We start from the raw sequence: 55629 nt of genomic DNA, 5'->3' as shown, positions 1-55629 counted from the left end.
TCAATATTCCCAACTTGCACCAGAAGACCACGGCCCCAGAGAACTTCTCAAGGGCTGCAGATCAGCCAGTCAGTCTTGGGCCCGTCGTCCGAACCGCAAACCATTTGCAGCACTTCCCGCTGGGCAGAAACTTCACGTAGGAAACGCGAAGCCCTCGATTATTGCCAAAGCACAAGGCGAAGTCAAGTGCCTATCACACTGGCGCGTGCAAATATTGCTCGGCAAGTGACAAAAACGCATCCAGTTGTGGATCGGCGCCCAGTTCCTCCTGCAGGAGGGCCGCCACCGCAGGGGCGCTGGCGATGGCCTGGCGGGCGTCCAGGAACAGCATGCGCGAGCGGCGGGCCAGCACATCCTCGACCGTGCAGGCGTACTCGAAGCGTGCGGCAAAGCGCACCATGGCCTCGGTCAGGCCGCCACCCAGGTCCACCCCTGGGCCCGGCAGCGCCTGCACGCACGAGGCCTCACCCCCGTAGGAATGCAAGCCCTGGGCGTCGCTGATGCGGTGGCGCACCGACTCGGCGGGCGTGCCCACCAGGGGCAGGCGGTTGGTGACGCCGGCGGCCGTCTCCGGCAGCAGGCCTACGGTGAAGCATTTTTGCAACACGTCCTCGGCCATGGCGCGGTAGGTCGTCCATTTGCCTCCGGTCACGGTCACCAGGCCGCTCTTGCTGGCCAGCACGGTGTGCTCGCGGCTGATCTTCTTGGTGTTGTCACCGTCGTCGTCCTGCGGCTTGACCAGGGGGCGCAGGCCCACCCAGATGCTGCGGATGTCGGCCACCTTGGGGGCCCGGGTGAGGTAGCGGGCCGCCTCGTCGAGGATGAAGGCCACCTCTTCCTTGAAGGCCAGGGGCTCGCGCACCACGTCCTGGCGCGGGCTGTCGGTGGTGCCCAAAATGAGCTTGCCCAGCCACGGCACGGCAAACAGCACCCGGCCGTCGGCCGTCTTGGGCACCATCAGGGCATGGTCGGAGGGCAGGAATTCGCGGTCCACCACGATGTGCACGCCCTGGCTGGGCGCCACGATGGGCTTGACAGGGCGGCCGATGGCGTCGCCATCCATCTGGCGCAGGGCATCCACCCAGACACCGGTGGCGTTGACCACGGCCTTGGCGCGCACGGTGAACTGGCGGCCGCTGGCGCTGTCTTCGCAGACGAAGCCGGCCACCTTGCCGTTGTCATGGACCAGCGAGGTCGCCGGGCAGTAATTGACCAGCAGCGCACCCTTGGCGGCCGCCGTGCGGGCCAGGGCCAGCGCCAGGCGGGCATCGTCGAACTGGCCATCCCAGTACTTCACGCCGCCCTTGAGTCCGTCCTGGCGGGCGTTGGGCAGGCATTGCAGCGTCTTGGCGCGGCCCAGGAACTGGGTGGACCCCAGGCCCGCCTTGCCGGCCAGGGCGTCGTACATCATCAGGCCGATGCCGTAGAACGGCGTCTCCCACACCTTGTAGGACGGCATGACGAAGGCCAGGGGCTGGGCCAGGTGGGGGGCGTTGTTGAGCAGCGTCGTGCGCTCGTGCAGGGCCTCGCGCACCAGCGCGATGTTCCCCTGGGCCAGGTAGCGCACGCCTCCGTGCACCAGTTTGGTGGCACGCGAGGAGGTTCCCTTGGCAAAATCGTGCGAATCGACCAGCACCACGCTGAAGCCCCGGGCCGCCGCGTCCAGCGCCACACCGAGGCCCGTCGCCCCGCCCCCGATCACGGCCAGGTCGTACTGGTGCGGCGCGGCAAGGCGGTCAAGGAGGTCGGAGCGCCGCGTGGGCAGGGGAGCGAAAGCGTGGGTCATAGGTGCTGATTGTCCACAGGCACGGGGGCTGGGCTAGGGTAAACCCTGAATTCTTGACACCTGCGGGGCGGATTGGCCTGGTGGGCCTCCCGAGCCCGCAGGTGCGGAGGAGAAAAAATGGCGGCCGGCCGTCTATGGATAGATGGACAGAGGACCGGCCGCCAGAGGCCTGGGCGCTCAGCGCGCCTTGCCGTCCTTCCAAGCCTGCAGCAGCTTGTCGTAGGCAATGGTTTCGCCCTTCGGCTTCTCATTGGCCAGCTTGGCCCAAGGGGCCTGCTTGTCGCTCAGCCACTTGGTGGGTGCGCTCTTGGGGTTGAGCTTGGGCGCGCAGTGGGCCATGCCGGCGCGCTCCAGGCGGGCCATCACCTGGTCCATCTCGTCGGCCAGCGTGTCCATGGCGCCCTGGGGGGTCTTTTCACCCGTGACGGCCTGGGCCACGTTCTTCCACCACAGCTGGGCCAGCTTGGGGTAGTCGGGCACGTTGGTGCCGGTGGGCGACCATGCGACGCGGGCCGGGCTGCGGTAGAACTCCACCAGGCCACCGAGCTTGGGGGCAGCGTCCGTCATGGCCTTGGACTGGATGTCGCTTTCGCGTATCGGCGTCAGGCCCACCAGGGTCTTCTTGAGCGAGGTGGTCTTGGCCGTCACGAACTGGGCGTAGAGCCAGGCTGCAGCGGTCTTGTTGGCGTCATGGCCCTTGAAGAAGGACCACGAGCCCACGTCCTGGTAGCCGTTCTGCATGCCCTGCTTCCAGTACGGGCCGTTCGGGCCGGGGGCCATGCGCCACTTGGGCGTGCCGTCGGCGTTCACCACGGGCAGGCCGGGCTTGACCATGTCGGCCGTGAAGGCGGTGTACCAGAAGATCTGCTGGGCGATCTGGCCCTGGGCCGGCACGGGGCCGGCTTCGCCGAAGGTCATGCCCGTGGCTTCCTTGGGCGCGTACTTCTTCATCCAGTCCACGTACTTGGTCAGCGCGTAGACGGCGGCGGGCGAATTGGTCGCGCCGCCGCGGGCCACCGAGGCGCCCACGGGCGTGCACTTGTCGTCGGCCACGCGGATGCCCCATTCGTCGATCGGCAGGCCATTGGGCGCGCCGATGTCGGCCGTGCCGGCCATGGACAGCCAGGCATCGGTGAAGCGCCAGCCCAGCGACGGGTCCTTCTTGCCGTAGTCCATGTGGCCATAGATGGCCTTGCCATCGATGGTCTTCACGTCGTTGGTGAAGAACTCGGCGATGTCCTCGTAGGCGCTCCAGTTGAGCGGCACGCCAAGGTCGTAGCCGTACTTGGCCTTGAACTTGTCCTTGATGTCCTTGCGGTCAAACAAGTCGGCGCGGAACCAGTAGAGGTTGGCGAACTGCTGGTCGGGCAACTGGTAGAGCTTGCCATCGGGCGCCGTGGTGAACTTGGTGCCGATGAAGTCCTTGAGATCCAGACCGGGGTTGGTCCACTCCTTGCCGTCGCCTGCCATGTAGTCGGTCAGGTTCATCATCTTGCCGTAGCGGTAGTGGGTACCGATCAGGTCCGAGTCGGAAATCCAGCCGTCATAGATCGACTTGCCCGACTGCATCGAGGTCTGCAGCTTCTCGACCACGTCGCCTTCCTGGATCAGGTCGTGCTTGACCTTGATGCCCGTGATCTCCTCGAAGGCCTTGGCCAGGGTCTTGGATTCGTATTCGTGGGTGGTGATGGTCTCGGAGACCACGGAGATCTCCTTGACCCCCTTGCCCTGGAGCTTCTTGGCAGCATCGATGAACCACTTCATCTCGGCCATCTGCTGGTCCTTGCTCAGCGTGGAAGGCTGGAACTCACTGTCGACCCACTTCTTGGCTTCGGCCTCGCCCGCCATGGCCGACTGCCCGGTCACGACTGCTACCGCCAGTGCCAGCGCTGTATACCGCGTCTTCATAGTGCCTGTCTCCTCATAGTCATCTCCCCATTGGATACACAAGGGTCGCCCGGCTCCGGGGAAGGTTTGAGCCGTGCAACGGGAACATTTCCAGGGCGCCTTCAGCCTTTGCGCATGATCAGGCCGAGCAGCAGCATGGACAGCACGAAGCTGAACCAGATCGACGGGTCCTCGCCCAGCTCAAACCACTGCGCGAGCTTGCCGCTCACGCCCACGAAGATCAGGTTCACGTAGGCCGCCGACAGCAGCCCGATGAACAGGCGGTCGCCGCGCGTTGTTTCCAGGGGCAGAAAGCCCTTGCGCATCGTGGTGGGGGACTTGAACTCCCACACCGCCATGCCAGCCAGCATCAGCACGATGCACGTGAAGAACACCGCCACCGGCAGGGTCCAGGCCATCCACTCGAACATGGCAGCTCCTTCTTAAACGCGGCCCATCGCGAAACCCTTCGCGATGTAGTGCCGCACAAACCAGATCACGATGGCGCCCGGTACGATGGTGAGCACGCCGGCCGCGGCCAGTGTTGCCCAGTCCATGCCCGAGGCGCTCACGGTGCGCGTCATGGTGGCCACGATGGGCTTGGCGTTCACACTGGTCAGCGTGCGCGCCAGCAGCAGCTCCACCCAGCTGAACATGAAGCAGAAGAACGCTGCCACGCCCACGCCGGCCTTGATCAGAGGCAGGAAGATGGTCACGAAGAAGCGCGGGAAGCTGTAGCCGTCGATGTAGGCGGTCTCGTCGATCTCGCGCGGGATGCCGCTCATGAAGCCCTCCAGGATCCACACCGCCAACGGCACGTTGAACAACAGGTGGGCCAGCGCGACGGCGATGTGTGTGTCCATCAGCCCCACCGTGGTGTACAGCTGAAAGAAGGGCAGCAGAAACACGGCAGGCGGCGTCATGCGGTTGGTCAGCAGCCAGAAGAACACATGCTTGTCGCCCATGAACTGGTAGCGCGAGAAGGCATAGGCTGCCGGCAGCGCCACGGTGAGCGAGATCACCGTGTTGATGCCCACGTAGATCAGGCTGTTGATGTAGCCCGAGTACCAGGATTCGTCGGTGAAAATGGTCCTGTAGTTGTCCCAGGTGAAGTGCTGGGGAAAGAACGAAAACGAGGACAGGATCTCCGCATTCGTCTTGAAGCTCATGTTGATCATCCAGTAGATGGGCAACACGGCGAAAATCAGATAGGCGATCAGGAACAGCGACCGCTTGTGGAAGCGTTTTTCATTCATGGCCGGCCCCTTCGTTGCTGGCGGTGCCTACGCGCTGCATCCAGTTGTAGAGGATGAAGCACAGAAGCAGGATGATGAAGAAGTAGATCAGCGAGAACGCCGCCGCCGGGCCCAGATCGAACTGGCCCACGGCCTTCGTCGTCAGGTACTGGCTCAGGAAGGTGGTGGCATTGCCCGGCCCGCCGCCCGTGAGCACGAAGGGCTCGGTGTAGATCATGAAACTGTCCATGAAGCGCAGCAGCACCGCGATCATCAGCACGCCGCGCATCTTGGGCAACTGGATGTAGCGGAACACCGCGAACTTGCTGGCCCCGTCGATGCGCGCCGCCTGGTAGTAGGCGTCGGGAATGGAGCGCAGCCCGGCGAAGGCCAGCAGCGCCACCAGCGGAGTCCAGTGCCACACGTCCATCAGCAGCACCGTGAGCCAGGCCTGCGTGGCATTGCCGGTGTAGCTGTACTCGATGCCGATCTCCTGCAGCATGCGGCCCATGAGCCCGATGTCGGCGCGGCCGTAGATCTGCCAGATGGTGCCCACCACGTTCCAGGGGATCAGCAGCGACAGGGCCACCACCACCAGCACGGCCGACGACTTCCAGCCCTGCGCGGGCATGGACAGCGCCAGCATGATGCCCAGCGGAATCTCCACCGCCAGCACTGCCAGCGAAAAGGTGATCTGGCGCCACAGCGCGGCGTGCAGCTCCTCGTCGCGCATCACGGCGGCAAACCATTCGGTGCCGACGAAAACGCGCCGCTCGGGCGAGATGATGTCCTGCACCGAGTAGTTCACCACCGTCATCAGTGGCAGGATGGCCGAGAAGGCCACGCAGATGATGACCGGCAGGATCAGGAACCAGGCCTTCTGGTTCACCGGCTTGGTCGTGGTGCTCATGGGGTGACCTCCGCAGCCAGCAATTGTTCGTTCTGGTAGAAGCAGGTGTGCGTTCCCAGCACCTGCAGCCACGCCGTGTCACCGGTCGATGGCAAGCGGGTCTCCGGCGCAAAGCGTGCCTTGAGCGTGTGCTCGCCCACCCGGGCGGTGAGCATCAGGTAGGTGCCGATGTCCTGCACCTGCACCACCGTGCAAGGCAAGGCGCCCGGCTGTTCTGGCTCGGCCAGGGCCAGGTACTCCGGCCGTATGCCCACCTGCAGGGCGCCTTCGGGCAGCGTGCGGCCCACGGGCGCCGACAGGCGGTGCCCGGCCACCGAGAGGTTGCTTCCATCGCGCTGCGCGGGCAGGAAGTTCATGCCCGGCGAGCCGATGAAATGGCCCACGAACACGTGCGCGGGGCGCTCGAACAGCGCATCGGCCGAGCCCACCTGCACGGCACGGCCGCGCGTCATCACCACCACCTGGTCGGCAAAGGTCAGCGCCTCGACCTGGTCGTGCGTCACGTAGATGAGCGTGAGCTTGAGCTCGTGGTGGATCTGCTTGAGCTTGCGGCGCAGCTGCCACTTCAGGTGCGGGTCGATCACCGTGAGCGGCTCGTCGAACAGCACGGCCGCCACGTCCGAGCGCACCAGGCCGCGGCCCAGCGAGATCTTCTGCTTGGCGTCGGCCGCCAGGCCCGCCGCGCGCTGGTTGAGCTGGCCACTCATCTCCAGCATCTCGGCGATCACGCCCACGCGCTGCTTGATCTGGTCTTCGGGCACCTTGCGGTTGCGCAGCGGGAAGGCCAGGTTCTCGGCCACCGTCATGGTGTCGTAGATCACGGGGAACTGGAACACCTGGGCGATGTTGCGCTCCTGCGGGCTGGCGCGTGTCACGTCACGGCCATCGAACAGCACCTTGCCATGCGAGGGCACGAGCAGGCCCGACATGATGTTGAGCATGGTCGTCTTGCCGCAGCCCGAGGGGCCGAGCAGGGCGTAGGCGCCGCCGTCCTCGAACTCCATTTTCAGGGGCAGCAGCGCGTAGTCGCCGTCCTGCTGCGGGTTGGGTTTGTAGGAATGCGCCAGGTCCAGGCGAATGTGTGCCATCTCAGTTCTCCATAGCGCAGCGCGCCACCCGCGGGCCACGAAACTGGCACAGCCAAGGCCAGTGCCCCCGTGCAAGGGCCGCCCCGCCGCACTGGGGGCGTCCCCCTCCCGAATCGCGCAGCGAGTCGAGAGAGGGGGAAGGCGCGAAGCGACTCAGGGGGTGCTTCATTTTCAACGCCCTCCCAGGCGCGCGGGCGCCCATACCAACCGGCCATCGACCCCGAACACATAGGCCTGCGCCGGGTCCAGGTGCAGCGCCAGGGGCGTTCCCAGTTCAAAGTAATGCACCCCGGTGAGCTGTGCCACCAGGTCGCCCCAGGGGGTGGAGGCATGCACGAAGGTGTCCGAGCCCGAGATCTCGGCCAGCTCCACCGTGCCGTTCACGCCCACATCGCCGGGGCGGGCCTGCACGCGCAGTGCGCTGGCGCGCACGCCGACGGTAACAGCGCCGGCCGCCGTACCCTCTGGCAGCGGGATGGCCAGCGTGGCCCCGCCTTGCAATTGCACGCCTTGCGCTGCCACGGTGGCCGCGATCAGGTTCATGGGCGGGTCGCTGAAGGCACGCGCCACGCGCAGCGAATTGGGGGCATGGAACACCTCGGCCGTGGGGCCATACTGCAGCAGGCGGCCTTCGTCGAGTACGGCGGTGTAGCCGCCCAGCAGCAGGGCCTCGCCCGGCTCGGTGGTGGCATAGACCACCGTGGATTGGCCGGCGGCGAACAGCTGGGTCAGCTCTTCACGCAGCTCTTCGCGCAGCTTGTAGTCCAGGTTCACCAGCGGCTCGTCGAGCAGCATCAGCGGCGCGCCCTTGGCCAGGGCCCGCGCCAGCGCCACACGCTGCTGCTGCCCGCCCGAGAGCTCGGCCGGGTAGCGGTCGAGGAACATCTCGATGTGCAGGCGGGCGGCGATCTCGCGCACCCGGGTGTCGATGTTCTTTTCGCCGCGCAGCTTGAGCGGCGAGGCGATGTTGTCCGCCACCTTCATCGAGGGGTAGTTGATGAACTGCTGGTAGACCATGGCCACGTTGCGCTCGCGCACCGGCACGCCGGTCACGTCCGCACCGTCCACCCGCACGGTGCCGGCGGTGGGCGTGTCGAGCCCGGCCATGATGCGCATCAGGCTGGTCTTGCCGGCTTGCGTGGCGCCCAGCAGCACCGTCACGGCGCCGCTGTGCAGCGCCATGCTCATGCCATGGAGCCAGGTCTGCGCCCCCACCCTCTTGCTGATGCTGTCCAGTGCCAGCTGCATCACGCATGCCTTTCCATAGTGCCCCTCGAGGGGCCTGTTGTGCCAAACCGCTGACGCAAGCGCACAGCGGTCGTTTGTTTTCGATTGCGTTCATTCTTGTTCTTTTGTGATCGTTTCAAATCAAGGTTTACCCTTAACGGGTTCCTTTTTGTTCCATTTAAAGTACATCCACTACTGGCGTCCTTCTTGCTGATCCATTCGCGTGAATACCAACCCCCGACAACTCCTGCTCCTTGAAGAAGTGCGCGCGCGCAAATCCGCCAGCGTCGAACAGCTGGCCGAGACCCTGGGCGTGACCCTGCAGACGGTGCGCCGCGACGTGCAGCGCCTGGCGGAATCGGGCCTGCTCACGCGCTTTCACGGCGGGGTGCGAGTGCCCAGCTCCACCGTGGAGAACCTGGCCCACACGCAGCGCGAAACCCTGCATGCCGAGGGCAAGGCGCGCATTGCACGCGCAGTGGCCGAGCAGGTACCCAACGACTGCTCGCTGATCCTGAACATCGGCACCACCACCGAAGCCATCGCGAAGGCGCTGCTGCACCACCGCGGCCTGCGCGTGATCACCAACAACCTGAATGTGGCCGCCATCCTGAGCGGCAACCCCGAATGCGAGGTGATCGTGGCCGGCGGGGTGGTGCGCACGCGCGACCGCGGCATCGTGGGCGAGGCGGCGGTGGACTTCATTCGCCAGTTCCGCGTGGACATCGCGCTCATCGGCATTTCGGGCATCGAGCCCGACGGCTCGCTGCGCGACTTCGACTACCGCGAGGTGAAGGTGGCGCAGACCATCATTGCCCAGTCGCGCGAGGTCTGGCTGGCGGCCGATCACAGCAAGTTCAACCGCCCGGCCATGGTGCAACTGGCCACCCTGCAGCAGATCGACCGGCTGTTCACCGATGCGCCGCCGCCCGAGCCCTTCCCTGTACTGCTCCAGGACGCCGAGGTGATCTGCACCGTGGCCGCCTGACTTATCCTTGTTTGCCATGACCTACCTGCTTGCACTCGACCAAGGCACTTCCAGCTCCCGCAGCATCGTCTTTGACGAGTTGGGCCACATCGTGGCCCAGGCCCAGCGCGAGCTGCCCCAGATCTACCCCCAGCCCGGCTGGGTGGAACACGACCCCATGGAGATCTGGCGCACCCAGCTGGCCACGGCCCGCGAGGCGTTGGAGAAGGCGAACCTCCAGGCCAGCGCCATCCGCGCCGTGGGCATCACCAACCAGCGCGAGACAACCGTGCTGTGGAACCGCCAGACCGGCCAGCCCGTGCACCATGCCATCGTCTGGCAGGACCGCCGGGCCGAGCCGGCCTGCGCCGCGCTGCGCGAGCAAGGCAAGGCCGGGACCATCCAGGCCAAGACCGGCCTGCTGATCGATGCCTATTTTTCAGGCACCAAGCTGCAGTGGCTGCTGGACCACGTGCCCGGCGCACGCGACCAGGCCGAGCGCGGCGAGCTGGCCTTCGGCACGGTGGACAGCTGGCTCATGTGGCAGCTCACGCATGGCGAGGTGCATGTGACCGATGTGAGCAATGCCTCGCGGACCATGCTGTTCAACGTGCACACCAACCAGTGGGACGATGAGCTGCTGGCGCTGCTGCGCATTCCCAAATCGCTGATGCCCAGCGTGCAGCCATCGAGCTCGCATTTCTGCGACGTGGCCCCCGACCTGCTGGGCCACGCCATCCGCGTGGGCGGCGTGGCAGGCGACCAGCAGAGCGCGCTGTTCGGTCAGGCCTGCTTTGGCGCGGGCATGGCCAAGAACACCTATGGCACGGGCTGCTTCATGCTCATGCACACGGGCACCACCTTCCAGACCTCGCAGAACGGCCTGCTCACCACCAGCGCGGCCCAGGCCAGCGCACAGACCGAGTTCGCCATGGAAGGCAGTGTCTTCGTCGGCGGCGCCGTGGTTCAGTGGCTGCGCGACGGCCTGCGCGCCATCTCCACCAGCGGCGAGGTCGAGTCGCTCGCCCAGAGCGTGCCCGACTCGGGCGGCGTGATGATGGTGCCGGCCTTCACCGGCCTGGGCGCCCCGTACTGGAAGCCCGATGCGCGCGGCACCATCACCGGCCTCACGCGCGGCTCCACCCTGGGCCACATCGCGCGCGCCGCGCTCGAAAGCATCGCCTACCAGAGCGCCGCCCTGCTGCTGGCCATGAGCCGCGACGCCGTGGCCGCCGGAGGCGCCCCGGTGAGCGAGCTGCGCGTGGATGGCGGGGCCTGCATCAACGACCTGCTGATGCAGTTCCAGGCCGACCTGCTGGGCATCCCCGTGGTGCGCCCCGCCGTGATCGAGACCACCGCCCTGGGTGCTGCCTATCTTGCAGGCCTGTCGAGCGGCGTGTACGGCAGCACGACCGAGCTCTCGCAGCTGTGGCGGGCCGAACGGCGCTTCGTGCCCACTCTGGGCAAGGCGCGCGCGCAGGAACTCATGGAGCGCTGGGAGCTGGCCGTGCGCCAGGCCACACTGGAATGAAGGCCCCGGAGTTCGGCGGGGCGGCTACCATCATGCCCCTGCCGTTCCCTTGTCTTCGTTCTTCCGACTGCACACCATGAGCCAGACCACCGCACCCTCATCCCTTCCCGTGATCGCCTTCATCGGCGGCGGCAACATGGCCAGCGCCATCATCGGCGGCCTGATCCGCCAGGGGCACCCGGCCAGCCAGATCGAGGTGGTCGAGCCCTGGGCCGAGGCGCGGGGCGCCTTGCTCAAGAACTATGGTCTGGAGGCCCAGCCCGAGGCTGGCCCGGCCCTGCAGCGCGCCCGCATCGTGGTCTGGGCCGTGAAGCCCCAGACGTTCAAGGACGCGGCTGCCCAGACCCGCGCGCACACAGAGGACGCCCTGCACCTGAGCGTGGCCGCCGGCATCCGCTCGGACAGCATCGCCCAGTGGCTCGGCAGCGAGCGCGTGGTGCGCACCATGCCCAACACCCCGGCCCTGGTGGGCAAGGGCATGAGCGCGCTGTATGCCCGCCCCGGCGTATCGCAGGCCGAGCGCGAGAGCGTGCAGGCCATCATGGCCACCACCGGCGAGTACCTGTGGGTGGACAGCGAAAAGCAGCTCGATGCCGTGACGGCCCTGTCGGGCTCGGGCCCGGCCTATGTCTTTTACTTCCTGGAAGCCATGGCGCGCGCGGGCACGGCCATGGGACTGTCTGCGGAGCAGGCGCACCAGCTGGCCGTGGGCACCTTCGTGGGCGCCTCGGAGCTGGCGCGCCGCTCCGACGAGTCACCGGCCGTGCTGCGCCAGCGCGTCACGTCCAAGGGCGGCACCACCTATGCAGCCCTGCAGTCCATGGAAAAGGATGGCGTGGGCGAGGCCTTCGAGCGCGCGATGAAAGCCGCCGAGCAGCGCGCCCACGAACTGGGCAACGAGTTCGGGGCCTGAGCCCCGGAGATTGCTATTCAGTTGGCCGCCATCTGCCGCAGCAGATAGCTGCCGGCAATGCCGGCAAACACCGTTGCGCCAAGCCAGTGGTTGACGCGGAAGGCGATGAAGCAGCCTTCGCGGGTGCGGTGGCGGATCAGCGTCCAATGCCAGACACCCTGCGCCAGGGCTGCGGCCGTGGCCAGCCAGTACACCGGACCCAGGGCATAGGGCGCAAGCGCCACGCCCCAGATGACCAGGAACAGCAGGTAGAATAGCACGATGGCCGCCACATCGAAACGGCCCAGGGTGATGGCCGAGGTCTTGATGCCGATCTTCAGGTCGTCGTCGCGGTCGACCATGGCGTACTCGGTGTCATAGGCCAGCACCCAGAACAGGTTTCCGAGCCACATCCACCAGGCCACGGCGGGCACCTGGCCCTGCACGGCGGCGAAAGCGATCACGATGCCAAAATTGAAGGCAATGCCCAGCACCGCCTGTGGCATGGAAATCACGCGCTTGGAAAACGGGTAGGCAATGGCCACCAGCACGGCGGGCACGGACCAGGCGATGGCCGCCGCATTGGTGGTCAGCACCAGGCCGAAGGACACCAGCGCGAGCACGGCGCCCAGGGTCAGCGCCTCCTTGACGGAAATGGCCCCGGTGGTCACGGGCCGCGCCGCCGTGCGCTTGACATGGCGGTCGAAGTCACGGTCGGCCACATCGTTCACGCAGCAGCCGGCGCTGCGCATGAGAAAGGTGCCCAGCACGAACACCGCCAGCAGGTGCCAGCCCGGAAAACCATCCGAGGCAATCCACAGCGCGCTCAAGGTGGGCCACAGGCAGACCAGCCAGCCGGCCGGCCGGTTCAAACGGATCAGGTCAAGGTAGAGGGACAGGCGACTGCGCGAAGGGGCGGACATGGCGAAGAAGGCGGCAAATACGGGCAATGTTGCCCGTCGGGCGGGCGGCACCGGGAATGTAGCAGCCGCGAGGACCCCACTCGCCGCGCTTGCGATGCAGGAAATGTCCTACACCGGGAATTTGTACAAACCCGTTACATTGTCCGGTTGCCCCTCACCCGGAACCCGCTTCGCATGCCCCGATCACCGAGTACCCAGGCCGCCCAGCGTTTTGCCATTCCCCGCAGCCTGATGGCGGGGTTCATCGTGGCGGCCCTGGCCACGCTGGTCATTGCCTTCGTCAACTACCGTGCGTCCGAGGTCCGTGCCGAAGCCGTGGCGGCGATGGACCGCACCTCGCAGGGCATGCGCCAGCTGTCGCTGGTGCACTCGGCGATGAAGGACCTGGAAACCGGCCAGCGCGGCTACCTGCTCACAGGCGATGCCTCGTACCTGCAGCCCTATCTGCTGGCACAGAACGTCCTGGACCGCCAGATCGCAGCCCTCAAGACCAGTACGGGCAGCAACCCGGGCCAGTTGCGACTCGTGGTCCAGATCGAAGACCTGACCAAACAAAAGCGCAGCGAACTCGCCGAAACCGTGGAGCTGCGCAAGACCGGCAACGTGGACGGGGCCATGGCCCTGGTGCGCACGGATGCGGGCAAGAACATCATGGACCGCATCCGGGACCTGGCCTCCGACCTGGCGGGCCTGCAGACCCAGGAACTGGAGGACCGCCGCCGCAATTGGGAAGAAGCGGCCGCCCTTTCGGCCTACTATTCCTGGGGCGGGTCCCTGGTGTTGCTGGTGCTGATCTGCATCTCGGCAGCCCTCACGGCGCGCGAGCACCGCCTCAAGGCGCGCCAGAACTGGGTGGTCACGGGCCTGAGCGGCCTGGCACAACAGTTGCAGGGCGACCGCCGCGTCGAAGAGATCGGCGAACTGGCGCTCGAATACCTGGCCACCTACCTCAACGCCAAGGTGGGCGCGGCCTACGCTGTTGACGAGCAGGGTGGTTTCACCCTATTCGGCGGCTACGCCCTGCCGCGCGAGCGACTGGCGCAGAAACTGATCGATGGCGAAGGCCTGGTGGGCCAGTGCGCGCGCTCGCGCGAGCTGCTGCACGTGCGCGACGTGCCGGCCAACCACCTGACCGTGTCCTCCAGCACGGGCGCGTCGGCGCCGGCCGAGTTGCTGGTGGCACCCGCCATGGAGAACGGCGAGGTGTTTGCCGTGATCGAACTCGGCTTCTACCGCGCGGTGGACGAATTCGAGCACCGCCTGTTCAAGCAGGCCTCCGAGATGCTGGCCGTGGCCATCCGCTCGGGCCAGGACCGCAGCCGGCTCGAAGCCCTGCTCGAAGAGACCCAGCGTCAGTCCGAAGAGCTGCAGGCCCAGCAGGAGGAACTGCGCGTCAACAACGAAGAGCTGGAGCAGCAAAGCCGCATCCTGCAGGAGTCGCAGGCGCAGATGGAGCTGCAGCAGACCGAACTGGAGCAGACCAATGCACAGCTGGAAGAACAGACCCAGCAGCTCGAGAACCAGCGCGAGGAGCTGCTGGCCGCCCAGTCGGACCTGACCGAGAAGGCGCGCGAGATCGAGCAGACCAGCCAGTACAAGAGCGAGTTCCTGGCCAACATGAGCCACGAACTGCGCACCCCGCTCAACTCCACCCTGATCCTGGCCAAGCTGCTGGCCGACAACAAGGCCGGCAACCTGACGGGCGAGCAGGTCAAGTACGCGCAGACCATCTCCTCGGCCGGCAACGACCTGCTGGCGCTGATCAACGACATCCTGGACCTGTCCAAGATCGAGGCCGGCCAGGCCACCATCGACATCGAGACCGTGGACATCGCCCGCGCCATGCAGGCCCTGGTCGACCCGCTGCGCCCCATCGCCGAGGAGAAGGGGTTGAGTCTGGCGCTCACCATCGATGCCAACGTACCGGCCACCATGGACACCGACGCCCTGCGCCTGGGCCAGGTGCTCAAGAACCTGCTGTCCAACGCCGTCAAGTTCACCGAGCAGGGCAGCGTGGCGCTGCATGTCTCGCACCAACCAGGCGACCTGCTGGCCTTTGCCGTGCGCGACACCGGCATCGGCATTCCCGAGCACCAGCAGGAGCTGGTCTTCGAGGCCTTCCGCCAGGCCGATGGCAGCACCCACCGCAAGTATGGCGGCACCGGCCTGGGCCTGTCGATCTCGCGCGATCTGGCCCAATTGCTGGGCGGCAGCATCGCCATCCACAGCACGCCGGGCCAGGGCAGCGAGTTCACCCTGACCGTGCCGCGCCATGCCGTGCAGTCCGACGAGCCATCCACCGGCCGTGCCTTCCAGGCCCCCCAGAGCGCCGCCAGCGCGCCGCCAGCGGCGCCAGCCTCCAGGCCTGACCGGCCGGCGCCGACAGCCCCCGCCATCCTGCCCGTGGCAGCGCGCCCCAAGGGCGAGCGCAACATCCTCGTGATCGAGGACGACGTGCGCTTTGCCAACATCCTGAACGACCTGGCGCAGGAGATGGATTTCCACTGCATCCTGGCCCACACGGCCACGGAGGGCCTGGCTGCCGCCACCCTGCACCAGCCCAGCGCCATCGTGCTGGACGTGAACCTGCCCGACTTCTCGGGTCTCGGGGTGCTCGACCAGCTCAAGCGCAACCCGGCCACGCGGCACATCCCGGTGCACGTGGTCTCGGTGGCCGACTACTCGCAGGAGGCCATGGGCCGCGGTGCCGTTGGCTACGCGCTCAAGCCCGTCAAGCGCGAAGAACTGGTGCACGCCCTGCAGCGCCTGGAAGCCAAGTTCACCCAGGGCATGCGCCGCGTGCTGGTGGTGGAAGACGACGCGCGCCAGCGCGAGAGCGTGCGCGCGCTGCTGGCCAGCGACGGCGTGGACATCGTGTGCGTGGAAAACGCCACGGCCGCCCTGGAGTACCTGCGCAGCAGCACCTTCGACTGCATGGTGATGGACGTGAACCTGCCCGACCTGAGCGGCTATGAGCTGCTCCAGGCCATGTCCGAGCAGGAGGACGTGTCCTTCCCGCCGGTCATCGTCTATACCGGCCGGGCCCTGACGCGCGACGAGGAACAGCAGCTGCGCCGCTTCTCCAAGTCCATCATCATCAAGGACGCACGCTCGCCCGAGCGCCTGCTCGACGAGGTGACCCTGTTCCTGCACCAGGTGGAATCCGAACTTTCGGTGGAGCGCCGGCAGATGCTGCAGGTAGCGCGCAGCCGCGACGCGGCCTTCGAGGGCCGCACGGTGCTGGTGGTGGAGGACGACGTGCGCAACGTGTTCGCGCTCTCCAGCATCCTGGAGCCCACGGGCATCTCGGTGCAGATCGCGCGCAACGGCCGCGAGGCGCTCGAGTTCCTGGAGCGCTCGGGTGGCACCGGGCCCGCCGTCGACCTGGTGCTGATGGACATCATGATGCCGGAGATGGATGGCTACACCGCCATGCGCGAGATCCGCAAGCAGCCCGCCTGGCGCAGGCTGCCCATCATCGCCCTCACGGCCAAGGCCATGAAGGACGACCAGGACAAATGCCTGGCCGCCGGCGCCAACGACTACATCGCCAAGCCACTGGACGTGGAGAAGCTGCTGTCGCTGGTACGGGTGTGGATGCCCAAGTGAGCGCCCAACCCAAGACGGCCAGGATTGCCGACATCGAGCAGCGCCTGCTGCTGGACGCGATCTACTACCGCTACCACTACGACTTTCGCGGCTACGCGCAGGCCTCGCTCAAGCGGCGCCTGCAGGCCGCGATCTCGCGCTTTGGCTGCCAGACGCTGTCGCAGCTGCAGGACAAGGTGCTGCACGACGCGACCGTGTTCCCGGCGCTGCTCGAATACCTCACGGTGCAGGTCAGCGAGATGTTCCGCGACCCGCGCTACTTCAAGTCGCTGCGCGAGCAGGTGATCCCCATCCTGCGCACCTACCCCTCGCTCAAGGTCTGGGTGGCCGGCTGCAGCAACGGCGAGGAGGTGTACTCGCTGGCCATCCTGCTGCACGAGGAAGGCCTGCTCGAACGCACCATCATCTACGCCACCGACATCAACCAGCAGGCCCTGCAGGCCGCCGAGGCCGGCGTGTACGACCTGGCGCGCGTGGCCGCTTTCACCGAGAACCATGCACGCTCGGGCGGCAAGACCTCGCTGTCGGACTACTACTCGGCCGGCTACGGCCGGGTGGTGTTCGACCGTGCGCTGCGCAAGCAAGTGGTGTTCTCCGACCACAGCCTGGCCACGGACACGGTGTTTGCCGAGGTGCACCTGGTGTCCTGCCGCAACGTGCTGATCTATTTCGAGCGCGAGCTGCAGAACCGGGCGCTGGGCCTGTTCAAGGAGGCGTTGTGCCGCCGAGGCTTCCTGGGCCTGGGGTCCAAGGAGTCGATGCGCTTCACCGAGCAGGCCCCGGCCTTCGACGACTTCGTGCTCGAAGACCGCATCTACCGCAAGAAGGTGGGCATATGACTACCGCAGCCCCGATGTACCCGCACGGGCCGCGCGCATTCGATGCCATCGTGATCGGTGGCTCGGCGGGCGCCATCGATGCCATCTCCACCATCCTGCCATCGCTTCAGGCGCAGACCTGCGTGGCGGTGCTGGTCACGCTGCACCTGCCGCGCGAGGCACCCAGCCTGCTGCCCGAGATCTTTCGCCCGCGCTGTGCGCTGCGCACGGCCGAGGCGCAGGACAAGGAGCCGATCGAGGCCGGCAGCGTGTACTTTGCCCCACCCGACTACCACCTGCTGGTGGATGCCGGTCCGCAGCTGGCGCTGTCGGTCGATGCGCCCGTGCACTTCTCGCGCCCGTCCATCGACGTGCTGTTCGAATCGGCGGCGGACATTTATGGAGGGCGTTTGATTGGTATGCTCCTGTCCGGCGCCAACCACGATGGCGCCCGTGGCATGGCCGCCATCGGCGCTGCAGGGGGGCTCTGCATCGTGCAGTCCCCCGCAAGCGCCGCCATGTCCGCCATGCCCCAGTCCGCGCTGGACCTGATGACGCCGCACCACATCCTCCCCCCTTCGGAGATCGCATCCCTGCTGACCGAACTGCAAATGCGGAGAATCCTGTGAGCCCCACCCTTCTGCACCCACCGCCACCGCCCGCCGAGCGCATCAAGTGCCTGGTGGTGGACGACGTGCCCGAAAACCTCGTGGCCGTGGAAGCCCTGCTGCACAGCGACAGCATCGAGGTGCTCAAGGCCCAGTCGGGCCCCGAGGCACTGGAGCTGCTGCTGTTGCACGGTGACGTGGCGCTGGCCCTGCTGGACGTGCAGATGCCCGAGATGAACGGGTTCGAGCTGGCCGAGCTGATCCGCGGCAGCGAGCGCACCCGCCATATCCCCCTGATCTTCATGACCGCCGGTTCGCGCGACCCGAACTGGCAGTTCCGTGGCTACGAAACGGGGGCCGTGGACTTTCTGTACAAGCCCATCGATCCGCAGATGCTGGCGTCCAAGGCGGGCGTGTTCTTCGAGCTGTTCCGCCAAAAGCGCAGCCTGGCCCGCGAACTGCGCGAACGCACCGAGGCCCTGCGCATCAACGAAATGTTCATGGCGGTGCTCAGCCATGACCTGCGCACGCCGCTGATGGCCATCGGCGCGGCGGCCACGGCGCTGCAACGCCAGCCCCTGGCGGCGGACAGGGCGCAGGCACTGGCCGGCCGCGTGCTCAGCAGCAGCCAGCGCATGGCACGCATGATCGAGGATCTGCTGGACGTGACGCGCATCCGCCAGGGCACCGGCCTGGCGATGCGCATGGCCCCCGTGGACCTGCATGCCGTGCTGCAGCGCTCTCTGCAGGAGATACGCACCAGCTTTCCCAACCATGTGATCAGTACCAGCGACCAGGGGAATCTGGCCGGCATGGGGGACGAGGAGCGCCTGTGCCAGCTGGCCATCAACCTCATCGGCAATGCGGTGCACCACGGCGATCCCGCAGTGGCGATCCATGTGGCACTCGATGGCACCGACACGGACACTGTCGCCTTGACGGTGACCAACGGCGGCACCATTCCGCCGGCCCTGCTTCCGCAGTTATTCAGCCCGTTCCGGGGGCGTGACCAGGAACCGGGGCGCCACCAGGGCCTGGGGCTGGGCCTGTTCATCGTGCAGCAGATCGTGCGCTCGCATGGCGGCCGGATCGATGTGCAGTCCGAAGACGGCACCACGCGCTTCCATGTGGTTCTGCCGCGCTGCGGCGCTGCGGCTGCGGGCTGATCGCACGACTACCCGCGCCGGCAGCTCAGGAAATCAGAGGCTGGGGATTTTTTGGCCGTGTCCGCAGGGCGTGTCAAAACACTTCGGCTCTAAGCGCAAAGCACAGCCATAGCCGGGGCTATGGCGAGCATTTGCAACGACGAGCCGGGGTGTTTTGGCGTGCAAGGCGGGCATGGACGAGAGATTCTCAGCCTCTCAGAGCCCGGCGGGCGTCTTTTCGAGGGTGGACTGCACCTGCACCAGCAACGCCTCCAGGTCTTCCAGTTCGAAAGGCTTCATCAGCGTGCGCACATGGGGGCCCCAGCCCGATGGATGCGCGCCCAGGTCATAGCCGGTGCACAGCACCACCCAGCGCTGCGGGTCCACCGCCAGCACCTGCCGAGCCAGGTCCGTGCCCGACAGCCCGGGCAGGCTCACGTCGGTCACCAGCAGGTCAAAGCTGCCGGCCTTTTCGAGTTCCAGCGCCTCTTCAGCCGTTGTACAGGTCGTGATTGCGCGCCCCTCACCCTCCATCAGCATGCCGATGGTTTCGCGCAGTTCGGGGTTGTCCTCTACATAAAGGATTCGCATAGGGCGTCGTGTTCTCGAAGGCTGGCCGTGGTTGAAAGAAGCAAATGCCAGCGGCGATCATTCAGCAAAGCGCCGATTCCGCTTGTAGGACGAGCACCCATCGTGCAGCGCGGCCCTGCGGGGAAAGGCCTGGCCGGACGAAAAAACGGGGCCCCGTGGCCCCGCTGGCGTGGCTGGCCAGGGCTTATTCTTCGAGCAGCGAGCGCAGCATCCACGCGGTCTGCTCGTGCACCGTGAGGCGCTGGGTCAGCAGATCGGCCGTGGGCTCGTCGCTGGCTTTGTCGGCCAGGGGGAACAGGCTGCGCGCCGTACGGGCCACGGCCTCATGGCCTTCGACCAGCACGCGCACCATGTCCAGCGCCTTGGGCGGCTTGCTCGGCGCATCGGCGACGGTGGCCAGCTTGCCGAAGTCGGCATACGAGCCGGGAGCGATGTGGCCCAGCGAGCGGATGCGCTCAGCAATCGGGTCCACCGCGTTCCACAGCTCGGTGTACTGGGCCATGAACATGGTGTGCAGCGTGTTGAACATGGGCCCCGTCACGTTCCAGTGGAAGTTGTGCGTGGTCAGGTACAGCGTGTAGGTGTCGGCCAGCAGGCGCGACAGGCCCTGGGCGATGGCAGCGCGGTCTTTTTCGCTGATGCCGATGTTGATGGTGGGGGCGGTGGACTTGGCGGCTTTGGCCATGGGAGCTCCTTCGTTGGGATGGTGGTCGATCAATCGATGGAAATACGCCGCACCGGTGGACCGGGAAGGCTCCCGGCCAGGGCGCGGCGGCTTGCGGTCACTTTAGCGCAAGCGCCTTTTCCCTCACTGCATCTGGCCCAAATTGCCGATGCGCACCAGCATCTCGGTGAACATCTGCATGTCGGCATCGAGGTCCACCACTTCCTTGAATTCCTTGGCGTTGTGGGCCGTGTACTTCTTGCCGGGCATGGCGGGGCCGAAGTTGATGGCGTTGGGCATGAGCTTGGCCGTGGTGCTGCCGGCGGTGGACACCGGCTGGGCTGGGAGGCCCGTGGTGTCGCCGAAGGTGTTGAGCAGTGTGGACAGCCAGGCGCCCTTGGGGTCGCGCGCCATCCAGTTGCCCTGCTGGTGGTCGATGATCACCGGAACGGACGCCTGCGCGGCCCAGTCGTTGACCTTGACCTTGGTGGCGTGCACCAGGGCGTCGGGCGTTCTGCCGCGCGGCATGCGCACGTTCACCAGCACGTCGACCATGCCATCCTTCTCGCGCACAAGGTTGGGCGACATGGTCAGCGGGCCCATGAAATCATCGCCATAAGCCAGGCCGATGGTGCGGCCGAGGTAGTCCGTGCCATACAGCTCGGCAATGTAGCGCACGGCGTTGGCATAGCCGGTGGGCGCCACGGGCACGTCGGACTCGCGCAGGAACAGTGCCAGGCGCGGCAGCGGGTTCACGCCTTCTTCGGGGCGCGAGCCGTGGGCGGAGGTGCCGGTCACCTTGATCTGCACCGCGCTGGCGTCCTGCACCACGTCGATGCCGAAGCTGCCGCCCTGGGGCGTGTACTTGGCGATGAACGCGGCCTTGGCCGCGTTCAGGCGGGCCGCCACGGCAGCCAGGTCACCGCCCTGCAGACGCGCGGTCGCGGTCTGCGGCACGGCGTTGGTGGAGGCGGCACCGGCCATGGCAGCGATGTAGGTGAAGCCGGCCGGCGCATCCTGCAGCGGGAACGAGGTGCGCAGCGCGCCCGAGCCCTTCTCTGCGACCACGGCCGGGTACTTGCTGTCGAGCACGATGTTGTACTCGGGCAGCTCGGTCTTGGTGCGGTAGTACTTCATGGCGTCGCCACCGGTCTCTTCGGTGGTCTCGATCATGAGGCGGATGGTGCGCGCCAGCGGCAGGCCGCTGTCCTTGACGGCCTTCATCGCATACAGCACGGTGGCGATGGAGCCCTTGTCGTCGATGGAGCCGCGGCCATACAGGTTGCCGCCCACGCGCGTGAGCTTGAAGGGATCGAGGCGCGTGCCGTCCTCCAGCACCCATTCGTCGGCCACCACGGGCACCACGTCGGCATGCGTGAGGATGCCGAATTCTTCCTTGCCCGTGCCCGGCAGCTTCACCTCGAAGATGCGGTTGTCCACATTGCGGTATTCCAGGCCGAAATCCTTGGCCATGGCTTCGACCAGCGCACCGAAGGCGATGATGGCCTTGTCCTCGTGCGGAGGCACCTTGTCGCTCCTGAAGGTGGGAAGGGCGACCATGCGCGCCGTGGTGTCTATCACCGCAGCCTGGTTGCGCAAACGGTTGTACAGGCCCAGCAGGCGGCTGATGTTGACCAGGTCGTCCCCGGCCAGCGGGGCCTTGGCCTTGTAGCCGGCCACGCTGGCCTGCAGCATGGGGTTCTCACGCGCGGCCTGCGCCAGGAACTCATCAAAGCTGCCCTGGGCGGCGGCGGGCAATGCAGCCACCAGACGGTCCATCTGGACCTTCTTGATCGTCGTGGCCTGCGGCGCGTTGGTCGTCACGCTGGAGCAGGCGGCAAGGCCCACGGCGAGGCCTGCGGCCATCAAAATTTTCTTCATCTCTGTAGCTTTCCTTGGGAATTGGGGAGCGCGGGACAGGTGCGGGCGGCATGTGGCGCTGCTTCGCAGCACCGGGCCCCGTGTATGGCACGCCGGCGTGCCCTGCGCGGCGAAAGTGTATCGCTGCCGGCCCCGGCAGCGCCAGACATGCCCTGAAAGGCAGATTTCATTCCGACCTGCGCGCAAGGCAGGCGCAGAGCATGAAACTGGCGCGACCCAAGCCAGCGCACCCGCGCAAGGGCCGCCCCGCCGCGAAGACGGCGTATCCAGCGCTTGCGCTGGGGGCGTCCCCCTCCCAGATTGCAAAGCAATATGAGAGAGGGGTGAAGGCGCACAGCGCCTCAGGGGGTGCTCACCTCACGACAGGCGCGTGACGCCCGGCAACTCGCAGGCGTAGATCGCGTTGCGCAGCGCGGCAATGGCTTCGTAGCGCGTGAAGCTGCGCCGCCAGGCGAGCACCACGCGGCGCATGGGTGGCGGGCTGCCATCGTCCTCGCGGATGGGGATGTAGCGGATGTAGTTCTCGTCGCTCTTGCGCCGGCGCGACACCGTGAGCAGCGCATCGCGCGGCACCGACAGGCGCGGCACCAGGGTCACGCCCATGCCGGCCGCCACCATGTGCTTGATGGTTTCCAGCGACGAGCCCTCGAAGGACCTGCGGATACCCTCGGCATTGCTGGCAAAGCGCGCGAACTCGGGGCAGACCTCCAGCACATGGTCGCGAAAGCAGTGGCCCGCGCCCAGCAGCAGCATGGTTTCGCTCTTGAGTTCTGCGGCAGTGATGGATTTCTGCGTGCCCAGCGGGTGGGTGCTGGGCAGGGCCGCCATGAAGGGCTCGTCGTACAGCGGCGCCATGGCCAGGCCGGTGTCGGGAAAGGGCTCGGCCAGGATGGCGCAGTCGATCTCGCCGGTGCGCAGCATTTCGAGCAGCTTGACGGTGAAGTTCTCCTGCAGCATCAGCGGCATCTGCGGGGTGCGCGCAATCGAATGGCGCACCAGGTCGGGCAGCAGGTAGGGGCCGATGGTGTAGATCACGCCCAGGGTCAGCGGCCCGGCCAGGGGGTCCTTGCCGCGCTTGGCGATCTCCTTGATGGCGGCGGCCTGCTCCAGCACGCTTTGCGCCTGGCGCACGATCTCGTCGCCCAGCGGGGTGACGGTCACTTCGCCAGCGCTGCGCTCGAAAAGCTTCACGTCAAGTTCCTCTTCGAGCTTCTTGATGGCCACCGACAGGGTGGGCTGCGACACATAGCAGGCATCGGCGGCGTGGCCGAAGTGCTTTTCGCGCGCCACCGCGACGATGTATTTGAGTTCGGTGAGGGTCATGGAGATTCCAGACGGGTAGACCCTGCATTGTGCAGCGCCGCGCGCCCGGCAACCCAGGGCGTGGTGCTGCAGCGGTGCAGAAAGAAGACCGGCAGCAGCACAAGAATCCTCGCACAGGCTGCAACGGCAGGGAAGGCCAGCGGGTGGGACACGGTGACGGCCGGCAACGGCTCGGCAACAGGGACGACGTGCGTCATGGCGGGAGTCAGGCTTTCAGGTAGTCGGATTTTCCACCCAGCCAGCGCATCACGTGGCGCTCGGCCAGCTCGGCGTGGCGGTCCAGCATCATTGGCGCGAGTTCGCGCGCCCATTCGAGCAGGTGGGTGTCGGTGGCCAGGTCGGCAAAGCGCAGCAGCGCGTCGCCCGACTGCCGGGCCCCGAGGAATTCGCCCGGCCCGCGGATCTCCAGGTCGCGCCGGGCGATCTCGAAACCATCATTCGTGTCGGACATGGCCCTCAACCGCTCCTTGGCGGTCTCGCCCACCCGGCCGCTGTCGTTGGTGGAATACAGCAGCACGCAGGCCGATGCCGCCGCACCGCGCCCCACGCGCCCGCGCAGCTGGTGCAGCTGCGACAGGCCGAAGCGCTCGGCATGCTCGATCACCATCAGCGAGGCATTGGGCACATCCACCCCGACCTCGATCACCGTGGTGCTCACCAGCACGCCCATCTGCCCGCTGGAAAAGAGCGCCATCACGGCTTTCTTCTCCGCGGTCGGCATGCGCGAGTGCAGCAGGCCGACCATGACGCCGGGCAGGGCCTCGCTCAGGTCGGCATGGGTGGCGGTGGCATTGCTCAGGTCCAGCGCCTCGCTCTCTTCGATCAGCGGGCACACCCAATACACCTGCCGTCCGTCGTTTACCTGGGCGCCAATGCGAGCGATCACTTCGTCCTTGCGGCTGTCGGCAATGAGTTTGGTGACGATGGGGGTGCGCCCAGGCGGCAGTTCGTCGATCACCGAGACGTCGAGGTCGGCGTAGTAGCTCATGGCCAAGGTGCGGGGAATGGGCGTGGCGCTCATCATCAGCATATGGGGTTCCATCCCCTGGGCAGCGAGCTTTTGCCGTAGGGACAAACGCTGCGCCACCCCGAAGCGGTGCTGCTCGTCGATGATGGCCAGCGCCAGGTTTTTGAAACGCACCTGGTCCTGGATCACGGCATGCGTGCCCACCACCAGCGCTGCCTCGCCGTTTTCGACCAGGGCCAGCATGGCCATGCGCTCCTTCTTCTTCTGCCCGCCCACCAGCCAGGCCACACGCCGGCCGTGGGCCGCCAGCAGCGGCTCGAGCCAGCCGATCATCTTGGCGAAGTGCTGCTCGGCCAGGATTTCGGTAGGCGCCATCAGGGCACACTGCCAGCCGGCGTCCATGGCAATGGCGGCCGCCAGCGCCGCCACGACGGTCTTGCCCGAGCCCACGTCGCCCTGAAGCAGGCGGTGCATGGGCACGCGGTGCGCCAGGTCTTTGGCAATCTCCACCCCGACCCGCCGCTGCGCCGCGGTCAGCGAAAAGGGCAGCACGGCCATCAGTTGTTCGTGCAACGGCAGCACGCCATCCACCACCTTGCGCGGGCGCAGCACCGGTGCGCGCAACTGGTCGCGCTCGCGGCGCGACTGCTGCTGCGAGAGCTGCTGGGCCAGCAGTTCCTCGGCCTTCAGGCGCTGCCAGGCCGGGTGGCTGTGGTCCTCCAGCGTGGACAGCGACACGTCGGGCGTGGGGTGGTGCAAAAAAGTGAGTGCCTCGCGCAGATTGAACGCGCGGTAGCTGCCGTTGTCATGCCGGAAGACGGCGTACGGCGGCTCGGTGCCGGCGGGCAGGGTTTCGGACAGGTCGACCCGGCTGAGCGCCCCCACCACCGCCCGGCGCAGGTAGGACTGCGGCAGGCCGGCCGTGGTCGGGTAGACGGGGGTCAGCGCGGCCGGCAGCTCGCCGCCGGCCTGGCGAAAGGCCGGGTGCAGCATCTGCCGGCCCCAGAAGCCGCCCTTGACCTCGCCCCGGATGCGCAGGCGCGCGCCCACGGCCAGGGTTTTCTGGTGTGAGGGGTAGAAGCTGAAGAAGCGCAGTTCGCAGGTGCCCGAAGCGTCTTCCACCTGCACCAGCAACTGGCGGCGCGGGCGCAACTGCACCTCGCAGGCCGTCACGGTGGCTTCGATCTGCACCATCTGGCCGTCGCGGGCACTGGACAGCGGCGTGATGCGGGTTTCATCCTCATAACGCAGTGGCAGGTGCAGGGCCAGATCGATGTCGCGCTTCAGACCCAGCTTGTGCAGTGCCTTTTGCGCCACGCTGGCGGTGGAGGGCTTGCTGGGAGCAGCAGCCGCGGGCATTTTGTTCAAAGGTTATCCGGCAGGGCGAAGGTTTCGGCAGTCAAAAAGGCTACCATGGTTACTGTTTATTACCTGATTTCGGCAGACCCCGGCGATCCGGACAGATTCCATGCTCAAGCGCATCAGTATTCAGCATCTCACGTTGGGCATGTACCTGCACGACTTCTGCGGCTCCTGGATGGACCACCCCTTCTGGCGTGCCAAGTTCGTCTTGAAGGACCCCAAGGATCTGGCGCGCATCAAGGATACGGCCATAGAGGAGGTGTGGATCGACATTTCCAAGGGCCTGGACGTGGCGGCGGGCGTGCGCTCCATCTCGCGCGAAGAGGCGGACATCCAGGTCGAGACGGACTTCAGCATGCTGGAGAACCTGCCCTCCCTGGTGGTCGACCCCCCACCCCCTCCTGCCCCCCCTGCGCGCCGCCAGACACGCGGCAAGGCACCCGCCAGCATGCACAGCGAACTGCTGGCGGCCGCCTCGATCTGTGGTGAGGCCAAGCAGGCCATGGTCTCCATGTTCCGGGAAGCGCGCATGGGCAAGGCCGTGAATTCCGAGAATGCCCGCGGACTGGTGGAGGAGATTTCCGACTCGGTCACGCGCAACCCGGGCGCCCTGATCAGCCTGGCCCGGCTCAAGACGGCGGACGACTACACCTACATGCACTCGGTGGCGGTGTGCGCGCTGATGGTGGCGTTGGCCAAGCAGATCAACCTCAACGAAGAACACACCCGCAGCGCCGGCATGGCCGGGCTGCTGCACGACCTGGGCAAGGCGGCGATCCCGCTGGCGGTGCTCAACAAGCCGGGCAAGCTCACCGACAGCGAATTCGCCATCGTCCAGACCCACCCACAGGAGGGCTACGACATGCTCAAGGAGGGTGGCAGCGTGGAAGATGCGGTGCTCGATGCCTGCCGCCACCACCACGAGAAGATGGACGGCTCGGGCTACCCCGGCAAGCTCAAGGGCGATGAGATCAGCCTGATTGCCCGCATGACCGCCATCTGCGACGTCTACGACGCCATCACCTCGGACCGCCCCTACAAATCCGGCTGGGACCCCGCAGAGTCGCTGCGCCGCATGGCCGAGTGGACCAAAGGCCATTTCGACCCCCGCCTGTTCCAGGCCTTCGTCAAGAGCATCGGCATCTACCCCGTGGGTTCGCTGGTGCGGCTGACGTCCGGGCGCATCGGCGTGGTGATGGAGCAGGCGCAGCAATCACTGACCTCGCCCAAGGTGAAGGTGTTCTTCTCGACCAAGTCGGACCTGCGCATTCCGCCCGAGGTGGTGGACCTGGCTGCGCCCGGTTGTGCCGAGAAGATCGTGGCCCGCGAAGACCCGGACAAGTGGAAGTTCCCGGACCTTAACCAGCTGTGGTCCGGTTTTGCCGGGCAGGCCTGGTAAAGGCAGCCCGGGCTGGCGTGGGAAAATAGCGCCCCTGTTTCTTTACCCCTTGGTACGGGCCCGTCCGGCCCTCAAGCTCCATGACTGTTTCTGCCACGCCGGCCCCGCGCCACTTCACGCTCAGCGATTTCGACTTCTCGCTGCCCCCCGAACTCATTGCCCAACACCCCGCTGCAGAGCGCAGCGCATCGCGCCTGCTCGACGGCCGCGCGAGCGCACCGGTGGACCGCATCTTTCGCGAGCTGTCTGGCCTGCTGCAAAGCGGCGACCTGCTGGTCTTCAACGACACGCGCGTGGTCAAGGCGCGCATCTTTGGCGAAAAGGCCAGCGGCGGCAAGCTGGAGCTGCTGATCGAGCGTGTTTTGCTCGGCAACGAGGTCGTGGCCCACATGAAGGTCAGCAAGAAGCCCCTGCCTGGCGCCGTGGTGCACATGGCGGGAGGCCTGCACGGCGGCGGCTTCAACGCCACCCTGCTCTCGCGCTGGCCAGCCGAGGACGATGGCCCGCTGTTCCGCTTCGCCCTCCAAGGTCCGGCCGGCGAGACGCCGCACGAGCTGATGGAGCGCCACGGCCACCTGCCGCTGCCGCCCTACATCGAGCGCCAGCAGAATGCCGACCACGATCCCGACGCCGCAGAAGATGCCCAGCGCTACCAGACGGTGTTCGCGCGCGCACCCGGCGCAGTGGCGGCCCCGACGGCGGCCCTGCATTTCGACGAGGGTGTGCTCGCTGCGCTGGCTGAACGCGGCGTGGAGCGTGCCAGCGTCACCCTGCACGTGGGCGCCGGCACCTTCCAGCCCGTGAAGACCGAGAACCTCACCGAGCACCAGATGCACAGCGAGTGGTACGAAGTGCCGCAGGCCACGCTGGCAGCGCTCGAGCGTTGCCGCCAGCGCGGCGGCCGTGTGGTGGCGGTGGGCACGACGACGGTCCGTACCCTCGAATCCTGGGCGCGCAGCGGCCAGGCCTCGGGCGATACGAACATCTTCATCACCCCGGGCTTCCCCTTCCAGGTGGTGGACCTGCTGCTCACCAACTTCCACCTGCCCAAGAGCACGCTGATGATGCTGGTCAGCGCCTTCGCGGGCTATGGGCGGATCATGGATCTGTACCGCCACTCCATCGCGCAGCAGTACCGCTTCTTCAGCTATGGCGATTCGATGCTACTGGAGCGCCAGCGCCCCTAGTCCACTGAAACCGAGAAATCGACTGTGCGTGAGGGACCNCTAGGCGCCGGGCGCAGCCGGGTTGCACACCCGGCGAGCACGGCAACGACGAGTGCGGCCCTGCCAGACCCTCACCCTGCGGGCCTGGGTGGCAGCAGGCACATCGCTGCGTTGCGGGCTTTGCCAAGGCGGCCAGCCTTGGCCGCAGCCCGCGCCTTGCGCTGTATCCCGCTGCCACCCCGGCGCACAGCCGATTTCTCGGTTTCAGTGGACTAGGGCACGCTCAGCAGTTCGTGACGGTGGCAATGCGGGGCGCGGCCCCCTGTTCCGGCAGGCGATTGGCCGAGGGCAGGCGTACGCAGTAGACGCCGGCCTCGCTTTCCACGCGCGTGACCCGGCCGGCATACGTGTTCTGCCACTCCTTTTCGGTGAGGGTGCCCAGGGGCCGGGGCGCCGGGCTTGCCGCGTTCGCAGCGAGTGCCGCAGCGGCTGGCGAACCATGGCGGCGCTGCCATTCCCGCTCCTGCCGCGCCGCGCGGGCCACGCCCTCGGGGCTCCATTGGATGGCGGGCACATCGCGGGCATCGGAGGCGGCGGGCACCGGCGCAGGCATGGCCACCAGGCCCGGGCCTGTGTCCTGCGGCAGGGCCAAGGCAGCAGGCGGGCGCACACTGCGGCCCTCTCGCACCGGCCCAGGCCGAGGTCCCGCCGACCGGGAGGGCTGCGCCGCCACCGGCTCTGGCGCGGGCGTTCTGGACACCGGTGCCGCAGCCTGCGGAGCCGTGATCCACAGGACTTCCATCGCCTGCCTGGCGGGCGGCTCGGGCACCCGCACGGCCGATGCCGGCAGCACCAGCCGCCACAGCAGCACCGCGTGCAGCAGCAGCGAAGCCGCCACGGCACCCCCCAGGCGCCAGCGGCCCGGGCGGTAGCCGTCAGGTGGCCACATCGTCCACGGCGCCGTCGTCCACACCATTCTCGGGCGCCACCCAGGCCAGCAGGTCACCCGGCTGGCACTGCAGGTAGTCGCAGATGGCAGCCAGGGTCTCGAAGCGCACGCCCTTGACCTTGCCGCTCTTGAGCAGCGACAGGTTGGCCTCGGTGATGCCCACGTGCGCTGCCAGGTCGCGCGACTTCACCTTGCGGCGCACCAGCATTTCATCGAGCCTGACGACGATGGGCATGGCCACCTTTCCGGCGCATGCCTCGGGAATGGAGCCGCCGGGTCACAGCGCGGTCAGACGAACGCACTGGACTCCTCCTGCAGGCGCTGGCCCTCGGCCATCACGTGGGCCAGCAGCAGCATCATCAGGCCGACGATCAGCACGCTCACCTCGAACGAGCCCACCGACAGCGCCACCTGCCCGCCGCGCTGGCCCGAGGCCAACCAGGACAACAGCGCCGTCACCGCCGCGCCGTGCACCAGCGAGGCCGCGAACATCGCGATGAAGCCCCAGCCCACGCCACGAAAGCCGCGCACCACCGCAGGACCGAACACCTCGCCACGCAGGAAGGCTGTGCAGATACGGTGCAGGCACCACACGGTGAACAGCATGGCGGCGGTCGGCAGGCATTCGATGGCCAGGCCCACCAGGCGCCAGCTCACTTCGATCTGCAAAGGGGCGGCAATGTTTGCCTGCAGCGCCTGCGAGGGCAGCAGCATCTGCACCAGGCCACCCGATTCGCCACGGCCCAGCAGCAGCCAGCGGGCCACGGAAAAGCACACGCCCGCCAGCGCGCACAGCAGGGTCAGCGCGTGCAGCCCGCGGGACAGGCGCCGGAAGGCCGGGCTTTGGACGGATACCATGGTGATTTCCTCATGTTTTCTGTAAAACAATAATAATATTCTGCCATACAGAAACAAAAAGGCAATCACCCGGTACGCAGCCGCCCCCCAGGGCCGACAGCCGCTCTCTGATGCGTCAGAAAGCGACCGCGTGCCCGTCCTTGCGCGGGTCGGAGCCGGCGATGTAGCTGCCACCGTCGCGCAGCACGAGCTGGGCGCCGCCGAAGGCGAAGACGCCATTGCCCTCCTCCACCGTGACTTCGTGGCCGCGTGCGCGCAGTGCGGCGACCACGGCGGGGTCGAAAGCCGGCTCCACCGCCACGCCCTTGCCGCCGGTCACGCGCCAGCGCGGGGCGTCGGCTGCGGCCTGCGGGTTCTGGCCGTAGCGCAGCACGCGCAGGGCCATCTGCAGGTGGCCCTGGGACTGCATGGGGCCGCCCATCACGCCAAAGGCCATCTGCGGCGTGCCGTCGGCATGCATGGCGAAGGCCGGGATGATGGTGTGCGAGGGGCGCTTGCGCGGGGCCACTTCGTTGGCATGCCCTGGCGTGAGGGTGAAGCCGTGGCCCCGGTTCTGCAGGCTGATGCCCGTGCCCGGCACGACCACACCCGAGCCGAAGCCCATGTAGTTGGACTGGATGAACGAGACCATCATGCCGGAGGCATCGGCCGCGGCCAGGTACACCGTGCCGCCGGGGCGCGGCGTGCCGTGGCCGGGGTCGCCGGCCTGCGCGGCATCGATCAGTTGCGCGCGCTGCACCAGGTAGTCGGCGTCGAGCAGGTCGCGAGGCGTCACGGCCTGCATGGCGTCGATGTCGGCGTTGTACTGGTGCAGGTCGGCCAGTGCGAGCTTCATGGCCTCGATGCTGGCGTGCACCGTGTCCACGTGGTCCAGCGGCTGGCCGCCGATACCGTGAGATTCGAGCATGCCCAGCGCCATCAGCGTGGCGATGCCCTGGCCGTTGGGCGGAATTTCATGGACCACCGAATCGCCGAAGCGCTGGCTCACGGTGCCCACCCAGTCGGCCTGGTGCGATGCGAGGTCATCCTCGGTCATAGCGCCGCCATGGGCGCGGGAATGCTCCACCATCTGGCGCGCCAGCGTGCCGCGGTAGAAGGCTTCGCCCTCGGTCTGGGCAATCAGCTCCAGCGTGCGCGCATGGGCTTCGCTGCGGAAGATCTCGCCCGCGCGCGGTGCGCGGCCACCGGGCATGAAGCACTCGGCAAAGCCGGGCTGGGAGCCAAGCTTGGCAGCGCCCAGCGCCCACAACCGGGCGATGGTGGGAGAGACGGGAAAGCCATTGCGCGCGTAATCGATGGCGGGTTCGGCCAGCTTCGCGAACGGCAGCTTGCCCAGGCGTTTGGACAGGGCCACCCAGGCGGACACAGCGCCAGGCACGGTGACGGCGTTCCAGCCCGTCTCGGGCAAGCCTCCACGCTCGGCAAAGTATGCGGGGGTCCATGCAGCGGGCGAACGGCCCGAGGCGTTGAGCCCATGCAGTTCCTTGCCGTCCCAGACGATGGCGAAGCCGTCGCTGCCCAGGCCGCAGCCCGTGGGCTCGACCACGGTGAGGGCCATGGCGGCAGCGATCGCGGCGTCCACGGCGTTGCCGCCGGCCAGCAGCATGCGCAGGCCGGCCTGCGCGGCCAGGGGCTGCGAGGTGGAGACCACGTTGCGCCCCATCACCGCGCTGCGGTGGGAGGCATAGGGCAGGGCCCAGTCCAGGGCGGGGGTGTCGGCAGGGGTGCGTGCGTTCATCGTCTCGGTCACTCCACGGAAATCTTGTGCTGGCGGATCACGGTGGCCCAGCGGGCGCTGTCGGCCTGCACCATGGCGGCGAACTTGGCGGGGGTGCTGGGGGCAGCGGGCTCCACGCCGAGCTTGGCCAGGCCTTCGGCCACCTCGGTCGACTGCATGGCCTTGGCAAAGGCCTTGTGAATGCGGTCGACCAGTGCCGGCGGTGCGCCAGCCGGCAGGTACACGCCGAACCAGGTCACCGAAGAATAGCCGGGCAGGCCGGACTCGGCCATGGTGGGCAACTCGGGCGCCAGCGAACTGCGCTTTTCGCTGGTCACGGCCAGGGCACGCAGGCGGCCGCCCTTGACATGCGGCATGCCCGTGGGCAGCGAGTCGAACAGCACGTGCGTCTGCCCGGTCACGAGGTCGGGAATGGCCAGGGCCGTGCCCTTGTAGGGCACATGCATCATCTCGATGCCGGCCTGGGCGCTGAAGGCCGCAGCGTTCAGGTGCACGATGGTGCCATTGCCACTGGTGGCGTAATTGAGCTTGCCGGGGTGTGCCTTGCCGTAGGCAATCAACTCGCCCACCGTTTTCACGGGCAGCGAGTTGGTCACCAGCAGCACGCTGGGTGCGTCGGCCAGGTGGGCCACAGGCGTGAAGTCCTTGCGCGGGTCGTAGGCCAGGCGCGGCATCAGGTGGGGCGAGATGGCGTGCGTGCTGCTCGTGGTGAGCAGCAGGGTGTAACCGTCGGGCTGCGCCTTGGCGGCTTCGGCCGCGCCGATGGTGCCGCCGGCCCCGGGGCGGTTGTCCACCACCATCTGCTGGCCCAGGTCCTGCGCCACACGCTGCGCGACCACGCGGGCCACGAGATCGGTGGCACCGCTGGCCGGGAAGGGGACGATCACCCGCACCGGGCGGTCGGGCCAGTTGGACTGCTGCGCATGCGCGCCCGCACACACGGCCATCAGGCAGGCCAGGCCGAGCACGCTACGGCCCCAGGACAAAAGACGCATACGAAGCACTCCAGAAAAATAACGGGGACAGGAAGAACCGGACACGCCCTTCCCCGCTATTCACAGGAACGCGGCGCAACAGCCTTCATCTTAGGAATGTGGCAGTCGTATGACCACCACCAAATCAGCAAATGGCTTTGCCGCACCGGCAAAGCGCTTCGCTTTTTGAGATGATCCACGGCAAACCTCCCATCGACCCCTCCATGCGCGCCCAACTTCTGCAAGACACGGCCCTGCGCTACTTCCTCGAAGTGGCGCAAAGCGGCTCGCTCACCGAAGCCTCGGCCCGGCTGCACGTGGCCGCCTCGGCCTTGAGCCGGCAGATCGCCGGGCTCGAATCGCAACTGGGCACGCCGCTGTTCGAGCGGCACCCGCGCGGCATGGTGCTCACGGCGGCCGGCGAGATCCTGGCCACGCATGCGCGCCGCACGGTGCTCGACGCCGAACGGGCGCTCGGCGAGATCGGCGCGCTGCAGGGCCTGCGCGCGGGCCAGGTGCGCCTGGCCACCTCGGATGCGTTTGCCAATGAACTGGTGCCGCGCCTGTGCGTGGAGTTCCAGCGCACGCACACCGGCATCCAGTTCGAGGTGCAGTCCCTGCCCACGGCCCAGGTGCCTGGTGCGGTACGCAGCGGCGCGGCCGACATCGGCCTGTGTTTCAGCCGCGCGCCACACAAGGACATTGATGTGGCCTACCGCCAGCGGGCACCGGTGCTGGCCCTGGTGCCTCCCGGCCACCCGCTGGCCGGTGCGAAGAGCGTGACACTGGCTCGCATGGGCCAGTACCCGCTGGCCCTGCCGCCACCCGAGACCACGGTGCGCCAGATGATCGACATCGTCTGCAGCCGCCAGGGCCTGCAGCTGGAGCCGGTGCTGGTGAGCAACCACGTCAAGACCATGCTCCACTTCGTGGCGAACGGGGGTGGGCTGTCGGTGTCCAGCGAGATCGCGGCGCGCCACATGGTGGCGGCTGGCGACATCATCGCACTGCCCATCGGCGACCAGGGCATGGACCTGCGCGACCTGGAGCTGCAGACCCTGTCGGGCCGCAGCCTGCCCGTGGCCGCGCAGGCCTTCCTTGACCTGCTCAAGGAGCGCTTGCCCGGCCCCTGGTAGCGGGCTCAGGCCCGCCCTTCGTGCTGCATGCGGAACTCACGCGCCTTGCCAAAGTGGCCGTTGCCGATGAAGGGCACGGGAGGACGCAGCGCCGACAACGGCGAGGGGTGGTTGGAGGTGAGCACCAGGTGTCCCCGGTCGGCCGGAATCCAAGCGCGCTTGGACTGCGCATGCGAGCCCCAGAGCATGAACACCACCGGGCGCTCGCCTTCGGCCACATGGCGGATGACGGCGTCGGTCAGTTCCTCCCAGCCCTTGCCGGAATGGCTCGCGGCCTGGCCCTCTTCCACCGTGAGGCCGGTGTTGAGCAGCAGTACGCCGTTCTTCGCCCATTTCACCAGGCTGCCGCCCGGCTCGGGCCAGGCCGGAAACGGCGTCTCCAGGTCACGCTGCATCTCCTTGAAGATGTTGCGCAGCGAGGGCGGCAACTGCACGCCGGGCGCGACGGAGAACGCCAACCCCTCGGCCTGGCCACGCCCGTGGTAAGGGTCCTGGCCCAGGATGACCACCCGCACCTGCTCGGGTGGGGTCAGGTCCAGCGCGCGCAGAGGCTTCGGTGGAAAGATGGCGGCGCCGGCATCCAGGCGCGTTTGCAGATAGGCCAGCAGCGCCCGGCCACGCGGGCTGGCGAAGAAGGCGTCGACCAGCGGCTGCCAGCCGGGAGCCACAGGCCAGTCGGCCGGGTCGGCGCTTTGCAGTTGGGTGGCGTCGGTCATGGGCGGCAGGCCATGGATCAGGCGAACAGGTTTGCCAGCGCCTCGCCGGGTTCGGGGGCGCGCATGAAGGCCTCGCCCACCAGGAAGGCATTCACGCCCGCGTCGCGCATGGTCTTCACGTCGGCTGGCGTGAGGATGCCGGACTCGGTGACCAGCAGGCGGTCGGCCGGCACGTTCTTCTGCAGGTCCAGCGTGGTCTGCAGCGAGACCTCGAAGGTGCGCAGGTTGCGGTTGTTGATGCCCACCAGACGGGTCTTGAGCTTGAGCGCACGCTCCAGCTCGGCGCCGTCATGCACCTCGACCAGCACCGCCATGTCCAGGCTGCGGGCAATCGCCTCGAAGTCTGCCATCTGCGCATCGTCCAGGCTGGCCGCGATCAGCAAAACGGCATCGGCGCCCATGGCGCGCGATTCGTAGATCTGGTAGGCATCGACCATGAAGTCCTTGCGCAGCACGGGCAGTTGGCAGCTGGCGCGCGCCTGCTTGAGGGCATCCACGCTGCCCTGGAAGAACTGCTTGTCGGTCAGCACCGAAAGGCAGGCCGCACTCACCGTGCCATCGCCATGGGCATAGCTCTGGGCGATGTCGGCCGGAATGAAATCAGCACGCAGCACGCCCTTGCTGGGGCTGGCCTTCTTGACCTCGGCGATCACCGCCGCCTGGCCTTTGGCGATCTTGCCGCGCAGCGCGCCCTCGAAGTCGCGCGTGAGCACACGGCTCTCGGCATCGGCACGCATCGCGGCCAGGGGCATGCGCTTGGTGGCAGCGGCCACTTCTTCGTGCTTGACGGCCACGATCTTGTTGAGGATGTCGGACATGGTGGGCAATGCTAAAAGCGAAAGGAAAAAACCGCCGGGCAGATACCCCGGCGATGCGGTCAGGCGGGAACGGCCAGCGCGTGCGTGCGCGCCACCAGTTGGTCCAGGCGCGCCAGCGCGGCACCCGAGGCGATCGCGGCGCGCGCCTTGACCAGGCCATCCGCGATGGAACTCGCCACATTGGCGGCGTACAGCGCGGCGCCGGCGTTCAGGCAGACGATGTCCTGCGCGGCACCGGTCTCGCCCTTGAGCACGCCGATCAGCATGTCGCGCGACTGCTCGGGCGTTTCCACCTTGAGGGCGCGGTTGCTCGCCATGGGCAGGCCGAAGTCCTCGGGATGCACCTCGTACTCGGTGATCTGGCCGTTCTTCAATTCACCCACCAGGGTGGCGGCGCCCAGGCTCACTTCGTCCATGCCGTCGCGGCCATAGACCACCAGCGCATGCTCGGCGCCCAGGCGCTGCAATGCGCGCACCTGGATACCGACCAGGTCGGGGTGGAACACGCCCATCAGGATGTTGGGCGCGCCAGCCGGGTTGGTCAGCGGGCCGAGGATGTTGAAGATGGTGCGCACACCGAGCTCACGGCGCACGGGGGCCACGTTCTTCATGGCCGGGTGGTGGTTGGGCGCGAACATGAAGCCGATGCCCACCTCGGCGATGCATTGGGCAATCGCCTCGGGCGTGAGGTTGATGTGGATACCCAGCGCCTCCATCACGTCGGCGCTACCGCTCTTGCTCGACACGCCGCGCCCGCCATGCTTGCTGACCTTGGCGCCCGCAGCAGCCGCCACAAACATCGAGCAGGTGGAGATGTTGAAGGTGTTGGCCCCGTCGCCGCCGGTGCCCACGATGTCCACCAGGTGCGTGCTGTCGGGCACGTGCACCTTGGTGGAAAACTCGCGCATGACCTGCGCGGCGGCCGTGATCTCGCCGATGGTTTCCTTCTTCACGCGCAGGCCGGTGATGATGGCCGCCATCATGACCGGCGAGAGCTCGCCGCTCATGATCAGGCGCATCAGGTGCAGCATCTCGTCGTGGAAGATTTCGCGGTGTTCGATGGTGCGCTGCAGCGCTTCCTGGGGGGTGATGGACATGGTGTGGTCTCCGTCTCGTAATTTTTTAAGCGGCAGGCCGGTCCGAGAAGGCCAGCTTGAGGCCGAAGCCGATGAACATCGCCCCGGCGATGCGGTCCAGCCAGTGCATGCCACGCTGCACGGCGCCCACGCGGCGCGCCATCCAGCTGGCGGCCAGCGCCCAGCCCACGTTGACGGGGATGGCGTTGAGGTTGAACAGCACCCCGAGCAGCACAAAGGCCAGGGCCTTGCTGTCCGTGCCCGGCGCGATGAACTGGGGCACAAAGGCCAGGAAGAAGATCGCCACCTTGGGGTTGAGCACATTCGTCCAGAAGCCGCCCATGAACACGCTGCGCAGCGGCACGGCCGCAGCCGGCGCGGCCTGCGCCGCCGCGATGGCGGCACCGCTGCCGCCGCCGCCCGAGGCCTTGGCGAACAGCATGCGCACGCCCATCCACAGCAGGTAGGCCGCGCCCACCCACTTGAGCACGGTGAAGGCCGTGGCCGACGCGGCCAGCAGCGCGCCCACACCCACGGCGGCGGCAAAGATGTGCACGAAGCAGCCGGTCGTGATACCCAGGCCCGCGACGATGCCCGCACGCGTGCCCGAGCGCAGCGCGTTGGAGACGATGTAGAGCACATCCGGCCCGGGCGTCAGGTTCAGCAGCCAGCCGGCCGCGATGAACACCAGCAGTTGGTTCGTCTCGATGATCATGGCCGGGGCTCCAGGAAGTTCTTGAGCATGGCGTGGCCGTGTTCGGTGAGGATGCTCTCGGGATGGAACTGCACGCCCTCGATGTCCAGCGTCTTGTGGCGCACGCCCATGATCTCGCCGTCGTCCGTCCAGGCGGTGATCTCCAGCGCCTCGGGGCAGTCGGCACGCGCGATGGACAGCGAGTGGTAGCGGTTGACCGTGAACTTCTCGGGCAGGCCGGCGAACACGCCTTTCTGCGTGGTGGTGATGACGCTGGTCTTGCCGTGCATCAGCTGCTGCGCGCGCACGATGCTGCCGCCGAAGGCCGCGCCGATGGCCTGGTGGCCCAGGCACACGCCCAGAATGGGCAACTTGCCGGCGAAGTGCTGGATCGCAGCCACCGAGATGCCGGCCTCGGCCGGTGAACAGGGGCCGGGCGAAATCACCAGCCGGTCGAGCTGGCCGGCGGCCAGGCGCTCAGCGATCTCGTCCACCGTGATCTCGTCGTTGCGGTGCACCTCGACCTCGGCACCGAGCTCGCCGAAGTACTGCACGATGTTGTAGGTGAAGCTGTCGTAGTTGTCGACCATCAAGAGTTTCATGCTGCGCTCCCTGCGGTCTGGCCCGCGTCGCTGGCGTGCCCGGCGCGCAGGCGCGCGAACTCGCGGTGTTCGTAGGCAATGGAGGCTTCCATGATGCCCCGGTAGATGGCCTCCACCACGTCGGCCTGGCCGCCCTGTGCCAGGGCGCGCTCGCGCACCCGGTCCACGATGGCCTGTATGCGCGCCTCGTCGCGCACCTGCACATCGCTGTGCTTGATGCGCGCGGCCTGCGTCATGTAGCCCGAGCGCTGCACCAGCAGCGGCACGAGGATGTCGTCGAGTGCGTCGATTTCACGGCGCACGTCGGCCATGGTGGTGCAGTGCTGCACCTGGTCGATGGCGCGGCTCATTCCAGGCCCTCCTCGACGAGCTCCGCAGCGCGCAGCAGGGCGCGGGCCTTGTGCTCGGTTTCCTTCCACTCGAGCTCGGGCACCGAATCGGCCACCACCCCGGCGGCCGCCTGCACGTAGAGCGTGCCGTTCTTGATGATGCCAGTGCGGATGGCGATGGCCACGTCCATATCGCCGGCATAGCTCAGGTAGCCGCAGGCACCGCCGTAAAGGCCGCGCTTGGTGGGTTCGAGCTGGTCGATGAGCTCCATCGCATGCACCTTGGGCGCGCCGGTGAGCGTGCCCGCCGGGAAGGTGGCCTTGAGCACGTCGATGGCGGTCATGCCGTCGTTCAGGATGCCTTCGACGTTGCTCACGATGTGCATCACGTGGCTGTAGCGCTCTACCGCGAAGGCCTCGGTCACCTTCACGGTGCCTGTCTTGGCGATGCGGCCGATGTCGTTGCGCGCCAGGTCGATCAGCATCACGTGCTCGGCCCGCTCCTTGGGGTCGTTGATGAGTTCGACCTCGGCCGCCTTGTCTTTCTCGAGCGTGGCGCCGCGCGGGCGCGTGCCGGCCAGCGGGCGGATGGTAATCTTCTGCCCGTCCGGCGTGCTCTCCTGGCGCACCAGGATCTCGGGGCTGGCGCCCACCACATGGAAGTCGCCGAAGTCGTAGAAGTACATGTACGGCGAGGGGTTCAGCGAGCGCAACGCACGGTACAGCGACAGCGGGCTTTCGGTGTAGCGCTTGTGGATGCGCTGGCCCACCTGCACCTGCATGAAGTCACCGGCGGCGATCAGCTCCTTGGCGCGGTCCACCGCAGCCAGGTAGTCGACCTTGGAAAAATCGCGCTGGGCGGGGTGGCTCTCGGTGGGCTTGACCACCGGGGCGCTGACCGAATACTTGAGTTGCTCCTTGAGCTCGCGCAGGCGCTTCTTGGCCTTGGCATAGGCTTCGGGCGTGGCCGGGTCGGCGTAGACGATGAGGTAGAGCTTGCCCGAGAGGTTGTCGATGACCGCCAGTTCCTCACACTGCAGCAGCAGGATGTCGGGGCAGCCCAGGGTATCGGGCGGGCAGGTGTTCTCGAGCTTCTTTTCGATGTAACGCACAGCGTCGTAGCCGAAGTACCCTGCCAGGCCACCGCAAAAACGCGGCAAGCCGGGGCGCAGCGCTACCTTGAAGCGCTTTTGGTAAGCCGCGATGAAGTCGAGCGGATTGCCTTCGGCAGTCTCCACCACCTGGCCGTCGGTAACGACCTCAGTGCGCGCCGCAGCACCGAAACCGCTGGCGCGCAGCAGGGTGCGCGCCGGCAGGCCGATGAAGCTGTAGCGCCCGAAGCGCTCGCCTCCCACCACGGATTCGAGCAGGAAGCTGTGCTTGCCGCCCTCCTTGGCGCGCGCCAGCTTCAGGTAGAGCGAGAGCGGGGTTTCCAGGTCCGCAAAGGCCTCGGCCATGAGCGGAATGCGGTTGTAGCCTTCGCCGGCCAGGCTTTTGAATTCAAGTTCAGTGATCACGGGGAGAACTCCCAGCTGTCACAGCGCGTGTCCCCGCCAATGGGCATTGGGGGCGCTGCGGTTCATTCAATCGGCCCTGACAAGGGCCACGGGTGCACGCTGGGGCGGTTCGCCCAGGTGCCATCAGGCGTTCAGGCAGACAGGCTGACGCCAGGGCCAGGCTCCCCGGTCGCTGCAACCTGTGATGAACACGCGGTGAATGAACATGGGCCAAAGTGTAGCAAAGGTCTTGGAGCTTTCGGGTTTTTGGCATGCAATCACCATTAAGAACCACTCGAAAACCCTGTTGCGCCCGTTGCACGGTCTTGCAACAATTAGAAACGAACGGTCGTTCTATTTTGAGGAGACAAGCATGAGAAACATGGTGCGATGCGCTGCACTCGCCGCCGCATGCCTTCTGGCCGGGGCCACCATGGCCCAGCCCATCACGGTGTCCAACGTGAAGTACGAAGAGACCACCCAGGTGGCCGACAGCACCCTGCAGCTCAATGGTGCGGGCGTGCGCTACAAGGCGGTGTTCAAGGTCTACACCGCCGGGCTGTACCTCGAAAAGAAGGTTGGCACACCGCAGGAGGTGGCGAGCCAGAAGGGCCCCAAGCGCATGAGCATCACCATGCTGCGCGAGATCGATTCCACCGAACTGGGCAAGCTGTTCTCGCGCGGCATGGAAGACAACATGGACCGCGCAGCCTTCTCCAAGCTGATCCCCGGCGTGCTGCGCATGAGCCAGATCTTCTCGGACCACAAGAAGCTCATGGCGGGCGACCAGTTCCAGGTGGACTGGATTCCCGGCACCGGCACGGTGATCACCGTCAAGGGCAAGCCCCAGGGCGAGCCCTTCAAGGAGCCCGAGTTCTTCAACGCCCTGCTGGGCATCTGGCTGGGCAATGCGCCAGCGGACTGGAAGCTCAAGGACGCGCTGTTGGGCAAGCAGCCCGCGTAAACAGCGCCCCCTCCCGGGAAAGCACCTACCCACTTCTGTCACCCGGCAGACACAGCGCCTGCAAACCGCAGGCGTAACCTTCGAAGAACCTGTTCAAGCCCCGGCAGCGTGTGCATGCGCCATCCGCCGCACGCTTCTGCCGGGCCTTCTCCTCGCCACCCGCGCCCAGGAGCGATCCGCCGACAACCCTCGCCCTTTGACCCTGCACCTTCGTTCGCGCGCCTGACCACACCATGAAACCAAGCAACCTCTCCGTCGGCCTGCGCCTGGGCCTGTCCTTCGGCGCCATCCTGCTCATCACCGCGCTCCTCGCCGCCACCGGCATGTGGCGCATCGCCAGCCTGCAGGGCGCCAGCGAGCGCGTGGCCACGCAGGAGATCGAACAACAGACCCTGGTCGAGAACTGGGCTGCCGACATCCGCCTGAACTGGGTGCGCACCGAGGCCTTCCTCAAAGCCATCGACCGCGACTACATGGAAAAGCTCACGGCCGACACGCAGGCCACGGCCAAGGGCATCGAGACCAAGGTCCAGCGCGTCGAAGGCCTGGTGCAGGGCGACAGCAACCGCGCGCAACTGGCTACCATTGCCGCCGCGAGCAAAGCCTATAGCGACAAGCTCGCCGAGATCCGCGAACTGCACCGTGGTGGCGAGCCGAATGTACCCACGCTGGTGGACAAGGAGCTGCGCCCACTGGCCGACCGGTACCTCAAGTCCCTCGATGACCTGCGCACCGCCATGGCCACGCAACTGGCCGCGAGCCAGAGCGACACCGGCGCGCTGGCCAAAGCCAGCCAGGTGCTGCTGGGCGTGGGCACGCTGATCGCGGTGGCGCTGGGCGCGCTGCTGGCCTTCACCGTCACGCGCTCCATCGTGCGGCCGGTGCAGCAAGGCAAGCAGGCGGCCGAAAGCATTGCCGATGGCGACCTGACGCACCCCATCACCACCACGCACAACGACGAAACCGGCCAGTTGCTGCAGGCCCTGGCCACCATGCAGTCGCGCCTGGCCACCATCGTCGGCAATGTGCGCCACAGCGCCGAGGGCGTGGCCACCGCCAGCGCCGAGATCGCCTCGGGCAACAACGACCTGTCGGCCCGCACCGAGCAACAGGCCTCGGCGCTCGAAGAAACCGCCGCCTCCATGGAGGAACTGGGCTCCACCGTGCGCCAGAACGCCGACAACGCACGCCAGGCCAACCAGCTGGCGATGAGCGCCTCGACCGTCGCCATCCAGGGCGGCCAGGTGGTGGCCGAGGTGGTGGACACCATGAAGGGCATCAACGAAAGCAGCAAGAAGATCGCCGACATCATCAGCGTGATCGACTCCATTGCCTTCCAGACGAACATCCTGGCCTTGAATGCCGCAGTGGAAGCAGCCCGCGCGGGTGAACAGGGCCGCGGCTTTGCCGTGGTGGCCAGCGAGGTGCGCAACCTGGCCCAGCGCAGCGCCGAGGCGGCCAAGGAGATCAAGGGACTGATCGGTACCAGCGTGGAACGTGTGGAGCGCGGCAGCGCCTTGGTGGACCGGGCCGGTGCCACGATGAGCGAGGTGGTGGCCTCGATCCGCCGCGTGACCGACATCATGGGCGAGATCAGCGCCGCCAGCAGCGAGCAGAGCTCGGGCGTGGGCCAGGTGGGCGAGGCCATCACGCAGATGGACCAGGCCACGCAGCAGAACGCCGCGCTGGTGGAGCAGAGCGCTGCGGCGGCCGACAGCTTGAAGACCCAGGCCGGGCAGTTGGTGGAGGCGGTGGCCGTGTTCCGGCTCGGTGCGAACCACCATGCCGCGCCGGTCGCTGCGCCCCGCCCGGCCAGCAACGCATCGCGGCTGTTGCCAACAAGTGGGCAGCGCCGTATCGCCGCCTGAGCAGCCGCTCAGGCGTTTTTCAGCTCTTGCAGAGCATCCACGAAGCCATCGGCATCCACGGCCCGCACCGGCTGGCCGTGGTTGTAGCCGTAGGTCACCAGCACCACCGGGCAGCCGGCGGCGCGCGCCGCCTGCGCGTCGTTGCTCGAATCCCCCACCATCAGCGTGCGCGCCGGCGTGCTGCCCAAAGCCTCGCAGGTCTTGAGCAGAGGCAGCGGATCGGGCTTCTTGCGCTCGAAGCTGTCGCCACCGAACACCTGAGAAAAATAACCGTGGAGCCCCTTGGCCTTGAGCAGCGGCACGGCAAATTCCGTGGGCTTGTTGGTCAGGCAGGCCAGGCGCAGGCCTGCCGCCTGCAGCGCCTGCAGGCCAGCCACGACGCCTGGGTACACCTGCGCGTACTGGCCATTGATATCAAGGTAGTGCTTCTGGTAGCTGACCCAGGCAGCGGGGTACAGCGACTCCACCTGCGCGGCATCTGCCGCCTGCCCGCCGGACGCCAACACATGGCCCAGCACCGAACGCAGCAGGTGCTCCGAACCCTTGCCCACCATGTGCTCGATGTGCTCGGCCCCGATGGCAGGCAGCGCCAGTTCGCGCAGCATGCGGTTGAGCGCCTCGGCAAAGTCCCCGAGCGTGTCCACCATGGTTCCGTCCAGGTCCACGATGGCGGCGTCCACACGGGACAGCAGGGCGGACAACGGTAGCGATGCGGACATGCGAAGAACTCCTCGGAATGCGGATGAAGAAAGGCCGGGCAGCGCTGCCCGGCCTTGGCGAGTTTAAAGGTGCCGGCTTACCGCAGACTCAAGGTCTGGAGCTTCCAGGCCGGGTCCTGCCAGCGCTGGAACAGGGGCAGCGCAGCCACGTCGCCGGTCACGCGCTCGGTGGCCAGGCCTTCCAGGCGCACGATCTCGAAGCTGCGGCGGTAGCGGCCCTGGCCGCGTGCCTCGCGCGCCACCAGCATCTGCTGGCCGCCGGGCACCCAGCCGGCCCACTCGGCCACGCCGGTCTCGGGCGCGCTGGCGGCGGGGGGCAGCACGTCGACCAGCCAGCCCTCGGCTGTCTTGCGCATCACCCACAGCTCACGCCAGCCTTCCAGGGGCTGCACGGCCAGGGCCACAGCCGTGCCCTCGCGGTTCACGCTGGCCGAGGCGGCCCAGACCACGCCATAGGTGCAGCGGCGCACCAATGGTGCCTTCACCCCCTTCTGGGCATCGACCAGCAGCACGCAGGTCTCGCCGGGCACTCCGGGCTCGGTCACGATGCCGGGGCGGTTGCCCTGGGCGGCGGGCAGGCTGGTGGGCACCAGGGCCCAGCGCACGGCGCCCACGCGCATGGCGGCGTCGTTGTAGGCGGACTGGTCTTCGTCGGGCAGGTCGTTCTTGCTGACACCCGCGAACTCGGCCAGGGCACGGGATGCCGCAGCCGCCACGGCCGCGCCAGCAATGTCCTTGCGCGCCTGCTGGAAGGCCATGGCGCTCCACACGCCGGCGCGGCGCATCTGGATGCGGTTGCGCACATAGGGCGACAGGCCCGCCACGTCCACGCGCTCGAGCACCTGCGACTGCCACTCCTGCACACGGGCCCGCTCGTGCGGCGGCAGGTCGGGGTTCACGCACTCAGCCCGCGTCAGCGCCAGGGCGGCGCGGGCACGCTGCTCGCCATCCGCCACCGGCATGGCCAGCACGCGGCGAAAGGCCTCGCCGTCGTAGCAGACCTGCATGCGGCCTTCGACCTCGTAGGTGGTGAAGCGCACACCGTAGCCGTTGGCCACGTCCAGGTGGGCCGACAGGGTGGCGCCCGAGGCCTTGCCCGGCACGGCAGCCGAGGCGCGGCGCGCCAGCCGGTCGGCCAGGGTGCCCAGCGCGTCGAAGGCCTGGGCGCCCTGCTCGCCGGCCAGCGCGCTGGCCGGTGCCGCCTGCAGGTAGGCGGCCGTGATGCCGATGCCCAGCGCCTCGGCACCCGGGGTGTCGCGCACGAAGCGCAGCACCGACAGCAGCGCCGGGCCCTCGGCCTCGTCGAGCGCCACGCGGCGCACGTCGCTGGTCCGGATGAAACCGCCGCGCTCGCGCTTGTGGTCCCAGACCTGCAGGTAGTCGAGGCGCTCGCCGCGCACTTCGAGCACCTCGCCCTGCCACAGGGCGGACTGCTGCTGGGCCGACTCACGCGGCGCGGCGCGCAGGCTGGCCTGGTCCTGCACGACGATGGCGCTGCCCAGGGCGCTGGCGGGAGCAGGGGGCACGGCGGCGGTGGCGACCATGGTGGCGGCAGAGGCGATGGCCGCGACGAGCGTGAGGGTGGTGCGGTTCATGTTCATTGCTCCGTGGCTTGGGTCGTGGAGGCGTCGTCGGCACCGGCGGCAGCCTGCGCGGCCACGGCCTGGGCGTTGCGGTTGCCGCCGAGCAGCGCGGCGCCGATGAAGTCGCCATTGGTCGGAGGGGGCGCGATGATGACCTGGATCTTGTCCGAGAGCTTGTCGGCCAGCGTCTTCTGGATCAGCAGCGGGTGGCGCGTGACCAGGGCGCCTTCGCGCGCCATCTGCTCGGCGTTGACCTTGCCGATGCGGTCCAAGCGGTAGGCCTCGGCCTCGGCCAGCTTCTGGCGGGCATCGGCCTCGCCGTTGGCTTCGATGCGGCGGGCCTGGGCGTTGCCTTCGGCGGCCTTGATGCGCGAGACCTTCTCGGCCTCGGCTTCGAGCTGGCGCTGCTCGATCTGGCGCTGCTTGAAGGGCAGCACGTGCTTCATGGCTTCTTCCTGGGCGCGGGCGGCGATCACCTGTTCGCGGGCAGCGGCTTCGGCGGCCACTTCGCGGCGCACCTTGTCGGCGCTGGCGTCGAGCTCGGTCTCCTTCACGCGCTTGTCCTTGAGCTCCAGCGTGTAGCGCATCTTCTCGGAGGCCAGCTCCTCGGCCAACAGGCTGTCCATGCCGCGGCGGTATTCAGCGGGCAGGTCCACCTTGCCGATCTGCACGTGGCGCAGCAGCACGCCATCGGCGGCCAGGCGGGTCCGCAGCTCGGTCTCGATGATCCGCTGGATTTCGGCGCGCTTGGACGAGAAGATCTCGCGCACCGTGTAGCGGGCGAACACCTTGTAGATCAGGCCTTGCACGGCAGGCTCGACGATTTCGGCGCCGATGTTGTCGGGCAACTGGGCCGAGCGCGCGGCCATGGCGGCCGGGTCCAGCGCGTAGCGCACGCTCAGGTCAAGGCCGAAGGACAGGCCTTCCACCGACTGCAGCGGCGCACTGCCCGTGGCCTGGCGCATCTGCTCGGCGCGGTAGGTCTGGTCGCGCAGCGAGAACACGCGCACGCTGTGCAGGCCGGGCAGCACCCACACGCTGCCATCGCGCCACTGGCTGACCGAGCCGGTGAACTGGTTCACGCGCACACCGAGCTCGCCCTGGTCCAGGTGCTGCACCGGGGGGTTGCGGTACACCATGGCGCCAGCGGCCACCACCGCCGTGCCGGCGACCAGCCAGCCCAGGGCGCGGGGCGACGGCAGGGCCAGGGGGCGGGAGGCAACGATGGGAGCGCCTGCAGCGATCTCGTCCTGGGCGCCGTCCAGCGTGGGTTCCACGGCAGGGGCGGCGGCAGGGGTGCGGCGCAGGGCGCGGGTGATGCGGTTCCAGGTGGTTTTCATGGTGTCTTCCCTCGTTGATTCGGTTCGGTGGGTGGTTTCTCTGCTGCGCCGGATTCCGTGCTGCATTGGTGTCCAATTCTTCGCGTTCCCCCCGGAAGCAACAATGCGGCGCCCCCACCAAAGCGCTCACGCCGGGCGTGCAAAAGCTCCGCCCGCGGAAGAAAAACTCACACCGCTGCAGGCGGGCGGCCGGGATAATCCCTGCAGCACCACTCGCAGAACAGCCCATGACCCGCATTGCCGTGATCGAAGACGACCTGCCCACCAGCAACCAACTGGCCGGCTGGATCCGCAGTGCGCGCAGCGGCATCGTGATCGACCAGTGGTTCACCCGCGACGAGGCCGAGGCGGCCCTGGCGCGCGAGCACTACGACGCGGTGGTGCTGGACATCGAGCTCGGCCGCGAGCGCCATGCGGGCGTGGCCCTCATCAATGCCATCAACAAGCTGCGCCAGGGCACGCCGGTGCTGGTGGTGTCGGCCATGCCGGCAGCCATCTACCGCAGCATCATGAAGGCGCTGGACGCCTGGGACTACCTGCAGAAGACGACCTTCGAGGAGGCCGACTTCATCGAGACCTTCCTCGACATCCTGCGCACCACGCAGGCCACCCAGGCAGCCCAACCCGCCGCTGTGGCACCGGCCTCCGCAGGCGACGCGCTGGTGCTCGACCCGCTGTGGCAGCGCACCCCCACCTGGCGCGGCGAGCGCATCAACCTGCCGCTCACGGCGCAGCGCATCCTGGCCACGCTGCACCAGCGCAGCGGCGAGGTGGTGTCGTACGACGAGCTGTTCGAGGTGGTCAAGAGCGGGCGCAACCGCGACAACGTGCGCAAGCACGTGAGCACCATCCGCGAGGCCCTGCGCGAGGTGGACCCGGCCTTCGAAGGCATCGAGAACGTGCCCATGCGCGGTTTCCGTTGGGTCGGCTCGCCGCTGGCGCAGGGCCGCCTCAAGACATGATCAAGCGCCTGCTGCGCCCCGGCCTGGAGATGCCTCGGCTCGAGATGCCTCGGCTGGGGCTGCCGGCCTTTCGCCTGCGCATCCTGGTGCGCAGCGTGTTCATCCTGCTGGCGGTGGCCACCGTGGCGCTCAGTGTGGTGCTGCTGCGCGAGGAGAAGGAGCGCGCCTGGCAGAGCTACCAGCACGGCTTCGAGCGCAGCCAGGCCGAGGTGATGGCGCGGCTTCGCCACCCCTCGGGGCAGCTCGCGCTGCTCAATGCGGGCAGCCTGGGCCAGGGCGCCACGCCGCTGGCACCGCTGCTACTGCCCTACTCGGCCATCGACTTCGACGACCAGAACAAGGCCCAGCAGGCGGTGGAGATGGCCGGCTGCTCGGTGCAGTACCCCGATGGCTCAGCGGTCTGCGCGGCCATAGGCAACAACCCCTACGCAGGCGGCTTCATCTACATCGTGGGCAGCTTCTACGCAGGCGAACTGGCCGCGCGCGAACGCGGTGCGCTGGACCTGGCGGCCGTGCACCGGGCGCGCGTGACGCTGGACATGCGCGGCACCACCAGCCGCTGGGTGGCGCCTTTCGAGGCCATGGCGCCAGCCAGCGGCACGGCGGCCGGCACCAGCCCCGGGGCACGTGGCCGGCTCACCGGCTTTGTGGACAACGGTGGCGAGGCGCTCGATGCGCGCGCGCGCCCGGTGCGCGATTTTCGCGGCTGGCTGTGGCAGAACGGCCAGTGCCGCGACCTGGCCGGCGCTGCGCCCGACTGCCTGCGCCGCAGCTTCTATTCCATCCGCCTGCCGGTGGAGCTGTTCCGCGAGGCGCTGTTCCGCAAGGAGCGCCTGGTGTGGCCGCCCGAAGACCTGGGCAGCATGCGCGTGCGCGTGGAGATGCTCGCGCCCGGCGAGGGCCCGGCGCTGTTCGACAGCAACACCCCCGGCGCGCAGCCCGGGGCATCGCTCACCGAAGTCACGCGCAGCCTGCTGCCCGGCGAAAAGGTGCAGGTGCGCAAGATGGGCGATGGCGAGGAGAACACCCTCACCCTCAAGGGCAGCGAGGTGCAGGCCGAGCCCTCGGCCCCCTGGCTGATCCGCCTGGTGAGCTGGCTGCCACTGGACGCGCCCGATGCGCGCGCCACGCCGGCGGGCCTGGACATCCTCGACACGCCCACGGGCAACTACGTGGTCAGCTTCACCGGCAATCTGCGCGGGCTGGAGCAGGGCCTGGCCGCGGTGGCCACGCGCATGTCCTGGTACCTGGGTGCCATGCTGACCGCCATCGCGCTGGCCTGGCTGGTCGTGGAGGTGGGGCTGCTGCGCCGCGTGACCGCCCTCACCCGGCGCGCAGCCGCCGTCTCCTACAACGTGCAGGACGGGCACATCGGCCCGCGCCTGGGGGACCTCGATGTCTCGGACCTGCGCGGCTCGGACGAGCTGGGCATCCTCGCCGGCGGTCTGGCCGACCTGCTGCAGCGCGTGAAGGACGACATCCAGCGTGAGCAGCTGCGCGCCCAGCAGGAGCGCGACATGTGGCATGCCGTGGGCCACGAGATCATGTCGCCCCTGCAGTCGCTGATGGTGCTGCATGGGGGCCCTGGCGACCCAGGCCACCGCTACGTGCAGCGCATGCAGCAGGCGGTGCACGTGCTCTATGGCACCGCTTCGCCGGCCGAGGCGCTGCAGGCGGCCGACGTGCCGCAGGGCCGGCTCGACCTCGACGCCTTTTTGCGCCATGTGGCGGACAACGCGCACTTCGCAGGCATCGTGGACGTGGTGTACCAGGGTGGCGCGGGCACCGTCATCGTGCGCGCCGACGAATTCGCGCTGGAGGACGTGGTCACGCACATCCTGCGCAATGCCGACCGCTACCGCCCTGCGGGCACGGCCATCACGCTCACGCTCACGGCCTCGGAATCCACCGCCAGCGCCATGCTGCACAACGTGGGGGTCACGATTGCCGACGAGTTGCTGGGCCGCATCTTCGAGCTGGGAGTCTCCGACCCCAACCTGCCCACACCCGTGGGCGAAGGGGAGCACCGGGGCCAGGGCCTGTTCGTGGCCAAGACCTACATGGCCAAGATGGGCGGCACGATCAATGCGCGCAATACGGCAGATGGGGTGGCATTCATTCTGACGTTCCAGCGGCTGGGCTAGGCAAGGCCGCAGGAAGAAGGCGCCACGGCGCACGACCGGGGTCGGCGCTGTCCGACAGGGTACGAGGAGATGCAGGGCTACGCTGCATCCATCCTTTTGCAACTTGGTTGCACCCCTGTCATTTGCGCCTGGCGCAAGGAGCCTTACCCATGAAACGCATTGCCTTTTTCGCCCCGGTCATCACTGCTGCCCTGCTGGCGGTCTCTGGCGCCGCTTTGGCCCAGACAGCTTCTTCGGAGGCCACTGCCCGCTATGAGCAAGACCGCCAGAAGTGCATGACCAACAACACCCAGGACAGCATGGCGACCTGCATGCGCGAGGCCACCAACGCGCTGGATGCATCGCGCAAGGGCCAACTGAGCGACCCCGGCCCGATCGCGGCGGCCAACGGCACCGACCGCTGCAGTGCCTTCCAGAGTGCGCAGGAGCGCTCGGAGTGTGTGCGCCGCGTCGAGAGCAGTGCCGTGAGCGGCTCGGTCTCTGGCGGTGGCGTGCTGCGCGAATCGACGACGACCACGATCATCGTCCCCGCGCAGAAGTAAGGCCAGCGGCTGGCGGCTCAGCCAGCCAGCGCGCCGCAGTCAGCCCAGTTGGACTCGCATGGCGTCGATGACGCCCTTGTAGTCCGGCTTGCCGAAGATGGCACTGCCCGCCACGAACGTGTCAGCACCCGCATCCGCCACCCGGCGGATGTTGTCCGTCTTGATGCCTCCATCAACCTCCAGGCGGATGTCCTTGCCACTGGCGTCGATGCGGCGGCGCACGTCCTCGATCTTGCGCAGGGCCGAATCGATGAAGCTCTGGCCGCCAAAGCCGGGGTTCACGCTCATGATCAGGATGAGGTCGATGTCGTCGATCACCCAGTCCAGCACGTCCAGCGGTTCTGCCGGGTTGAACACCAGGCCGGGCTTGGCGCCCTTGGAGCGGATGGCCTGGATGCTGCGGTGCACATGGCCCGAGGCATCGGGGTGGAAGCTGATGTAGTCTGCCCCGGCATCGGCAAAGGCGGCCGCCAGGGCGTCCACGGGCTCGATCATCAGGTGCACATCCACCGGAATGGCGGTTCCATCGGCCGTCTTGGCATGTGGCTTGAGCGCTTGGCACACCATGGGGCCGAATGTGAGGTTGGGCACGTAATGGTTGTCCATCACGTCGAAGTGGATCCAGTCCGCTCCGGCGGCAATGACATTGCGCACTTCTTCGCCCAGGCGGGCAAAATCGGCGGAGAGGATCGAGGGGGCTATGCGAAAAGGTCGGCTCATGCCCCAATTGTCGCAGTTACCATTCGCCCATGCCAAAGTACCAGTTTGACGTGCAAGTGCAGCCCGAGTACCTGCCGGAGCAGTCTGCCCCGGACACAGGGGTGTTCAGCTTCGCCTATACGATCACCATCACCAATGCCGGGGATGCGCCCGCCCAGTTGATCTCGCGCCACTGGATCATCAGCGACTCGCGCGGCCATACTGAAGAGGTCAAGGGCCTGGGCGTGGTGGGTCACCAGCCATTGCTCAAGCCTGGTGAATCCTTCCAGTACACCAGCGGGTGCCGCCTGCGCACGGCCAGCGGCACCATGCACGGCACCTTCCATTGCGTGGGCGAGGAAGGCGAGCCTTTCGATGCCAAGGTCGACCTGTTCATGCTGGAGGCGATCAACCAGGGTCCCACGGGACAACCCCTGACCGGCCGGGTGCTGCATTGAGCCGCAGCGTCGATCTGGCCACCATCCTCGCGCGGCTGGACCCGGACGCCGATCTGGCCCACCGCCACCTGTGGCTGATCGGCCTGCTCGACTGGGTGCGCGGCAAGCGCGACTCGGTGCCCGGCGCCATCGGCCGCCTGCAGCTGTTCCTGGACGCGGCGGAAGCCCGCCCCGAGGTGCAGGCGAAACTCCAGGCATGGTGGGCAATGCTGGTCGACACGGTGGACATCACCACCCTGCTGGCCGACTTCGGCTTTGCGCCGCGCACGGCCCTGGCCAGCGAGGTGGCCGAGCGCCTGCGCAACAAGCTGCTGCCGGCAAGCCCCGAAACCATCGATGCCTCGGAGCTGTTCATGCTGGCCCTGCCCGGCGGGTTCGACGCCCAGTGGGTGGCCGCGCTGGAAGAGGCCCAGCTCACACGCCTGGTGCACCTGCTGGCACCCACGGACACGGGCGGCGCCTCGCGCTGGCAAAAGGCCCTGCTCGATGCCATCACCTACTGTACCGGGCAGATCCTCTCGACCGGCTTTGCACCCGAGCTGCGCCTGCGCATGAGCGAGACGGCGCGCGAATCCCAGCCCTTCCATGCCCTGATCCACGACGTGGAAAGCCTGCGCGTGGAGGTGCTGCACGGCCTGCGCACGCCCGAGCGCCTCGACGCTGCGGTGCAGCGCCTGCGCGAGCGGCTGGAGGCCTGCCGCGCCGCCGCCGCCACGGTGTACACGCATTTCGAGGAAAACGGCATCTCGGTCGGCCTGGTGTTTCGCCTGCGCCAGCTGCGCGAGCGCATCCTGCGCGTGCGCCAGTTGCTCGACTGCCTGCTGTCGCCCCAGCCGGCGCTGACGGCCGCCAAACTCATGGCCAATCTGGTGCTGGTGGGACAGGAGCGGCGCAGCCTGCGCGCGCTGTTTGCCTCCAACTCCTCGCTGCTGGCGGCCAAGGTGGCCGAGCGCAGCGCCGAGACGGGCGAGCATTACATCACCCGCACGGGCGCCGAGTACCGGTCCATGGTGAAGAAGGCGGCCGGCGGCGGGGCCCTGATGGCCTTCACCACGCTGGCCAAGTTCGGCCTGTATGCGCTGGCGCTGTCGGCCTTCTGGGGCGGCTTCTGGGCGGGCGTGAACTACGCCACCACCTTTGTGCTGATCCAGCTGCTGCACCTCACGGTCGCGACCAAGCAGCCGGCGATGACGGCACCGGCCATGGCCGCCAAGCTCAAGGAGCTTGGGGCCAGCGATGCCATCGAATCGTTCGTGGACGAGATCACCCACCTGGTGCGCTCGCAGGTGGCGGCTGTGCTGGGCAATGTGCTGGTGGTGTTCCCGGCCGTGCTGGCCCTCGCCTTGCTCATCACCCAGGCCACCGGCGCGCCGGCCATCACGGAAAAGCAGGCCGAGCATGTGTTCGAGTCGCTGCACCTGCTCGGGCCCTCGCTGTTCTTCGCGGCCTTCACCGGGGTGCTGCTGTTCCTGTCGAGCATCATCGCGGGGTGGACGGAGAACTGGTTCGTGCTGCACCGCCTGGACTCGGCCATGCACTACAACCCGCGCATCACCCGGTTTCTGGGACAGGCGCGCGCGGCCCGATGGGCGCGGTTCCTGCGCGAGAACCTGTCGGGCTTCGCGGCCAACATCTCGCTCGGCTTCATGCTCGGCCTGGTGCCGGCCATCGCCGGCTTCTTCGGCCTGGGGCTGGACGTGCGCCACGTGACGCTGTCCACCGGCCAGATCGGGGCGGCCTGCGCCGCGCTGGGCATGGCGGTGGTGCACCTGCAGGCCTTCTGGTGGGCCGTGGCGGCCATTCCGCTGATCGGTGCGCTCAACGTCACGGTGAGCTTCTACCTGGCCTTCAGTCTGGCGCTGCGCGCGCAGAGCGTGAGCGGCGTGGAGCGCTCTCACATCTACGCGGCCATTCGCAAGCGCTTGCGCTCGGCCCCCTTGAGCTTCTTCATGCCGGGGCGCGGGCGCACACCAGCCGCCTGACGCACACTGCAAGGTTGCAAACAGCTCCTTACAAAGCTCGAAACTGTCCTACAAGAAGCTCAGGCGGCGGCAGTTAAATTAGGCGCACCCTGGAAAGCCACAGCCCTTCTGAAAAACCGAAGCGATTTCTTAGGTCTCTGCAGGGTACGTTAAGGTAACGGCGCGCCAGCAGCTGTCTGCTGGGGCCACGGCTGTGTACAACGCCGTGCCAATCAGATGTGATCTGGCGGGTACCGCACGGCACACGCCACCCCACCGGTGGCACTGCGCCGCTGAAGAATCAACCTGCGGGCGACTCGTGTGCCCGCGCCATGCAGAGGTCACCTACATGAATGAAATCCTGAGCTTCTGGGCGCAGTGGCTGCGCCCCTCGGCCGGGCTCCCCACGGTGCAATGGTCCCTGCTGCTGGCAGTGGCCGCCATGGCCGGCTACCTGTGCCAGCGCCACACGGGCCTGCCCAAGGTGGTGGGCTATTCGCTGGTAGGCACGGCCGCGGGCCTGGCCGGCTTCAGCGGTGCCCTGTGGCCGCTGCAGGGCATCGGCCTGTTCTTGTTGGAACTGGGCATCGCCCTGGTGCTGTTCGAATGCGGCGGGCGCATCCCGCTGCGCTGGTTCCGCCACAACCCCATGGTGCTGGTGCAGAGCATTGCCGAATCCACGCTGACCTATTTCGCTGTGTATTGGGTATTGGTCTGGCTCAACCAGCCCACGCAGGTAGCCGGCCCCCTGGCCCTGGTGGCGCTGGCCGCCTCGCCTGCGGTGCTGACGCGCGTGGTGGCCGACACCCGCGCCGCCGGCCCGGTGACCGAGCGCGCCATTGTGCTGGCCACCCTGTCCACGCTGTACGCGCTGACCTTGGGCAGTGCCCGGGCCGAGCAGATCAACCGCCAGAGCCTGACCCTCATCGACACCATGTACCCCGTGGTCGTGGTGCTCGGCGTCTCGGTGGTGGTGGCCGCCGCGCTGGCGCTGGTGATGCGCATGGCCCTGCGCATCATGAGCCCGGCCAGCGAAAACACCTCCATGCTGCTGCTGGCGCTGATCGCGGCCGGCACCGCCGTGGCCGCGCACATGGGTGGCTCGGCCCCGCTGGCCGCGCTGCTGGGCGGCATCTTGCTCAAGCAGCTCAACCCGCGTCCCTGGGCCTGGCCGCGCCAGTTGGGCAATGCGTCGTCGCTGTTGACCATGCTGATGTTCGTGCTGGTCTCCACCGTGGCCGCGCAAGCCGACTGGAGCGGCCCCGTGGCCGGCGTGGTGCTGGCCCTGATCGCCGTGCGCCTGGTGGCCAAGGTGCTGGGCGTGGCCCTGGGCAATGTGGGCAGCGGTGCCAGCTGGCGCCAAGCCCTGTGGGTGGGCGGCGCGATGACGCCCATGTCCTCCATCGCGCTGCTGATCGCCTCGCAGTTCGTCGTGGCCTCGCCGTCCACCGGCCACCTGATCGCCCGCGTGGCCCTGCCCGCCATCCTGCTGATGGAGGTGCTGGGCGCGGTGATCGCCACGGTGGCCATCTACCGTGCGGGCGAGAGTTCGAAACCCTGGGCGCCGCTGTCGAACGCCACCACCAGCAGCAACGGAGACAACGCGTGAGCCTTGAAGCCTTCAACCATTCCGAACCGCTGACGCTGGGCGTCGAGCTGGAACTGCAGCTCGTCAACACCAACGACTACGACCTCGCGCCCTATGCCGAGGACATGCTGCGCCTCATGCACAAGACACCGCTGCCTGGCAGCGTGGTGCCCGAGATGACGAACAGCATGATCGAGATCTCCACTGACATCTGCCACTCGGCCAGCGAGGTGCTGGGCCAGCTCACGCCGATCCGCGATGCACTGGTCAAGAGCGCCGACAAGCTCAACATTGCCGTGGTGGGCGGGGGCACGCACCCCTTCCAGCAGTGGCACGAGCGGCGCATCTACGACAAGCCGCGCTTTCGCGAGCTGTCGGAGCTGTACGGCTATTTGTCCAAGCAGTTCACCATCTTCGGCCAGCACGTGCACATCGGCTGCCCCGATGCCAATTCCGCGCTGCTCATGCTGCACCGCATGTCGCGCTACATCCCGCACTTCATCGCACTGTCGGCGTCGAGCCCCTATGTGCAGGGCCAGGACACGGCTTTCGACTCGGCACGGCTCAATTCGGTGTTCGCCTTCCCGCTGTCGGGCCGCGCACCGTTCGCGCTGACCTGGGAGGACTTCACCGCCTACTTCGACAAGATGACGCGCACCGGCGTGGTCAAGAGCATGAAGGACTTCTACTGGGACATCCGCCCCAAGCCCGAGTTCGGCACCATCGAGATCCGAGTCTTCGACACGCCGCTGACCATCGAGCGTGCCGCCGCGCTGGCGGGCTATGTGCAGTCGCTCGGCGCCTGGTTCCTCGCGGACCAGCCCTTCATGCCCGAGGAGGACGACTACCTTGTCTACACCTACAACCGTTTCCAGGCCTGCCGCTTCGGCATGGACGCGGTGTACGTGGACCCGGCCACCGGCGACCACATGCCGCTGCGCGAGCACATCATGATGACCATGGACAAGATCGCCAGCCATGCCGCCATGCAGGGCGCTGCCAACGCCATGCACATGCTGCGCACCGAGACCGAGGCCGGCCAGAACGATGCCCGCTGGCTGCGCGAGCGCCAGCGCGAAGAGCAACTGCTGGCCGAAGTCAGCCGGCAGGCGGCACAGCGCTTTCGCGGCGCGCGGATCTGAACGGCGCCCTCAGTCGCCGCAAGGCCTGTACGGCCATGCGCCACAGCGCACCTGGGGCATTTTGCAGCGCTTCGTCGCGCAGGCGGTGGGATTCGCGGAGGGCGGCGGCCTTGAGGCGATGCAGGTCGTCGGGGTAGAGCTCATCTATCTGCGGCATGGAACACATCCTTCACGTTCGAAACAGGGTGTGGCCACTGTAGGCACAGGCCTGCGCGGGCGAAACGCCGTATGGCGCAAGGGCGTTTTGCGCAGCCTGCAAGGGCCACCACGGTTGTGCGCGCCAGTCCCGCTACC

The 55629-nt window shown here is 67.5% G+C and carries 49 protein-coding genes; 19 read left to right on the top strand and 30 right to left on the bottom strand.

The genetic code is table 11. From position 1 onward, the window contains the following. Positions 1-193: 193 nt before the first annotated feature. The 7 genes from ASE28_RS22545 to ASE28_RS22515 all read right to left on the bottom strand — a co-directional run bounded on the left by ASE28_RS22545 (position 194) and on the right by ASE28_RS22515 (position 8154). Positions 194-1786 (bottom strand): glycerol-3-phosphate dehydrogenase/oxidase, encoded by a 1593-nt coding sequence (locus ASE28_RS22545; protein ID WP_057268558.1) that lies wholly within the window; start codon positions 1784-1786, stop codon positions 194-196. A gap of 177 nt (positions 1787-1963) precedes the next feature. Next, positions 1964-3694, bottom strand: coding sequence for an ABC transporter substrate-binding protein (locus ASE28_RS22540; protein WP_057268557.1), 1731 nt, complete (start codon positions 3692-3694; stop codon positions 1964-1966). Between the two features lie 101 nt (positions 3695-3795). Beyond that, the gene (locus ASE28_RS22535; protein WP_057203957.1) at positions 3796-4104 is read right to left on the bottom strand and encodes a DUF2160 domain-containing protein; all 309 of its coding nucleotides are present in this window, start codon (positions 4102-4104) and stop codon (positions 3796-3798) included. Positions 4105-4116: 12 nt separating this feature from the next. Next, entirely contained in the window at positions 4117-4929 is an 813-nt protein-coding gene (locus ASE28_RS22530) for a carbohydrate ABC transporter permease (RefSeq protein WP_057268556.1), read from the bottom strand. Then, the gene (locus ASE28_RS22525) at positions 4922-5818 is read right to left on the bottom strand and encodes a carbohydrate ABC transporter permease (RefSeq protein ID WP_057203955.1); all 897 of its coding nucleotides are present in this window, start codon (positions 5816-5818) and stop codon (positions 4922-4924) included. Before ASE28_RS22525 ends, ASE28_RS22530 begins: the two co-directional genes overlap by 8 nt. Continuing rightward, the gene (locus ASE28_RS22520; RefSeq protein WP_057268555.1) at positions 5815-6906 is read right to left on the bottom strand and encodes an ABC transporter ATP-binding protein; all 1092 of its coding nucleotides are present in this window, start codon (positions 6904-6906) and stop codon (positions 5815-5817) included. Before ASE28_RS22520 ends, ASE28_RS22525 begins: the two co-directional genes overlap by 4 nt. Positions 6907-7077: 171 nt before the next feature. Next, positions 7078-8154, bottom strand: a complete 1077-nt coding sequence (locus ASE28_RS22515) for an ABC transporter ATP-binding protein (RefSeq protein ID WP_057268554.1) — start codon at positions 8152-8154, stop codon at positions 7078-7080. Positions 8155-8356: 202 nt separating this feature from the next. On the opposite strand from ASE28_RS22515, the gene ASE28_RS22510 reads away from it, so the two are divergent. The 3 genes from ASE28_RS22510 (at position 8357) to proC (ending at position 11544) form a co-directional block, all read left to right on the top strand. Then, positions 8357-9121: a DeoR/GlpR family DNA-binding transcription regulator gene (locus tag ASE28_RS22510; protein ID WP_057268553.1), complete on the top strand. Its 765-nt coding sequence runs from the start codon at positions 8357-8359 to the stop codon at positions 9119-9121. Between the two features lie 16 nt (positions 9122-9137). After that, the gene (gene glpK / locus ASE28_RS22505; RefSeq protein ID WP_057268685.1) at positions 9138-10631 is read left to right on the top strand and encodes a glycerol kinase GlpK; all 1494 of its coding nucleotides are present in this window, start codon (positions 9138-9140) and stop codon (positions 10629-10631) included. A 76-nt stretch (positions 10632-10707) separates the two neighbouring features. Beyond that, positions 10708-11544, top strand: a complete 837-nt coding sequence (gene proC, locus ASE28_RS22500; RefSeq protein WP_057268552.1) for a pyrroline-5-carboxylate reductase — start codon at positions 10708-10710, stop codon at positions 11542-11544. Positions 11545-11561: 17 nt separating this feature from the next. On the opposite strand, the gene ubiA is transcribed toward proC, so the two are convergent. Then, a complete protein-coding gene (gene ubiA, locus ASE28_RS22495; RefSeq protein ID WP_057268684.1) occupies positions 11562-12446 on the bottom strand; it encodes a 4-hydroxybenzoate octaprenyltransferase in 885 nt (294 codons plus the stop codon). Between the two features lie 174 nt (positions 12447-12620). On the opposite strand from ubiA, the gene ASE28_RS22490 reads away from it, so the two are divergent. The 4 genes from ASE28_RS22490 to ASE28_RS22475 are packed head-to-tail and all read left to right on the top strand — an operon-like array spanning position 12621 to position 18647. Beyond that, positions 12621-16055 (top strand): response regulator, encoded by a 3435-nt coding sequence (locus tag ASE28_RS22490; protein ID WP_057268551.1) that lies wholly within the window; start codon positions 12621-12623, stop codon positions 16053-16055. Continuing rightward, positions 16052-16894 carry a protein-glutamate O-methyltransferase CheR gene (locus ASE28_RS22485; protein ID WP_057268683.1) on the top strand — a complete coding sequence of 281 codons (843 nt, stop codon included), beginning with the start codon at positions 16052-16054 and terminating at the stop codon, positions 16892-16894. The genes ASE28_RS22490 and ASE28_RS22485 overlap by 4 nt, the downstream gene beginning before the upstream one ends. Further along, positions 16891-17502 carry a chemotaxis protein CheB gene (locus ASE28_RS22480; protein ID WP_057268550.1) on the top strand — a complete coding sequence of 204 codons (612 nt, stop codon included), beginning with the start codon at positions 16891-16893 and terminating at the stop codon, positions 17500-17502. Before ASE28_RS22485 ends, ASE28_RS22480 begins: the two co-directional genes overlap by 4 nt. Next, complete coding sequence (locus ASE28_RS22475; RefSeq protein WP_057268549.1) at positions 17499-18647, top strand: hybrid sensor histidine kinase/response regulator; 1149 nt, start codon at positions 17499-17501, stop codon at positions 18645-18647. The genes ASE28_RS22480 and ASE28_RS22475 overlap by 4 nt, the downstream gene beginning before the upstream one ends. 195 nt (positions 18648-18842) lie before the next feature. On the opposite strand, the gene ASE28_RS22470 is transcribed toward ASE28_RS22475, so the two are convergent. From ASE28_RS22470 to recG, 6 genes are all read right to left on the bottom strand, one after another. Further along, positions 18843-19217 carry a response regulator gene (locus ASE28_RS22470; protein ID WP_057268548.1) on the bottom strand — a complete coding sequence of 125 codons (375 nt, stop codon included), beginning with the start codon at positions 19215-19217 and terminating at the stop codon, positions 18843-18845. 184 nt (positions 19218-19401) lie between these two features. Next, positions 19402-19902: a Dps family protein gene (locus tag ASE28_RS22465; protein ID WP_057268547.1), complete on the bottom strand. Its 501-nt coding sequence runs from the start codon at positions 19900-19902 to the stop codon at positions 19402-19404. Between the two features lie 123 nt (positions 19903-20025). After that, positions 20026-21762, bottom strand: coding sequence for a dipeptidase (locus ASE28_RS22460; RefSeq protein WP_057268546.1), 1737 nt, complete (start codon positions 21760-21762; stop codon positions 20026-20028). A gap of 357 nt (positions 21763-22119) precedes the next feature. Beyond that, positions 22120-23085, bottom strand: a complete 966-nt coding sequence (locus ASE28_RS22455; RefSeq protein WP_057268545.1) for a LysR substrate-binding domain-containing protein — start codon at positions 23083-23085, stop codon at positions 22120-22122. Continuing rightward, positions 23082-23282 (bottom strand): hypothetical protein, encoded by a 201-nt coding sequence (locus ASE28_RS32285; RefSeq protein WP_157422086.1) that lies wholly within the window; start codon positions 23280-23282, stop codon positions 23082-23084. Before ASE28_RS32285 ends, ASE28_RS22455 begins: the two co-directional genes overlap by 4 nt. 8 nt (positions 23283-23290) lie before the next feature. Further along, complete coding sequence (gene recG / locus ASE28_RS22450) at positions 23291-25411, bottom strand: ATP-dependent DNA helicase RecG (protein WP_057268544.1); 2121 nt, start codon at positions 25409-25411, stop codon at positions 23291-23293. A gap of 109 nt (positions 25412-25520) precedes the next feature. Here recG and ASE28_RS22445 point away from each other — a divergent pair, with 109 nt between their 5' ends. Both ASE28_RS22445 and queA read left to right on the top strand, forming a co-directional pair. Then, a complete protein-coding gene (locus ASE28_RS22445; protein WP_057268543.1) occupies positions 25521-26813 on the top strand; it encodes an HD-GYP domain-containing protein in 1293 nt (430 codons plus the stop codon). Positions 26814-26893: 80 nt separating this feature from the next. Continuing rightward, entirely contained in the window at positions 26894-28000 is a 1107-nt protein-coding gene (gene queA, locus ASE28_RS22440; RefSeq protein WP_057268542.1) for a tRNA preQ1(34) S-adenosylmethionine ribosyltransferase-isomerase QueA, read from the top strand. A gap of 262 nt (positions 28001-28262) precedes the next feature. Here the strand turns inward: queA and ASE28_RS22435 are convergent, their stop codons facing one another. From ASE28_RS22435 to ASE28_RS22415, 5 genes are all read right to left on the bottom strand, one after another. Further along, positions 28263-28928 (bottom strand): hypothetical protein, encoded by a 666-nt coding sequence (locus tag ASE28_RS22435; RefSeq protein ID WP_057268541.1) that lies wholly within the window; start codon positions 28926-28928, stop codon positions 28263-28265. Continuing rightward, positions 28915-29163: a helix-turn-helix transcriptional regulator gene (locus ASE28_RS22430; protein ID WP_057268540.1), complete on the bottom strand. Its 249-nt coding sequence runs from the start codon at positions 29161-29163 to the stop codon at positions 28915-28917. The genes ASE28_RS22435 and ASE28_RS22430 overlap by 14 nt, the downstream gene beginning before the upstream one ends. A 53-nt stretch (positions 29164-29216) precedes the next feature. Then, positions 29217-29786 carry a DUF2975 domain-containing protein gene (locus ASE28_RS22425; RefSeq protein WP_057268539.1) on the bottom strand — a complete coding sequence of 190 codons (570 nt, stop codon included), beginning with the start codon at positions 29784-29786 and terminating at the stop codon, positions 29217-29219. 115 nt (positions 29787-29901) lie between these two features. Next, on the bottom strand, positions 29902-31524 hold the full coding sequence (locus ASE28_RS22420) for a gamma-glutamyltransferase family protein (RefSeq protein ID WP_057268538.1): 1623 nt from the start codon (positions 31522-31524) through the stop codon (positions 29902-29904). Positions 31525-31532: 8 nt separating this feature from the next. Next, a complete protein-coding gene (locus ASE28_RS22415) occupies positions 31533-32519 on the bottom strand; it encodes a tripartite tricarboxylate transporter substrate binding protein (protein WP_057268537.1) in 987 nt (328 codons plus the stop codon). Between the two features lie 203 nt (positions 32520-32722). Here ASE28_RS22415 and ASE28_RS22410 point away from each other — a divergent pair, with 203 nt between their 5' ends. Beyond that, positions 32723-33634, top strand: a complete 912-nt coding sequence (locus ASE28_RS22410) for a LysR substrate-binding domain-containing protein (protein ID WP_057268682.1) — start codon at positions 32723-32725, stop codon at positions 33632-33634. Positions 33635-33639: 5 nt separating this feature from the next. On the opposite strand, the gene ASE28_RS22405 is transcribed toward ASE28_RS22410, so the two are convergent. Genes ASE28_RS22405 through trpE form a run of 7 tightly spaced genes read right to left on the bottom strand, consistent with a single transcriptional unit; the run spans position 33640 to position 39386 of the window. Beyond that, a complete protein-coding gene (locus ASE28_RS22405) occupies positions 33640-34350 on the bottom strand; it encodes a uracil-DNA glycosylase (protein ID WP_057268536.1) in 711 nt (236 codons plus the stop codon). 17 nt (positions 34351-34367) lie between these two features. Beyond that, complete coding sequence (gene trpC, locus ASE28_RS22400; protein ID WP_057268535.1) at positions 34368-35168, bottom strand: indole-3-glycerol phosphate synthase TrpC; 801 nt, start codon at positions 35166-35168, stop codon at positions 34368-34370. A 59-nt stretch (positions 35169-35227) separates the two neighbouring features. After that, positions 35228-36265: an anthranilate phosphoribosyltransferase gene (trpD, locus tag ASE28_RS22395; protein ID WP_057268534.1), complete on the bottom strand. Its 1038-nt coding sequence runs from the start codon at positions 36263-36265 to the stop codon at positions 35228-35230. 25 nt (positions 36266-36290) lie between these two features. Beyond that, positions 36291-36959 carry a LysE family translocator gene (locus tag ASE28_RS22390; RefSeq protein WP_200963983.1) on the bottom strand — a complete coding sequence of 223 codons (669 nt, stop codon included), beginning with the start codon at positions 36957-36959 and terminating at the stop codon, positions 36291-36293. After that, positions 36956-37540, bottom strand: a complete 585-nt coding sequence (locus ASE28_RS22385) for an aminodeoxychorismate/anthranilate synthase component II (protein WP_057203930.1) — start codon at positions 37538-37540, stop codon at positions 36956-36958. Before ASE28_RS22385 ends, ASE28_RS22390 begins: the two co-directional genes overlap by 4 nt. Next, entirely contained in the window at positions 37537-37890 is a 354-nt protein-coding gene (locus tag ASE28_RS22380) for a chorismate mutase (RefSeq protein WP_057268533.1), read from the bottom strand. The genes ASE28_RS22385 and ASE28_RS22380 overlap by 4 nt, the downstream gene beginning before the upstream one ends. Further along, positions 37887-39386 carry an anthranilate synthase component I gene (gene trpE / locus ASE28_RS22375; protein ID WP_057203928.1) on the bottom strand — a complete coding sequence of 500 codons (1500 nt, stop codon included), beginning with the start codon at positions 39384-39386 and terminating at the stop codon, positions 37887-37889. Before trpE ends, ASE28_RS22380 begins: the two co-directional genes overlap by 4 nt. A 352-nt stretch (positions 39387-39738) precedes the next feature. On the opposite strand from trpE, the gene ASE28_RS22370 reads away from it, so the two are divergent. Beyond that, on the top strand, positions 39739-40329 hold the full coding sequence (locus ASE28_RS22370; protein WP_057203927.1) for a chalcone isomerase family protein: 591 nt from the start codon (positions 39739-39741) through the stop codon (positions 40327-40329). Between the two features lie 233 nt (positions 40330-40562). Next, positions 40563-42197, top strand: coding sequence for a methyl-accepting chemotaxis protein (locus tag ASE28_RS22365; protein WP_057268532.1), 1635 nt, complete (start codon positions 40563-40565; stop codon positions 42195-42197). An 8-nt stretch (positions 42198-42205) separates the two neighbouring features. Here the strand turns inward: ASE28_RS22365 and ASE28_RS22360 are convergent, their stop codons facing one another. The 3 genes from ASE28_RS22360 to ASE28_RS22350 form a co-directional block, all read right to left on the bottom strand. Continuing rightward, positions 42206-42916, bottom strand: coding sequence for a phosphoglycolate phosphatase (locus tag ASE28_RS22360; RefSeq protein ID WP_057268531.1), 711 nt, complete (start codon positions 42914-42916; stop codon positions 42206-42208). Between the two features lie 77 nt (positions 42917-42993). After that, on the bottom strand, positions 42994-44460 hold the full coding sequence (locus ASE28_RS22355) for a hypothetical protein (protein WP_157422093.1): 1467 nt from the start codon (positions 44458-44460) through the stop codon (positions 42994-42996). A 53-nt stretch (positions 44461-44513) separates the two neighbouring features. Then, positions 44514-45839 carry an SPFH domain-containing protein gene (locus tag ASE28_RS22350; RefSeq protein ID WP_057268530.1) on the bottom strand — a complete coding sequence of 442 codons (1326 nt, stop codon included), beginning with the start codon at positions 45837-45839 and terminating at the stop codon, positions 44514-44516. A 227-nt stretch (positions 45840-46066) separates the two neighbouring features. On the opposite strand from ASE28_RS22350, the gene ASE28_RS22345 reads away from it, so the two are divergent. The 3 genes from ASE28_RS22345 to ASE28_RS22335 all read left to right on the top strand — a co-directional run bounded on the left by ASE28_RS22345 (position 46067) and on the right by ASE28_RS22335 (position 49487). Further along, the gene (locus tag ASE28_RS22345) at positions 46067-46801 is read left to right on the top strand and encodes a response regulator transcription factor (protein WP_057268529.1); all 735 of its coding nucleotides are present in this window, start codon (positions 46067-46069) and stop codon (positions 46799-46801) included. After that, positions 46798-48945, top strand: a complete 2148-nt coding sequence (locus ASE28_RS22340) for a HAMP domain-containing sensor histidine kinase (protein WP_235516193.1) — start codon at positions 46798-46800, stop codon at positions 48943-48945. Before ASE28_RS22345 ends, ASE28_RS22340 begins: the two co-directional genes overlap by 4 nt. 149 nt (positions 48946-49094) lie before the next feature. Next, the gene (locus ASE28_RS22335; RefSeq protein WP_057268528.1) at positions 49095-49487 is read left to right on the top strand and encodes a hypothetical protein; all 393 of its coding nucleotides are present in this window, start codon (positions 49095-49097) and stop codon (positions 49485-49487) included. A gap of 39 nt (positions 49488-49526) precedes the next feature. On the opposite strand, the gene rpe is transcribed toward ASE28_RS22335, so the two are convergent. Then, on the bottom strand, positions 49527-50207 hold the full coding sequence (gene rpe / locus ASE28_RS22330) for a ribulose-phosphate 3-epimerase (RefSeq protein WP_057268527.1): 681 nt from the start codon (positions 50205-50207) through the stop codon (positions 49527-49529). A gap of 29 nt (positions 50208-50236) precedes the next feature. Here rpe and apaG point away from each other — a divergent pair, with 29 nt between their 5' ends. From apaG to ASE28_RS22310, 4 genes are all read left to right on the top strand, one after another. Continuing rightward, a complete protein-coding gene (apaG, locus tag ASE28_RS22325; protein ID WP_057203920.1) occupies positions 50237-50644 on the top strand; it encodes a Co2+/Mg2+ efflux protein ApaG in 408 nt (135 codons plus the stop codon). After that, a complete protein-coding gene (locus tag ASE28_RS22320; RefSeq protein ID WP_057268526.1) occupies positions 50641-52626 on the top strand; it encodes a site-specific recombinase in 1986 nt (661 codons plus the stop codon). Before apaG ends, ASE28_RS22320 begins: the two co-directional genes overlap by 4 nt. Positions 52627-52954: 328 nt before the next feature. Beyond that, positions 52955-54214 carry a cation:proton antiporter gene (locus ASE28_RS22315; protein WP_057268525.1) on the top strand — a complete coding sequence of 420 codons (1260 nt, stop codon included), beginning with the start codon at positions 52955-52957 and terminating at the stop codon, positions 54212-54214. Next, on the top strand, positions 54211-55335 hold the full coding sequence (locus ASE28_RS22310; RefSeq protein ID WP_057203917.1) for a YbdK family carboxylate-amine ligase: 1125 nt from the start codon (positions 54211-54213) through the stop codon (positions 55333-55335). Before ASE28_RS22315 ends, ASE28_RS22310 begins: the two co-directional genes overlap by 4 nt. Positions 55336-55629 lie beyond the last annotated feature (294 nt).

It is taken from the genome of Acidovorax sp. Root219 (genome assembly GCF_001428665.1).
Lineage (GTDB): Bacteria > Pseudomonadota > Gammaproteobacteria > Burkholderiales > Burkholderiaceae_C > Acidovorax.
Note: the sequence above shows the minus strand (reverse complement) of the source record. Positions and strands in the feature narration are given on the sequence as shown.

Excerpts from the sequence above, each read along its gene's own strand:
- ASE28_RS22420 (WP_057268538.1), bottom strand. The coding sequence starts at position 31,524 with ATGAACGCACGCACCCCTGCCGACACCCCCGCCCTGGACTGGGCCCTG.
- ASE28_RS22350 (WP_057268530.1), bottom strand. The coding sequence starts at position 45,839 with ATGAAAACCACCTGGAACCGCATCACCCGCGCCCTGCGCCGCACCCCT.
- ASE28_RS22530 (WP_057268556.1), bottom strand. The coding sequence starts at position 4,929 with ATGAATGAAAAACGCTTCCACAAGCGGTCGCTGTTCCTGATCGCCTAT.
- ASE28_RS22470 (WP_057268548.1), bottom strand. The coding sequence starts at position 19,217 with ATGCGAATCCTTTATGTAGAGGACAACCCCGAACTGCGCGAAACCATC.
- apaG (WP_057203920.1), top strand. The coding sequence starts at position 50,237 with ATGCCAAAGTACCAGTTTGACGTGCAAGTGCAGCCCGAGTACCTGCCG.
- ASE28_RS22410 (WP_057268682.1), top strand. The coding sequence starts at position 32,723 with ATGCGCGCCCAACTTCTGCAAGACACGGCCCTGCGCTACTTCCTCGAA.
- trpD (WP_057268534.1), bottom strand. The coding sequence starts at position 36,265 with ATGTCCATCACCCCCCAGGAAGCGCTGCAGCGCACCATCGAACACCGC.
- ASE28_RS22415 (WP_057268537.1), bottom strand. The coding sequence starts at position 32,519 with ATGCGTCTTTTGTCCTGGGGCCGTAGCGTGCTCGGCCTGGCCTGCCTG.
- ASE28_RS32285 (WP_157422086.1), bottom strand. The coding sequence starts at position 23,282 with ATGACGCACGTCGTCCCTGTTGCCGAGCCGTTGCCGGCCGTCACCGTG.
- ASE28_RS22445 (WP_057268543.1), top strand. The coding sequence starts at position 25,521 with ATGCTCAAGCGCATCAGTATTCAGCATCTCACGTTGGGCATGTACCTG.
- rpe (WP_057268527.1), bottom strand. The coding sequence starts at position 50,207 with ATGAGCCGACCTTTTCGCATAGCCCCCTCGATCCTCTCCGCCGATTTT.
- ASE28_RS22380 (WP_057268533.1), bottom strand. The coding sequence starts at position 37,890 with ATGAGCCGCGCCATCGACCAGGTGCAGCACTGCACCACCATGGCCGAC.
- ASE28_RS22465 (WP_057268547.1), bottom strand. The coding sequence starts at position 19,902 with ATGGCCAAAGCCGCCAAGTCCACCGCCCCCACCATCAACATCGGCATC.
- ASE28_RS22315 (WP_057268525.1), top strand. The coding sequence starts at position 52,955 with ATGAATGAAATCCTGAGCTTCTGGGCGCAGTGGCTGCGCCCCTCGGCC.
- recG (WP_057268544.1), bottom strand. The coding sequence starts at position 25,411 with ATGCCCGCGGCTGCTGCTCCCAGCAAGCCCTCCACCGCCAGCGTGGCG.
- ASE28_RS22340 (WP_235516193.1), top strand. The coding sequence starts at position 46,798 with ATGATCAAGCGCCTGCTGCGCCCCGGCCTGGAGATGCCTCGGCTCGAG.
- ASE28_RS22390 (WP_200963983.1), bottom strand. The coding sequence starts at position 36,959 with ATGATCATCGAGACGAACCAACTGCTGGTGTTCATCGCGGCCGGCTGG.
- glpK (WP_057268685.1), top strand. The coding sequence starts at position 9,138 with ATGACCTACCTGCTTGCACTCGACCAAGGCACTTCCAGCTCCCGCAGC.
- proC (WP_057268552.1), top strand. The coding sequence starts at position 10,708 with ATGAGCCAGACCACCGCACCCTCATCCCTTCCCGTGATCGCCTTCATC.
- ASE28_RS22480 (WP_057268550.1), top strand. The coding sequence starts at position 16,891 with ATGACTACCGCAGCCCCGATGTACCCGCACGGGCCGCGCGCATTCGAT.
- ASE28_RS22365 (WP_057268532.1), top strand. The coding sequence starts at position 40,563 with ATGAAACCAAGCAACCTCTCCGTCGGCCTGCGCCTGGGCCTGTCCTTC.
- ASE28_RS22430 (WP_057268540.1), bottom strand. The coding sequence starts at position 29,163 with ATGCCCATCGTCGTCAGGCTCGATGAAATGCTGGTGCGCCGCAAGGTG.
- ASE28_RS22520 (WP_057268555.1), bottom strand. The coding sequence starts at position 6,906 with ATGGCACACATTCGCCTGGACCTGGCGCATTCCTACAAACCCAACCCG.
- ASE28_RS22425 (WP_057268539.1), bottom strand. The coding sequence starts at position 29,786 with ATGGTATCCGTCCAAAGCCCGGCCTTCCGGCGCCTGTCCCGCGGGCTG.
- ASE28_RS22460 (WP_057268546.1), bottom strand. The coding sequence starts at position 21,762 with ATGAAGAAAATTTTGATGGCCGCAGGCCTCGCCGTGGGCCTTGCCGCC.
- ASE28_RS22455 (WP_057268545.1), bottom strand. The coding sequence starts at position 23,085 with ATGACCCTCACCGAACTCAAATACATCGTCGCGGTGGCGCGCGAAAAG.
- ASE28_RS22370 (WP_057203927.1), top strand. The coding sequence starts at position 39,739 with ATGAGAAACATGGTGCGATGCGCTGCACTCGCCGCCGCATGCCTTCTG.
- ASE28_RS22435 (WP_057268541.1), bottom strand. The coding sequence starts at position 28,928 with ATGTGGCCACCTGACGGCTACCGCCCGGGCCGCTGGCGCCTGGGGGGT.
- ASE28_RS22385 (WP_057203930.1), bottom strand. The coding sequence starts at position 37,540 with ATGAAACTCTTGATGGTCGACAACTACGACAGCTTCACCTACAACATC.
- queA (WP_057268542.1), top strand. The coding sequence starts at position 26,894 with ATGACTGTTTCTGCCACGCCGGCCCCGCGCCACTTCACGCTCAGCGAT.
- trpC (WP_057268535.1), bottom strand. The coding sequence starts at position 35,168 with ATGTCCGACATCCTCAACAAGATCGTGGCCGTCAAGCACGAAGAAGTG.
- ASE28_RS22515 (WP_057268554.1), bottom strand. The coding sequence starts at position 8,154 with ATGCAGCTGGCACTGGACAGCATCAGCAAGAGGGTGGGGGCGCAGACC.
- ASE28_RS22490 (WP_057268551.1), top strand. The coding sequence starts at position 12,621 with ATGCCCCGATCACCGAGTACCCAGGCCGCCCAGCGTTTTGCCATTCCC.
- ASE28_RS22355 (WP_157422093.1), bottom strand. The coding sequence starts at position 44,460 with ATGGTCGCCACCGCCGCCGTGCCCCCTGCTCCCGCCAGCGCCCTGGGC.
- ASE28_RS22345 (WP_057268529.1), top strand. The coding sequence starts at position 46,067 with ATGACCCGCATTGCCGTGATCGAAGACGACCTGCCCACCAGCAACCAA.
- ASE28_RS22360 (WP_057268531.1), bottom strand. The coding sequence starts at position 42,916 with ATGTCCGCATCGCTACCGTTGTCCGCCCTGCTGTCCCGTGTGGACGCC.
- ASE28_RS22335 (WP_057268528.1), top strand. The coding sequence starts at position 49,095 with ATGAAACGCATTGCCTTTTTCGCCCCGGTCATCACTGCTGCCCTGCTG.
- ASE28_RS22545 (WP_057268558.1), bottom strand. The coding sequence starts at position 1,786 with ATGACCCACGCTTTCGCTCCCCTGCCCACGCGGCGCTCCGACCTCCTT.
- ASE28_RS22525 (WP_057203955.1), bottom strand. The coding sequence starts at position 5,818 with ATGAGCACCACGACCAAGCCGGTGAACCAGAAGGCCTGGTTCCTGATC.
- ubiA (WP_057268684.1), bottom strand. The coding sequence starts at position 12,446 with ATGTCCGCCCCTTCGCGCAGTCGCCTGTCCCTCTACCTTGACCTGATC.
- ASE28_RS22405 (WP_057268536.1), bottom strand. The coding sequence starts at position 34,350 with ATGACCGACGCCACCCAACTGCAAAGCGCCGACCCGGCCGACTGGCCT.
- ASE28_RS22535 (WP_057203957.1), bottom strand. The coding sequence starts at position 4,104 with ATGTTCGAGTGGATGGCCTGGACCCTGCCGGTGGCGGTGTTCTTCACG.
- ASE28_RS22540 (WP_057268557.1), bottom strand. The coding sequence starts at position 3,694 with ATGAAGACGCGGTATACAGCGCTGGCACTGGCGGTAGCAGTCGTGACC.